Source organism: Pseudolabrys sp. (assembly GCF_035943735.1).
In the GTDB taxonomy this organism is placed as follows: Bacteria; Pseudomonadota; Alphaproteobacteria; order Rhizobiales; family Xanthobacteraceae; genus Pseudolabrys.
The window spans coordinates 1-56,248 of sequence record NZ_DASZBV010000008.1 but is presented as its reverse complement, the minus strand read 5'-3'; the positions used below and the strand labels follow the sequence as shown (position 1 = coordinate 56,248).

54 protein-coding genes (1 of these 54 cut by a window edge) are annotated in these 56,248 nt (G+C 66.6%); 20 read left to right on the top strand and 34 right to left on the bottom strand.

The features are described from left to right. Positions 1-637: the start of a tRNA (adenosine(37)-N6)-threonylcarbamoyltransferase complex ATPase subunit type 1 TsaE gene (gene tsaE / locus VGV41_RS04900; protein WP_326862545.1), read on the bottom strand. It extends 899 nt beyond the left edge of the window; only the first 637 of its 1,536 coding nucleotides appear in the window; the start codon lies at positions 635-637; the stop codon falls past the left edge of the window. A gap of 172 nt (positions 638-809) precedes the next feature. Here tsaE and VGV41_RS04895 point away from each other — a divergent pair, with 172 nt between their 5' ends. The 3 genes from VGV41_RS04895 (at position 810) to VGV41_RS04885 (ending at position 4,509) form a co-directional block, all read left to right on the top strand. After that, a complete protein-coding gene (locus tag VGV41_RS04895) occupies positions 810-2,408 on the top strand; it encodes an FAD-dependent monooxygenase (RefSeq protein WP_326862544.1) in 1,599 nt (532 codons plus the stop codon). 44 nt (positions 2,409-2,452) lie between these two features. Beyond that, positions 2,453-3,436 (top strand): PhnD/SsuA/transferrin family substrate-binding protein, encoded by a 984-nt coding sequence (locus VGV41_RS04890; protein WP_326862543.1) that lies wholly within the window; start codon positions 2,453-2,455, stop codon positions 3,434-3,436. 95 nt (positions 3,437-3,531) lie between these two features. Then, positions 3,532-4,509, top strand: a complete 978-nt coding sequence (locus VGV41_RS04885) for an ABC transporter substrate-binding protein (protein ID WP_326862542.1) — start codon at positions 3,532-3,534, stop codon at positions 4,507-4,509. A gap of 7 nt (positions 4,510-4,516) precedes the next feature. Here the strand turns inward: VGV41_RS04885 and VGV41_RS04880 are convergent, their stop codons facing one another. Next, complete coding sequence (locus VGV41_RS04880; protein WP_326862541.1) at positions 4,517-5,701, bottom strand: FAD-dependent monooxygenase; 1,185 nt, start codon at positions 5,699-5,701, stop codon at positions 4,517-4,519. A gap of 316 nt (positions 5,702-6,017) precedes the next feature. Here VGV41_RS04880 and VGV41_RS04875 point away from each other — a divergent pair, with 316 nt between their 5' ends. Further along, a complete protein-coding gene (locus tag VGV41_RS04875; protein WP_326862540.1) occupies positions 6,018-6,443 on the top strand; it encodes a hypothetical protein in 426 nt (141 codons plus the stop codon). 54 nt (positions 6,444-6,497) lie between these two features. On the opposite strand, the gene VGV41_RS04870 is transcribed toward VGV41_RS04875, so the two are convergent. The 5 genes from VGV41_RS04870 to VGV41_RS04850 form a co-directional block, all read right to left on the bottom strand. After that, positions 6,498-9,005: a PAS-domain containing protein gene (locus VGV41_RS04870; RefSeq protein ID WP_326862539.1), complete on the bottom strand. Its 2,508-nt coding sequence runs from the start codon at positions 9,003-9,005 to the stop codon at positions 6,498-6,500. Positions 9,006-9,139: 134 nt separating this feature from the next. Beyond that, positions 9,140-9,544 carry an Rrf2 family transcriptional regulator gene (locus tag VGV41_RS04865; protein ID WP_326862538.1) on the bottom strand — a complete coding sequence of 135 codons (405 nt, stop codon included), beginning with the start codon at positions 9,542-9,544 and terminating at the stop codon, positions 9,140-9,142. 97 nt (positions 9,545-9,641) lie between these two features. Further along, positions 9,642-10,097: a dUTP diphosphatase gene (gene dut / locus VGV41_RS04860; protein WP_326862537.1), complete on the bottom strand. Its 456-nt coding sequence runs from the start codon at positions 10,095-10,097 to the stop codon at positions 9,642-9,644. Continuing rightward, positions 10,094-11,500 (bottom strand): bifunctional phosphopantothenoylcysteine decarboxylase/phosphopantothenate--cysteine ligase CoaBC, encoded by a 1,407-nt coding sequence (coaBC, locus tag VGV41_RS04855; protein WP_326862536.1) that lies wholly within the window; start codon positions 11,498-11,500, stop codon positions 10,094-10,096. The genes dut and coaBC overlap by 4 nt, the downstream gene beginning before the upstream one ends. Positions 11,501-11,570: 70 nt before the next feature. Further along, the gene (locus VGV41_RS04850) at positions 11,571-12,038 is read right to left on the bottom strand and encodes a MarR family transcriptional regulator (RefSeq protein ID WP_326862535.1); all 468 of its coding nucleotides are present in this window, start codon (positions 12,036-12,038) and stop codon (positions 11,571-11,573) included. A 123-nt stretch (positions 12,039-12,161) separates the two neighbouring features. Between VGV41_RS04850 and VGV41_RS04845 the strand changes: the two genes are divergently transcribed. Genes VGV41_RS04845 through VGV41_RS04830 form a run of 4 tightly spaced genes read left to right on the top strand, consistent with a single transcriptional unit; the run spans position 12,162 to position 14,518 of the window. Next, positions 12,162-12,581: a VOC family protein gene (locus tag VGV41_RS04845; protein ID WP_326862534.1), complete on the top strand. Its 420-nt coding sequence runs from the start codon at positions 12,162-12,164 to the stop codon at positions 12,579-12,581. A gap of 49 nt (positions 12,582-12,630) precedes the next feature. Further along, complete coding sequence (locus VGV41_RS04840; RefSeq protein WP_326862533.1) at positions 12,631-13,338, top strand: DUF899 family protein; 708 nt, start codon at positions 12,631-12,633, stop codon at positions 13,336-13,338. Continuing rightward, entirely contained in the window at positions 13,338-13,976 is a 639-nt protein-coding gene (locus VGV41_RS04835) for a glutathione S-transferase family protein (protein ID WP_326862532.1), read from the top strand. Before VGV41_RS04840 ends, VGV41_RS04835 begins: the two co-directional genes overlap by 1 nt. A gap of 38 nt (positions 13,977-14,014) precedes the next feature. Beyond that, positions 14,015-14,518: a VOC family protein gene (locus VGV41_RS04830; protein WP_326862531.1), complete on the top strand. Its 504-nt coding sequence runs from the start codon at positions 14,015-14,017 to the stop codon at positions 14,516-14,518. Positions 14,519-14,611: 93 nt separating this feature from the next. On the opposite strand, the gene ubiB is transcribed toward VGV41_RS04830, so the two are convergent. Together ubiB and ubiE are read right to left on the bottom strand one after the other, a co-directional pair. Continuing rightward, positions 14,612-16,186 (bottom strand): 2-polyprenylphenol 6-hydroxylase, encoded by a 1,575-nt coding sequence (ubiB, locus tag VGV41_RS04825; RefSeq protein ID WP_326862530.1) that lies wholly within the window; start codon positions 16,184-16,186, stop codon positions 14,612-14,614. After that, complete coding sequence (gene ubiE, locus VGV41_RS04820) at positions 16,183-16,944, bottom strand: bifunctional demethylmenaquinone methyltransferase/2-methoxy-6-polyprenyl-1,4-benzoquinol methylase UbiE (protein ID WP_326862529.1); 762 nt, start codon at positions 16,942-16,944, stop codon at positions 16,183-16,185. The genes ubiB and ubiE overlap by 4 nt, the downstream gene beginning before the upstream one ends. 231 nt (positions 16,945-17,175) lie before the next feature. Between ubiE and mutM the strand changes: the two genes are divergently transcribed. Continuing rightward, the gene (gene mutM / locus VGV41_RS04815; RefSeq protein WP_326862528.1) at positions 17,176-18,045 is read left to right on the top strand and encodes a bifunctional DNA-formamidopyrimidine glycosylase/DNA-(apurinic or apyrimidinic site) lyase; all 870 of its coding nucleotides are present in this window, start codon (positions 17,176-17,178) and stop codon (positions 18,043-18,045) included. Between the two features lie 22 nt (positions 18,046-18,067). Further along, entirely contained in the window at positions 18,068-18,841 is a 774-nt protein-coding gene (locus VGV41_RS04810) for an enoyl-CoA hydratase (protein WP_326862527.1), read from the top strand. Here the strand turns inward: VGV41_RS04810 and VGV41_RS04805 are convergent, their stop codons facing one another. Further along, positions 18,842-20,392 carry a serine protease gene (locus VGV41_RS04805; RefSeq protein WP_326862526.1) on the bottom strand — a complete coding sequence of 517 codons (1,551 nt, stop codon included), beginning with the start codon at positions 20,390-20,392 and terminating at the stop codon, positions 18,842-18,844. A 141-nt stretch (positions 20,393-20,533) separates the two neighbouring features. On the opposite strand from VGV41_RS04805, the gene VGV41_RS04800 reads away from it, so the two are divergent. From VGV41_RS04800 to VGV41_RS04785, 4 genes are all read left to right on the top strand, one after another. Beyond that, a complete protein-coding gene (locus VGV41_RS04800) occupies positions 20,534-21,334 on the top strand; it encodes a molybdopterin-synthase adenylyltransferase MoeB (protein WP_326862525.1) in 801 nt (266 codons plus the stop codon). A gap of 223 nt (positions 21,335-21,557) precedes the next feature. Then, the gene (locus VGV41_RS04795; RefSeq protein ID WP_326862524.1) at positions 21,558-22,217 is read left to right on the top strand and encodes a TetR/AcrR family transcriptional regulator; all 660 of its coding nucleotides are present in this window, start codon (positions 21,558-21,560) and stop codon (positions 22,215-22,217) included. Beyond that, positions 22,177-23,340 carry a glycosyltransferase gene (locus VGV41_RS04790; RefSeq protein WP_326862523.1) on the top strand — a complete coding sequence of 388 codons (1,164 nt, stop codon included), beginning with the start codon at positions 22,177-22,179 and terminating at the stop codon, positions 23,338-23,340. The genes VGV41_RS04795 and VGV41_RS04790 overlap by 41 nt, the downstream gene beginning before the upstream one ends. Continuing rightward, entirely contained in the window at positions 23,337-23,561 is a 225-nt protein-coding gene (locus VGV41_RS04785) for a hypothetical protein (protein ID WP_326862522.1), read from the top strand. The genes VGV41_RS04790 and VGV41_RS04785 overlap by 4 nt, the downstream gene beginning before the upstream one ends. 24 nt (positions 23,562-23,585) lie before the next feature. Here VGV41_RS04785 and VGV41_RS04780 read toward each other — a convergent pair whose 3' ends face one another. Continuing rightward, entirely contained in the window at positions 23,586-24,587 is a 1,002-nt protein-coding gene (locus VGV41_RS04780) for a D-glycerate dehydrogenase (protein WP_326862521.1), read from the bottom strand. A gap of 130 nt (positions 24,588-24,717) precedes the next feature. On the opposite strand from VGV41_RS04780, the gene VGV41_RS04775 reads away from it, so the two are divergent. Then, complete coding sequence (locus VGV41_RS04775; protein ID WP_326862520.1) at positions 24,718-25,260, top strand: SH3 domain-containing protein; 543 nt, start codon at positions 24,718-24,720, stop codon at positions 25,258-25,260. A gap of 63 nt (positions 25,261-25,323) precedes the next feature. Here the strand turns inward: VGV41_RS04775 and irrA are convergent, their stop codons facing one another. Then, on the bottom strand, positions 25,324-25,800 hold the full coding sequence (irrA, locus tag VGV41_RS04770; RefSeq protein WP_326862519.1) for an iron response transcriptional regulator IrrA: 477 nt from the start codon (positions 25,798-25,800) through the stop codon (positions 25,324-25,326). A gap of 245 nt (positions 25,801-26,045) precedes the next feature. On the opposite strand from irrA, the gene fabA reads away from it, so the two are divergent. The 3 genes from fabA (at position 26,046) to fabI (ending at position 28,860) form a co-directional block, all read left to right on the top strand. Then, entirely contained in the window at positions 26,046-26,579 is a 534-nt protein-coding gene (gene fabA / locus VGV41_RS04765; protein WP_326862518.1) for a 3-hydroxyacyl-[acyl-carrier-protein] dehydratase FabA, read from the top strand. A 108-nt stretch (positions 26,580-26,687) separates the two neighbouring features. Beyond that, positions 26,688-27,908, top strand: coding sequence for a beta-ketoacyl-ACP synthase I (gene fabB / locus VGV41_RS04760; RefSeq protein WP_326862517.1), 1,221 nt, complete (start codon positions 26,688-26,690; stop codon positions 27,906-27,908). Positions 27,909-28,038: 130 nt separating this feature from the next. Beyond that, on the top strand, positions 28,039-28,860 hold the full coding sequence (gene fabI, locus VGV41_RS04755; RefSeq protein ID WP_326862516.1) for an enoyl-ACP reductase FabI: 822 nt from the start codon (positions 28,039-28,041) through the stop codon (positions 28,858-28,860). 87 nt (positions 28,861-28,947) lie between these two features. On the opposite strand, the gene katG is transcribed toward fabI, so the two are convergent. Next, positions 28,948-31,128 carry a catalase/peroxidase HPI gene (katG, locus tag VGV41_RS04750; protein ID WP_326862515.1) on the bottom strand — a complete coding sequence of 727 codons (2,181 nt, stop codon included), beginning with the start codon at positions 31,126-31,128 and terminating at the stop codon, positions 28,948-28,950. Positions 31,129-31,284: 156 nt separating this feature from the next. On the opposite strand from katG, the gene VGV41_RS04745 reads away from it, so the two are divergent. Next, positions 31,285-32,172 carry a hydrogen peroxide-inducible genes activator gene (locus VGV41_RS04745; RefSeq protein WP_326862514.1) on the top strand — a complete coding sequence of 296 codons (888 nt, stop codon included), beginning with the start codon at positions 31,285-31,287 and terminating at the stop codon, positions 32,170-32,172. Positions 32,173-32,218: 46 nt separating this feature from the next. Here VGV41_RS04745 and pnp read toward each other — a convergent pair whose 3' ends face one another. The 8 genes from pnp to rimP all read right to left on the bottom strand — a co-directional run bounded on the left by pnp (position 32,219) and on the right by rimP (position 42,171). Further along, complete coding sequence (gene pnp, locus VGV41_RS04740; protein ID WP_326862513.1) at positions 32,219-34,378, bottom strand: polyribonucleotide nucleotidyltransferase; 2,160 nt, start codon at positions 34,376-34,378, stop codon at positions 32,219-32,221. A gap of 288 nt (positions 34,379-34,666) precedes the next feature. Continuing rightward, on the bottom strand, positions 34,667-34,936 hold the full coding sequence (gene rpsO / locus VGV41_RS04735; protein WP_326862512.1) for a 30S ribosomal protein S15: 270 nt from the start codon (positions 34,934-34,936) through the stop codon (positions 34,667-34,669). Positions 34,937-34,939: 3 nt separating this feature from the next. Further along, positions 34,940-36,001, bottom strand: a complete 1,062-nt coding sequence (truB, locus tag VGV41_RS04730; protein ID WP_326862511.1) for a tRNA pseudouridine(55) synthase TruB — start codon at positions 35,999-36,001, stop codon at positions 34,940-34,942. Next, positions 35,998-36,411 carry a 30S ribosome-binding factor RbfA gene (gene rbfA / locus VGV41_RS04725; RefSeq protein ID WP_326862510.1) on the bottom strand — a complete coding sequence of 138 codons (414 nt, stop codon included), beginning with the start codon at positions 36,409-36,411 and terminating at the stop codon, positions 35,998-36,000. Before rbfA ends, truB begins: the two co-directional genes overlap by 4 nt. Positions 36,412-36,584: 173 nt before the next feature. Next, positions 36,585-39,155, bottom strand: a complete 2,571-nt coding sequence (gene infB, locus VGV41_RS04720; RefSeq protein WP_326862509.1) for a translation initiation factor IF-2 — start codon at positions 39,153-39,155, stop codon at positions 36,585-36,587. Between the two features lie 15 nt (positions 39,156-39,170). Continuing rightward, positions 39,171-39,866 (bottom strand): RNA-binding protein, encoded by a 696-nt coding sequence (locus tag VGV41_RS04715; RefSeq protein ID WP_326862508.1) that lies wholly within the window; start codon positions 39,864-39,866, stop codon positions 39,171-39,173. Positions 39,867-39,888: 22 nt separating this feature from the next. Further along, positions 39,889-41,493, bottom strand: a complete 1,605-nt coding sequence (gene nusA / locus VGV41_RS04710; RefSeq protein ID WP_326862507.1) for a transcription termination factor NusA — start codon at positions 41,491-41,493, stop codon at positions 39,889-39,891. A 3-nt stretch (positions 41,494-41,496) separates the two neighbouring features. Further along, positions 41,497-42,171: a ribosome maturation factor RimP gene (gene rimP, locus VGV41_RS04705; RefSeq protein WP_326862506.1), complete on the bottom strand. Its 675-nt coding sequence runs from the start codon at positions 42,169-42,171 to the stop codon at positions 41,497-41,499. 216 nt (positions 42,172-42,387) lie between these two features. Here rimP and VGV41_RS04700 point away from each other — a divergent pair, with 216 nt between their 5' ends. Then, positions 42,388-43,467: a DUF2336 domain-containing protein gene (locus VGV41_RS04700; RefSeq protein WP_326862505.1), complete on the top strand. Its 1,080-nt coding sequence runs from the start codon at positions 42,388-42,390 to the stop codon at positions 43,465-43,467. Positions 43,468-43,621: 154 nt separating this feature from the next. Here the strand turns inward: VGV41_RS04700 and trmB are convergent, their stop codons facing one another. The 13 genes from trmB to VGV41_RS04635 form a co-directional block, all read right to left on the bottom strand. Further along, a complete protein-coding gene (gene trmB, locus VGV41_RS04695) occupies positions 43,622-44,314 on the bottom strand; it encodes a tRNA (guanosine(46)-N7)-methyltransferase TrmB (RefSeq protein WP_326862504.1) in 693 nt (230 codons plus the stop codon). A 142-nt stretch (positions 44,315-44,456) separates the two neighbouring features. After that, positions 44,457-45,725 (bottom strand): methionine adenosyltransferase, encoded by a 1,269-nt coding sequence (gene metK, locus VGV41_RS04690; protein WP_326862503.1) that lies wholly within the window; start codon positions 45,723-45,725, stop codon positions 44,457-44,459. Between the two features lie 133 nt (positions 45,726-45,858). Next, a complete protein-coding gene (locus tag VGV41_RS04685; protein WP_326862502.1) occupies positions 45,859-46,266 on the bottom strand; it encodes a helix-turn-helix transcriptional regulator in 408 nt (135 codons plus the stop codon). A gap of 222 nt (positions 46,267-46,488) precedes the next feature. Continuing rightward, positions 46,489-48,108, bottom strand: coding sequence for an apolipoprotein N-acyltransferase (lnt, locus tag VGV41_RS04680; protein WP_326862501.1), 1,620 nt, complete (start codon positions 48,106-48,108; stop codon positions 46,489-46,491). Then, on the bottom strand, positions 48,105-49,229 hold the full coding sequence (locus tag VGV41_RS04675) for a hemolysin family protein (protein ID WP_326862500.1): 1,125 nt from the start codon (positions 49,227-49,229) through the stop codon (positions 48,105-48,107). Before VGV41_RS04675 ends, lnt begins: the two co-directional genes overlap by 4 nt. A gap of 5 nt (positions 49,230-49,234) precedes the next feature. Next, positions 49,235-49,741: an rRNA maturation RNase YbeY gene (gene ybeY / locus VGV41_RS04670; protein WP_326862499.1), complete on the bottom strand. Its 507-nt coding sequence runs from the start codon at positions 49,739-49,741 to the stop codon at positions 49,235-49,237. Continuing rightward, positions 49,738-50,712 carry a PhoH family protein gene (locus VGV41_RS04665; RefSeq protein WP_326862746.1) on the bottom strand — a complete coding sequence of 325 codons (975 nt, stop codon included), beginning with the start codon at positions 50,710-50,712 and terminating at the stop codon, positions 49,738-49,740. Before VGV41_RS04665 ends, ybeY begins: the two co-directional genes overlap by 4 nt. Positions 50,713-50,775: 63 nt before the next feature. Further along, on the bottom strand, positions 50,776-52,161 hold the full coding sequence (gene miaB / locus VGV41_RS04660; protein ID WP_326862498.1) for a tRNA (N6-isopentenyl adenosine(37)-C2)-methylthiotransferase MiaB: 1,386 nt from the start codon (positions 52,159-52,161) through the stop codon (positions 50,776-50,778). A 186-nt stretch (positions 52,162-52,347) separates the two neighbouring features. Next, the gene (locus VGV41_RS04655) at positions 52,348-53,160 is read right to left on the bottom strand and encodes a lysophospholipid acyltransferase family protein (RefSeq protein WP_326862497.1); all 813 of its coding nucleotides are present in this window, start codon (positions 53,158-53,160) and stop codon (positions 52,348-52,350) included. 154 nt (positions 53,161-53,314) lie between these two features. Further along, positions 53,315-53,698 carry a Fur family transcriptional regulator gene (locus VGV41_RS04650; protein ID WP_326862745.1) on the bottom strand — a complete coding sequence of 128 codons (384 nt, stop codon included), beginning with the start codon at positions 53,696-53,698 and terminating at the stop codon, positions 53,315-53,317. A 120-nt stretch (positions 53,699-53,818) separates the two neighbouring features. After that, positions 53,819-54,304, bottom strand: a complete 486-nt coding sequence (rimI, locus tag VGV41_RS04645) for a ribosomal protein S18-alanine N-acetyltransferase (RefSeq protein ID WP_326862496.1) — start codon at positions 54,302-54,304, stop codon at positions 53,819-53,821. Continuing rightward, entirely contained in the window at positions 54,301-54,987 is a 687-nt protein-coding gene (gene tsaB, locus VGV41_RS04640; RefSeq protein ID WP_326862495.1) for a tRNA (adenosine(37)-N6)-threonylcarbamoyltransferase complex dimerization subunit type 1 TsaB, read from the bottom strand. The genes rimI and tsaB overlap by 4 nt, the downstream gene beginning before the upstream one ends. A 153-nt stretch (positions 54,988-55,140) precedes the next feature. Further along, the gene (locus VGV41_RS04635) at positions 55,141-55,695 is read right to left on the bottom strand and encodes a NifU family protein (protein WP_326862494.1); all 555 of its coding nucleotides are present in this window, start codon (positions 55,693-55,695) and stop codon (positions 55,141-55,143) included. Between the last annotated feature and the right edge of the window lie 553 nt (positions 55,696-56,248).

The window sequence follows — 56,248 nt, the reverse complement described above, 5'->3', positions numbered from 1 at the left end:
GGCCGTCCGGCCGCCGTGGCGAGTTCATCAGGATGTAGGAGATGCCGTCGCGCATCAGCCGCTCGTAGGAGCGCGTCGAGGCGTCGCCCTGGATGCGCTTGCGCGACGCCTGCGCGAAGCCGTTGGCGGCGAGAAACGCCCGGATGCGCGCCATGCGTTCGGCGCGGGCGGCGAACACCCCGAAACCTGTCACGCGGACATGACGCACGGTCGGGCCCTTGTCGGGCGCCAAAGTCAGCGCCACGTCGAGCCGGTCCGGCGGCAGCAGCGCTTCGGCGCGATCGGGCCATTCCAGCAGGGTCACCGCGCCCTCGCGCAGCTCGTCGAAGCCGAGCTCCGCCAACTCGTCGGCGTTGCCGATGCGATAGAGGTCGGCGTGCAGCAGCCGGTAAGGCGGCAGATCGTAGCTCTGCATCAGCGTGAAGGTCGGGCTCGGCACCTCGATCGTCTCGTCGCCGGCGGCGTGGCGGATGAAGGCGCGGGCGAAGGTGCTTTTCCCCGCGCCGAGGTCGCCGGAGAGCGTGATCAGGTCGCCCGGCTCGATCAGCGCGGCGATGTCGAGCATGAGGCGGCGCGTGGCGGTCTCGTCCGCGAGCAGGGCGGTGAAGCTGTAGCCGCCGGAACTGGTGGAAGACATCGAATCATCCGCGTTGCCGCAACTTTATAGACGGGGCTGCGCGAGGGAGCCAGACGAGCGGTAGCTGAGCCCGGACCGCATCCGCGGCGGCCCGGACCGGAACGGGCCACTTTTCGAATGGCACTCGCGATGCTAGGGAAGACCCTCCCTCCCGAACAGCGTGAGTTGTCGTTTGGATACGCAAGTCATCATCGTCGGCGCCGGTCCTGTCGGTCTGACGCTCGCCATCGACCTCGGCCGCCGCGGCATTCGTTGCATCCTCCTTGAGCAGAAAGACGCGCCGCAGTTTCTCCCGAAGATGGAGCGCTGCAACGCGCGCACCATGGAGATCTACCGCCGCTTCGGCATTGCGAAAAAGATTCGCGAGGCCGGCTATCCGCGCGACGTGCCGATGGACGTGTTCATCATCACGTCGCTGATCGAGCCGCCGCTGCTGCGTCTGCCCTATCCCTCGGTGGCGGAGGCGCAGGCGGAGATCGAATCGCACAACGACGGCACGCTGCCGCTCGAGCCCTACCAGCTCATTTCGCAATACACCCTCGAGCCGCTGCTCAAATCGGTGGCGGAAGGGCTGCCCAGCGTCGACGTGCGCTACGCGCACGAATTCGTCTCCTTCGCGCAGGACGCCGGCGGTGTTACCGCCAAGGTGAAGACCAAGGACGGCAGTGTCGTCGAGATCAGCGGCGACTATCTCGTCGGCTGCGACGGCGGTTCGAGCAATGTGCGGCGCCAGATCGGCATCAAGCTGCAGGGCGAAGCCAACCTGCTGCAACTGCGGCAGGCGCTCTATTATTGCGAGGACCTGTTCGATCGCATCCCGATCGGCAAAGGGCGGCACTATCACGTGGCCGATAACCACGCGACCTTCCTGATCGTCCAGGATTCGACCAGGCACTTCACGCTGCATGCCGTCGTCGACAGCGACGAGGACATGAAGCGCATGTTCGAAAAGACCGTGGCGATGCCGGTCAAATACGAGATGCTGTCCTGCGCGCCGTGGCGGCAGAATTTGCTGGTCGCCGACAACTACGGCCAGGACCGCGTCTTCCTCGCCGGCGACGCGGTGCATCTCGTCATCCCGACCGGCGGCCTTGGCATGAACAGCGGCGTCGGCGACGCCGTCGATCTGGCGTGGAAGCTCGCCGCCACGTTGCAGGGCTGGGGCGGACCGAACCTGCTCGCCTCCTACGAGACCGAGCGGCGCCAGATCGGCATCCGCAACGTCGAGGCCTCGCGGCAGGCTTCGCGCGGGCGGCGCGCCTGGCGTTCGGCCTGGAAGCCGGAAATCAACGACAAGACCCCGGAAGGCGAGGCGGCGCGCGCCAACCTCGTGCGCATCGCGGACGTCGAGCAGCGCAAGAGCAATGAGATGATCGGCGCCGAGCTCGGCTATCGCTACCGCGGCTCGCCCATCATCTGCGAGGAGCCGGGCGAGGGTCCGCCGGACGAATTCATGCATTACGTGCCGTCGACGTGGCCCGGTGCGCGGTTGCCGCATGCGTGGCTCGACGACGGCCGCGCGATGCAGGACCTGATCGGCGACGGCTACACGCTGCTGCGCCTCGGACGCTCGCAGGCGAACAGCGAGGCACTGGCCAAGGCCTTTGCGACGCATCGCGCACCGTTCGCGGTTCTCGACATTGCCGACGAGCGGCCGCGCGAGATCTACGGTCACGATCTGCTGCTGCTGCGGCCGGACATGCATGTCGTCTGGCGCGGCAATAGTTTGCCTGACCCGGTGCGGCTTGCGGCGGTGGCGACGGGGCACTGAGGCGGCGCAGTCAATCTGGCGGCGCACGGGGGAGGGAGAGGCCTATGTCCAAAAATGTGAGACTGACGCTCGCTTGCGGCGAATACGAGAGCGTGCGCGCATTGCTCGACGGTACGGTCGAAGTCGACGGTGTCGACCTCACCATCCTGACCGACATGGATTCGGCGACGCGGCATTGGCGCTTCCTGCGCAACAACGAATTCGACATCGCCGAGGTCTCGGCCTCGTCCTATCTGGCGGCGCGCGATCGCGACTGGCCGGTGCGCGCCATCCCGGTGTTCCTGCACCGACGCTTCCGCCACGGCTTCATGTTCATCAACACTGGCAAGGGTATCAGCAAGCCCGCCGACCTGCGTGGCAAGCGTATCGGCGTCAAAACGCTGATGACGACCGCTGTATTGTGGATGCGAGGCATCCTGCAGGAGCACTATGGCGTCCCGCTCGACAGCATCGAATGGTTTGCCGAGCTCGACGACGACGTGCAGTTGACGGCGGACGTCAAGGTGTCGCGCCTGCCGGACAACAAATCGGTCGAGACGATGCTGGCGGAAGGTGAGCTCGACGCCGTGTTTCACGCCGACATCATCAAGCCGTTCCTCGCCGGCGATCCGCGCGTCGGGCGCCTGTTTCCCGATCACAAGGCGGAGGAGATGGCCTATTTCCAGAAGACCGGCATCTTCCCGATCATGCACGTGACCGGCATCCGCAAGGAGATTGCCGATGCGTACCCCTGGCTGGCAGTCAATCTGTTCCGCGCCTTGAACGCCGCGAAGGCGACCGCCATGAAACGGATGGCCAACCCCCGCATCGTGCCGCTCGCCTGGTACCGTGCGGCATGGGAGGAGCAACAAGCCGTGCTCGGTCCCGATCCGTGGGAGTACGGGCTCACCGAAAAGAACCGGCGCAATCTCGAGACGCTGGTCGGCTATTCGCATGGCCAGGGCCTCATTCGCCGGCGGCTGACGCCCGACGATTTGTTCCTCAACGTCGATCAGGGCCGCAAGCGCGGCGGCGAATACCGGATCTAGCATTGCGAGGCCGGAGCGGCTTCCGTAACGTGCGTCTCCGGAGACAACGGCCCGGGCAACCGGCGCCGCAACAACAACATTCGGGAGGGACGCGCATGTCCATTTTGTCAAAATCCGCCGTCGCAGCCGCGACGCTGTTGCTGGCGAGCTTCACTACCGCCAACGCGCAGGAGCACGTCTGGAAGCACGGCATCCTCGAGGCCAAGGCCGACTCCGGCATCATCGGCATGGTGGCGAGCGGCGATTTCGCCAAGAAGCACGGCCTCAAAGTCGAACTCACCCAGATCAAGGCCGGCGCGACCCTGATGAAGGCGTTGGTCGCCGGCGAAATCGACAGCGTCGACATGGGCGCGGCCGAGGCGATCGTCGCCGGCGCGCGCGGCACCGGCGTCAAGATCGTCGGCTGCACCTGGCCGGGCATGCCGCAGGTCGTGCTCGCCAAGGACACGATCAAGACGCCGGCCGACCTGAAAGGTCACACCGTGGCGATCTCGTCGCCCGGCTCGCTGCCCGATCTGGTGTTCAAGGGCATGCTCGACGCCAACAACATTCCCGTCTCGGAGGTGAAGTTCGCGACGCAGGGCGCCGACCTCGACCGCTACAAGTCGCTAGTCGCCGGCATCACCGACGCCGCGGTGGTGTCGAACGAGTTCGTCGCCATCATGCCGAAGAACATCCACGTGCTGATGTCGGCACGTTCGACGGTGCCGAACTTCCTGCGCCTGTGCGTCGCCACCAGCAGCAAGGTCCTCGCTTCGAAGCGGGACGACCTCGTCAAGTTCATCGCCGCCGAGATGGACGCCTACAAATACGCGGAAGGCCACAAGGACGCCGTGGTCAAGCTGACGCACGAGATGACGCACGCCAAGCCCGACGACAAGCGCGCGGCGTTCATCTACGACCAGGCGATCAAGGAGAAACAGATCGATCCGGCGCTGCCGCTGCCGGAAGACCGGATCGAGTGGATGGAAAACCTGTTCGTCAAGGCGAAGGTCATCCCGAAGGCGGTGCCGGTGTCGCAGATCGTCGATCCGAGCGTGCGCGCGGACGCTGCCAAAATCGCCGGCAAGTGAGCGGCGCTCAGCTCAGCGGCACCGTCATCGGGTTGTACGAATAGAGCCAGTTGTTGCGGTCCGCGCCCTCGTTCGCCCTGGCGAACTCGGCGCGGATCGCCGCTTCCGTCCGCAGATGAAAGCGCCGGCGGTTCTCGCTCGACTGCAACACGATGCGTGACGTCCGCTCGATGCGGTTGCGCTGATAGAGCCTGAGCGCTGCCGCGATGTCCGCTTCCTGCCGCAAGGCGCGCATCAGCACGGCGCCGTCCTCGATCGCCATCACGGCGCCCTGCGCCAGATACGGCAAGGTCGCATGCGCGGCGTCGCCGAGCAGCGTCGCGCGCGCGGTGCTCCAGTTCGGAATCGGCAGCCGGTTGTGCAGCGACCAGCGATAGCACTGGTCGCGGTCGGCCGCGTCGATGACGGTCTGGATGATCGGGTGCCAGCCGCGATAGTCCGCCTTCAGCCGCTCCCACGGCATCTTCACGGTCCACGACTCGTCGGAGATCTCGTCGGTCTCGACGATGCCGACGAAGTTCAGGACGGCGCCGCCGCGCACGTAATAGCAGACGGCGTGGCCGCCCGGCCCGAGGAACACCGACATCACCGGCTCGACGAGACCGGGCGGCAACCGCTCGACCGGCACGGTGATGCGCCATGCCGCGTCGCCGGTGTAGTTGGCCGGCACTTCGCCGGCGATCTGCCGGCGCACGGCCGATTTCAACCCGTCGGCGCCGACGATCAGATCGCCGCGCGCGCTCGAGCCGTCGGCAAACGCGAGCGTTACGCCCTCGGCGTCCTCGGTGAAACCGGTGACGCGCTTGTTCAGGCGCACCACGCCCGGATCGAGCGCGCGCGCTTTGTCCAGGAGGATGCCGTGGAAGTCGGCGCGATGCAGTTGCGTGTACGGCGCGCCATGCAGCCGCTCGTGCTCGTCGGAGAGCGCAAAGCGCTGGATCTCCTCACCGGTGTCGTGCAACCGGAACACGTAGGCGCCGGGCCGCACGCCGGCCTGCCGGATCGCCGCCTCCAGTCCGAGATGGCGCAGCGCATGCATCGCATTGGCGCTGATCTGGATGCCGGCGCCGATCTCTTCCAGTTGCTCCGCCTGCTCGTAGACCTCGACGGCGTGCCCGTCCTGCATGAGAAACGATGCGGCGGCCAGCCCGCCGAGGCCGGCGCCTGCGATCAGGATCTTGCGCTGCGTCACGATGCAACCCCAAAGAACGAACGGCCGTCATTCGCAGAATCCCGCACGCGGATCAAGCGGCGGCGGATCGGCGGTTTGGCGTGAAGCGCGGCGATTGCCCTGCCCACCCAAAATGGTCACGCGCGTCGGCGGCGTCGCCACATCGGCGTCACGATTTCACCGCGCGAGCGGCATGCTTCGGATGCGGTGCCACGCAATCGTCACGCTTCGCGCGCGTTCGCGTCTTTGCACGTGAAATCCGGAACGTCGCTGCTCAGGCCGCGTTTGCGAGGCGGGAAGGGCTTTTGTGACCTTGCGACCTGAAGAGGAGTTTTCAATGCGTAAAACGATTTTTGCAGTTTCGCTGCTTGTTGCCGCGGGCATGGCTGCGCCGGCAATGGCGCAACCTTATTGGGGCGGCGGTCCGAATGGTTATCCGCCCGCGGCCGGTGTGGTCGCCGGTGCCGCCGCCGGGACGACCGTCGCGCTCGGCGCCTATAACGGCTGGTGGCCGGAGGCGGGCCTGCCGACGACCACCGCCGGCTCGATAGCGGTCGGCGGCGTTGCCGCGATCGGCGCGCTGGCCATGACCGACGCCGTGTTCAATCCGTGCGCCGGATTCCACGCGCTGTTCGATCTCAGCCACGGTGAGTGCGTCGACGGCCATTATGTCGGCCCGCACGCGCAGCCTGTCGGCTATGCGCCGCCTGTCGTGCACTATCGGCACGTTCGGCACGACCGGCATCATCGCTACTACAGGTAATGGCGGCAGTCGTTCGTCGAGCAAGGCCGGGAGTTGATCCCGGCCTTTGCTTTGTCAGGCCGCGCTCTGCTTGACGTCTTCCGACACCGGGAACAGGCAGGTGATGGTCGTGCCCTGGCCGGGCGTGGATTCGATGCTGACGTTGCCGCCGTGCAGTTCGACGAACGAGCGCACGAGCGAGAGGCCCAGCCCCGGCCCGCGATGCTGCGATCCGCGCGGATCGGTTTCGAACCAGTCGAAGACCTTGTCCCTGCTCTCCGGCGGAATGCCCGGCCCGTGATCGACCACGGTGAACGCGATCGCGCCCGGGCGCCGTTCGGCGATCAGCGTCACCGTCCCGCCGGCCGGCGAGAAGCCGACGGCGTTGGACAGAAGATTGAACAGCACCTGCCGCAGCCGGCGATCGTCGGCGACGATGCTGCCGATATTGGCCTGAGCGCGGATGTCGAGCCGGATATTGCTCTTCACCAGGCGGTCCTGCACGCCTTCGGCCGCCGCTTCCATGGTGGCGCGGATATCGACCTCGCCGAGATTGAGCGTCATCGCCCCGGCATCGATGGTCGCGAGATCGAGGATGTTGTTGATGATCGCCAGCAGTGCGTTGGTCGAGGCGGTGAGGTAGCCGAGATATTCATGCTGCTTCTCGGTCAGCGAGCCGAACGCCTGATCGCCGAGGAAATGCGCGAAGCCGATGATGTTGGTCAGCGGTGAGCGCAGCTCGTACGAGACGTGGTGCACGAAGTCGATCTTGATGGCGTCGGCCGCGACCAGCGCCTCGTTCTTTTCGCGCAGCGCGCGCTCGACATTGACCGTGTCGGTGATGTCCTGGAACGTCGCCATCGTGGCGCCGTCCGGCAGCGGCGTCGTCGTCATGTCGATCATGACGCCGTCGTGCCGCTCGATGCGCGCCACCGTCGGCTCGCGGCTGTCGATGGCGGTCACCGCGCCGCGCAGGTTGCGCCAGACGGCGTTGTCGTCGTGCAGGGCCTGGCACCACGCCGCGACGGCCTCGACATGCGGGTGCTGGTCGAGCGCCTCCGGCGTCAGCTTCCACATGCGCTGGAACGCCGGGTTGTGCAGGCGCACGCGGCCGTCGCTGCCGAACACGGCGACCGCCTCGGCGAGATTGTCCAGCGTCTCGCGCTGCATCTTGATGAGCGCGTCGTGGCGGCGATGCATATCGAGCCGCTCGGTGACGTCGTCATAGAGATAGGTCACACCGCCTTCGGGATTGGGCGCGGTGACGACGCGCAACGTGCGCCCGTCGGGCAGATGCCACATGTGCTCCTGCGGCTCGACGGCGCGATAGGCTTCGTAAAGCTGCTGCTTCCACTGCCGGAAATCCTGCTGCTCGGGCAGCTTGTGATCCGTGCGCAGGCGGTCGAGCAGCGTCGCGTCGCTGGGCGCCTGCTCGAGGAACGCGGGCTGCAGATCGAACAGCAGGCGGAAGGCGGCATTGTGGAAGGTGAGCTTGCGGTCGATATTGAAAATTGCGACGCCGGTCGCGAGCTGATCGAGCACGCGGCGATGCGCTTCGATCATGCGGCCGAGCTCGGCGCGGATCGCCTCCGTTTCGGTGCGGTCGATGGCGATCCCGGCGCTGCCCTCGCCGTTCGGCAAATCGACGACGTCGAAAATGCGGCGCTCGCCTCTGGCGATGGCTGGCAGCCGGCCGGAATAGGTCGCGCCGGCGCCGCGCGCCCGCTCGACTTCCGTGCGACCGGTGCGATCGAGCAGCTCGACCTCGCGCGCCACGGCGTCGCCGGCATCGGTGGCTTCGACGGCGCGGGCATAGGCGGCATTGACGAAGATGAGCCGTCCGTCGGTGTCGCGCGCCCAGACCGGGGTCGGCAGCGCATCCAGCAATCCACGCATCAGCGCGAGATCCGTCCGCAGCCGCTCATGCTGGCCGGTCAATTCGATCAGTTCGCGCTCCATGCCGCTGATATCGCGCAGGCGCAGGATGGCGCTGCCGCCGATCGCGCGACCCTCCGCCTCGACCGGATTGCCGGAGCGCGTCGTGACGTTCATCGTGAAGCCGTGGCCTTCCGACCGCAGTAACTCGACAGCCTGCTCGATCCGCTGCGCTTCGCCCGCATCGAGCCAGGCGCCGAAAGCCAGCACGCGTTGCTGCGTGGCACCGGGGACGATGACGTTGGTGTCGCCGAGGATTTCCGGCACGTCGGCGCCGGCGCTCCAGGCCACGAGCACCTGCGGCTCCGCCAGCAGTAGGGCTTTGAGGCGATCGCGTTCGGCCTGCAAGGCGCCGATCTCGTCGCGGCTGACCAGCGCCGCTTCACCCGCGGAGCGGCGTGTGCGTACCAGCACCATCACCGCAAGAACGCTGAAACAGACAAGTCCCAGAGTCAGCGCGAGCGCGGCGACATTCTGATGATCGGCGGACAGGATGACGCCGCCCAACGTATCGATCAGGCGCGCCGGCTCCGCTCCGGCCGGTGTGCTGGTGCAGTAAAGCGCGACGGTGACGAGTGCTGCGGCGAGTCCGTTTCGACACGGACGTGAACGCAGCCTCCCGTTCGCCGTCCGGATCGTCTCCGGCATCCCAATGGCCCCAGATTTGCGAACGATGTCCGCCACATCGTTTCGCGAATCAGAGGACTTTACCCGCTTCGGGAATCGGGCCGAAAGAGTCCAGACCGTGAACGTGGTTAATCGCTCAAATGAAGAGCGCCGGCTTAAGCCGCGCGCGCCTTCTGCACCATGTGTTCGATGGTGATCTGGCGCAGCACCGCCGAAAACGAACGTTCGGCATGGTCGAGCGCCGGCCGCACCACGGTATTGACGAGCGGCGACGTCAGCGGGGGCTCATCGCCATCCATCGTCGACTCCGCCGCATGCAGGATATCCTCGGCCGTCACATGGTTTTGCGCTCGCGCCAGCGTGTAGCCGCCGTGCGGGCCGCGAATGCCCTTGAGGATGCCATCCCGCACCAGGGCCTGCAGGACAGGCTCGAGGTGCCGGGGCGGCAGGGCATGACGGGAGGCCAGGGCCTTGGCCGATACGGGACGGTCGCCCGCATGGATGGCCACATCCATGACGGCGGCAATGGCGAGAAGGCCCTTTCGGGACACCAGCGACATTTCGCGAATACACCAGACGCACTGTGCGATATACGCGGTAATAGAATAGGTACCCGAATGCGTCTAGCTGAAAACCGGGCTATCGCCGTGATTTCAATCAAGTCCCGGTCGAGCCGAAGCCGCCGCTGCCGCGGGTCGTCGGATCGAGGCTTGGACCTTCGGTCAGCACGGCCCGCTGGACCGGGGCAATGACCATCTGGGCGATGCGCATGCCGCGCTCGAGCAGGACCGGGGCGTCGCCCAGATTGATCAGCAGCACCTGCACTTCGCCGCGGTAATCGCTGTCGATGGTGCCCGGGGAGTTGAGCACGGTCAGGCCCGATTTGACCGCCAGCCCCGACCGCGGCCGCACCTGCGCCTCGAAGCCCGGGGGCAGCGCGATGGCGAGGCCGGTCGGGACCAAAGCGCGGGCGCCCGGCGCCAGCATCAGCGGTGCGCCGGCCGGAAGCGCGGCAAGCAGGTCGAGGCCGGCCGCGTGTTCGGTCTGGTACGAAGGCAACGGCAAGCCGCTCGCGTGCGGCAACCTCTGAACGCGTATCTCGATTTCGTTCATGGCGCCGTTTCCCCCATGGCGGTGGCGATGCGGTCGACCAGCATGCGGGCGACATCCTCCTTCGATTGCGGCGGCCAGGATTCGGTACCCGAGGCCTGCACGAATTGAATGGTGTTCATGTCTCCGCCCATGATGCCGGTCGCGGGCGACACGTCATTGGCCAGGATCCAGTCGCAGCCCTTGCGTGCGAGCTTGTCGCGGGCATTGGCGACGACGTTCTCGGTCTCGGCGGCAAAACCGATGACAAGCGGCGGCCGGCCCGTCTTGCGGTGCGCGACGGTCGACAGGATGTCCGGGTTCTCCGTGAGCGTCAGTTCGGGCGTCGCCGCGCCGGGCTTCTTCTTGATCTTCTGCGCGCCGGTATTGACGACGCGCCAGTCGGCCACCGCGGCGGCGAAGATGGCGACGTCCGTGGGCAGCGCATCCTCGACCGCCTTGAGCATGTCGCGCGCCGATTCCACATGAACGACGGTGACGCCCCGCGGATCGGGGATCGTCACCGGTCCGCTGACGAGCGTGACATGCGCGCCGGCGGCGGCGGCCGCCGCAGCAATCGCGTGTCCCTGTTTTCCTGAGGAACGATTGGCGATGTAGCGCACGGGATCGATCGGCTCGTGTGTCGGCCCGGAGGTGATGAGCACGCGCTTGTCCTTGAGCGGCTGCGCCGTCGGCCTGAGAAGCCGAATGGCCGCCTCGGCGATTTCGGTCGGCTCGCTCATGCGGCCGCGGCCGCGTTCGCCGGCTTCCGCCATTTCGCCTTCGTTCGGTCCAACGACGGTGGCGCCGTCGGCGACGAGCCGTTGCAGGTTGCGTTGCGTCGCCGCGTTCGCCCACATATGCGGGTTCATCGCCGGCGCGAGCAGGATCTTCGCCGACGTGGCGAGCAGGACGGCGGTGGCGAGATCGTCGGCATGGCCATTCGCCATCTTGGCCATGAGGTCGGCGGTCGCCGGCGCGACCACGACGAGATCGGCGTCGCGCGCGAGGCGGATGTGGCCGACGTCGAACTCGCTCTTCGGATCGAACAGGTCGGTGAATACGTGGCCGCCCGCCAATGCACCGGCGGCAAGCGGAGTCACAAACTCGGTCGCGGCCCGGGTCAGGATGCAGCGCAGAGCAACGCCGCGTTCCTTCAGACGGCGGATGAGCTCGAGCGATTTGTAGGCGGCGATGCCGCCGCCGATGATGAGCAGCACGCGCGGCGCGCTTGTCGCGGCGGGCTGCGGCGCCCCCTTCGGGGCGGGTGAGTTGATGAGCTCCGACGCCTCGTGTCCGGCCTCCTCGGCGGCCGCGCCCAGGATGGTCCGGACCTCGTCCTCCATGGAGCGGCCATGGCGGGCGGCGCGCATGCGCAGCAGCTTTTTCAGCCGCTCGTCGAGCTGGCGGACGGTGAGCGAGGCCATCGGAAACCTCCGGACGGCTCTGAGCTTAGCCCTGCTTTGATAGCATTGCAATCAGTGCAATCATGGGGTGTCAGGCCAGCGCCCGCAGCGCCGCCTGCAGATCGTCTGGTGAATGCGGCCCGAGCTCCTGATCGATCGCGTCGTGGGTCGCCGTCCACGCGGGCAGCGCCTTGGCCAGGAGCGCCCGGCCGGCGGCGGTGAGCGACAGCCGGCGGCTGCGGCGGTCTTCCTTGTCGACTGCCACTTTCACGAGCCCACGCCGCTCCAGTGGCTTCAGCGCGGCCGTGAGCGTGGTGCGGTCCATCGCCAGCACGGCCGCGACGTTGCCGAGCGTCGGCGGCTCCGCGCGGTTCAGCGACATGAGCAGGGAGAACTGGCCGCTGGTCACATCGAACGGACGGAACACGTCATCGAAGCGGCGCGCCAGTGCGCGCGCGGCGCGCTGCACGTGCAGGCACAGGCAGCGATCGCGCACCATGAGGGTGACGGCGTGCCCGAGTTCCGCCGTCGCAGGCTTGGCGGCCACAGCGTTTGACATGGACTAATTATGTTGATATCAACGTATTTGTCAAGTTAAGAAGCGGGGATGGCAGTGCGCCGTCCCCAGCAAAACAGACGGGCCCGCGCCGCGGCCGCCCGCGCAGGAACGGGAGACAAGACGATGCAGATTCAGCCCTATCTGTTTTTCGACGGCCGTTGCGACGAGGCGCTCAATTTCTACAAGACCGCGCTTGGCGCCAAGGTCGAGATGCTGATGCGCTTCAAGGAAGCGCCGCCGCAGACGCCCGGCGAGGGCTGCAAAGGTCCGATGCCCGACGGCGAGAAGGTGATGCATGCGTCGTTCAAGGTCGGCGATGCGACGATCATGGCTTCGGACGGCATGGCGCAGGGCAAGCCGGAATTCAAAGGCATCTCGCTGTCCATCACGGCCAAGGACGATGCGGAGGCAAAGCGCTTCTTCGATGCGCTGAGCGATGGCGGCAAGGTGCAGCAGCCGTTGATGAAGACCTTCTTCGCCTCGAGCTTCGGCATGGTGGCCGACAAGTTCGGCGTCGGCTGGATGGTCGTTGCGATGCCGTAAAGCGCGGCGCCATTCGCGCAACGAGTCTTCAATCGAAAGGACGAACGCGATGTCTGGACACACCGCGCTCACGCCGACGAAGACGCTGGCCGAGAACTGCAAGGTCCGCATCCCGAACGAGAGCGCCGAATACCGCCGCGCGCGCACGGCGCTGCTTGCCGAGGAGATCGAGCTGCGCCGTCACATCGAGCGCGTCGCCGAGATGCGGCGCGCGTTGCCGCCGGGCGCTCCGATGAAGGACTATCGCTTCATCGGCGAGAACGGGCCGGTGAGTCTCGAAGGCCTGTTCGGCGACAAGCAGTCGCTCGTCGTCTACAATTACATGTACGGCCCGCAGCGCGAGCGGCCGTGCCCGATGTGCACGTCACTCCTGAGCGCATGGGACGGCGAGGCGCAGGACATCATGCAGCGGACGGTGCTGGCCGTCATCGCTCGCTCGCCGATCGAGCGCCTGGTCGCGTTCAAGAAGGAACGCGGTTGGCGTGCGCTCAAGCTCTATTCCGACCCAAGCCAGGAGTTCAGCCGCGACTTCCATGCCGTCGGCGAGAACGGCGAGGACTGGGCCGGCCTGCACGTGTTCACGCGGCGCGACGGCACGATCCGTCACTTCTGGAGCGGCGAGATGGATTTCTCGACCGCCGATCCCGGCCAGGATCCGCGCGGCGCGCCCGACCTGATGCCGCTGTGGACCGTCCTCGATACGACGCCGGAGGGCCGCGATCCGAAGTGGTACCCCAAGCTCGACTACGGGCGCTGATGACGATCACCATCACCGCCTTCGAGAAATCGCCCGACGGCGGCAAGGGCTTGGCGCGCGACACGCGCGTGCGCTGGGCGCTCGAAGAAGTGGGCGAGCCTTACACGGTTCGCCTGCTTTCCTTCGCCACGATGAAGGAGCCGGCGCATCTGGCGCTTCATCCATTCGGCCAGATTCCGACCTATGAGGAGGGTGATCTCGTCCTGTTCGAGACCGGCGCGATCGTTCTGCACATCGCGCAGCGTCACGCCGGCCTGCTGCCCGACGACGCCAATGCGCGCGCACGCGCGATCGCCTGGATGTTCGCGGCGGTCAACACGGTGGAGCCGCCCATTCTCGATCTCGTCAACGCCAGGCTGTTCGAGCGCGAGAAGCCGTGGGGTGAGGCGCGCCTGCCTCTGGTCGAAGGGCGCGTGCGCGGCCGGCTGAAGCAATTGTCCGCTCGCCTCAAGGATGCCGAATGGCTCGATGGCGCGTTCAGCGCCGGTGACCTGATGATGGCGTCGGTGCTGCTCAGGCTGAGAGCGTCGGGCATCCTGGACGAATTCCCGAACCTTGCCGCCTATGTCGCGCGCGGTGAAGCGCGGCCCGCCTACAAGCGGGCTTTCGCCGCGCAACTGGCGATCAACGCCGGCTGAGAAGCAACGCAACAACGCAGAAAGAGTGGAGGATCGAAATGGCCATTTCCAAGCAGAAGATTTCGCCGTGTCTGTGGTTCGACGGCAAGGCCGAGGAGGCGGCGAATTTCTACGTTTCGATCTTTCCGAATTCGCGCATCGTCGACACCTCACACTATACCGACGTCGGCCAGGAGCAGCACGGGCAGAAGCCCGGCTCGGTCATGACGGTGGCCTTCGAGCTCGAGGGCCAGTCCTTTCTCGGGCTGAACGCCGGGCCGTTGTTCAAATTCAACGAGTCGGTGTCGTTCATCATCTACTGCGAGACGCAGGCCGAGGTCGACCGCTACTGGTCGGCGCTCACCGCCGGCGGCGGCGAGGAAGGCCCGTGCGGCTGGCTCAAGGACAAGTTCGGCCTGTCATGGCAGGTCACGCCGACGAAGCTCCTCGAAATGGTGACCAGCAAGGAGAAGACGAAGGCCGGCCGCGCCATGGGCGCGATGATGAAGATGAAGAAGATCGACATCGCCAAGATCGAGGCGGCTTACGAGGGCCGGGCGTAACCCTTAGCAGAGCGCCTGCCTGCGCACGCGGCGCCTGTCGATGTGCGCTCTCCCCTCGTGGGAGAGGGCACAAATACGGGCGCCGAAGTACAGCTAAATCAGCACCCACGTAATCGTGACGAGCAGCGCCGCGATCACCCACAGCGCCACCGCCGTCGGCCGGTTGCGCCGCGCTTCCGCCGCGCCGATGCGTTCGATCGTGTCCGGCGACAGCACCAGACCGTCGCGCGTGATCTCGTCCATCTGCTCGAGCAGCATGCCCGTGCGCGTGAGCAGGGACGGCACGTCGGCGAGGAAGCGGCCGATTTCGCCGACGCCTTGCGTCGCGCCCTCGAGCATGCCGATCGGCCCGAGGTTGCGCGAAATCCATTCGCGCACGACCGGATCGGACGTCTTCCACATATCGAGCTTCGGATCGAGCGAACGGGCGACGCCCTCGACCACCACCATCGTCTTCTGCAGCAGGATCAGCTCCGGCCGCGTGCGCATGTCGAACAGGCCGGTGACCTCGAACAGCAGCGTCAGCAGCTTGGCCATCGAGATGTCTTCGGCGGTGCGGTTGTGGATCGGCTCGCCGATGGCGCGGATTGCCTGCGCGAAGGCGTCGACCGAATGGTGCCGCGGCACGTAGCCGGCGTCGAAATGCACCTGCGCGACGCGGTGATAGTCGCGGGTGATGAAGCCGAACAGGATCTCGGCGAGGAAGCGCCGCTCCTTCGTGCCGAGCCGGCCCATGATGCCGAAGTCGACGGCGACGAGATGTCCGTCGTCGTCGACGAACAGATTGCCCGGATGCATGTCGGCGTGGAAGAAGCCGTCGCGCAGCGCGTGGCGCAGGAAATTCTGAATGATGCTGCGGCCGAGCGCCGGCAGGTCGAAGCCTTTGGCTTCAAGCGTGGTGCGGTCCTTCAGCGAGGTGCCGTCGATCCATTCCAGCGTCAGCACGTCGCGCGCGGTGCGGTCCCAATCGATGCCGGGCACGCGGAAGTCGGCGTCTTCGCGCGTGTTCTCCGCCATCTCCGACAGCGCCGCCGCTTCGAGGCGGAAATCCATCTCCAGCCGCACCGAGCGATCGAGCGTGTTGACGACTTCGATGAGGCGCAGGCGGCGGCCTTCGACCGAGAAGCGTTCGGCGGTGCGCGCGGCGAAATAGAAGGCGTCGAGATCGACGCGGAAGCGCCGCTCGATGCCGGGCCGCGCGATCTTCACCGCCACGGCCTTGCGCTCGCCCTCCGGCGTGATGATTTCGGCGCGGTGCACCTGCGCGATCGAGGCGGCGGCGACCGAGGGGCCGAAGCTTTCATAGACCGTGGCGAGCGGCTTCTCGAACGCCTTCGCGACGACGGCCTCCGCCTCCTTCTGGCCGAAGGGCGGCATCTTGTCTTGGAGCACTTCGAGGTCGCGGGCGATGTGTGGGCCGACGACGTCCGGGCGCGTGGCGAGGAACTGGCCGAGCTTGACGTAAGTGGGTCCGAGGCGCGTCAGCGCCGCCCCGAGCCGGCTGGTGCCGTCGCCGGCGCCGCGGCGCTCGATCATGCGGCCGAGACTGATCGCCCACACCGCCGCCAGCGGCAGGCCGCGCGTGTCGACCATGCCGAGCACGCCCTCGCGCGCGAACACGAAGCCCGCGCGCGTCAGCCGGACGAGATGGGCCGCGGTCGAGATCACAACTTCCAGCCCGAATGCAGCGCCACGACGCCGCCGGTCATCTGCCGGAAGCTGACTCGGCGGAAGCCGGCTTCACCGATCATGCCCGCGAAAGCCTGCGGCCGCGGGAATTTGCGGATCGACTCGACGAGGTACTGATAGGCCTCGCGGTCGCCGGTCACCGCCTGGCCGACGCGCGGGATCACCTTGAACGAATAGAACTCGTAGAGTGCGTCGAGCCCGGGCAGGTCGACCGAGGAGAATTCCAGGCAAAGAAAGCGGCCGCCGATCTTCAACACGCGGTAGGCCTCGGCGAGCGCGCGGTCGATGCGCGGCACGTTGCGGATGCCGAAGGCAATGGTGACGCAATCGAAGCTTCTGTCGGGATAGGGCAGCTCCTCGGCGTTGCCCTGCTCGAAGGTGACGGCGTGATCGAGGCCGCGCTGCGCGGCGCGCTCGGCGCCGACCGCCAGCATCTCGGCGTTGATGTCGCAGACGGTGACGCGCGTGTTGGGACCGCCGGCCTGCGCCACGCGAAAGGCGACGTCGCCGGTGCCGCCGGCAAGGTCGAGCAGTGCGAAGGCCCGGTCACCCTTGGGCGGGTTTACGGCAGTCAGCAGCGCGTCCTTCCAGGCGCGGTGCAGCCCGCCCGACATCAGGTCGTTCATGAGGTCGTAGCGGCGGGCGACGGAATGGAAGACGTCGTCGACCCGCCCCTGCTTGTCCGCAAGCGGGATGGTCGAATAGCCGAAATGGGTCTCGTCGCGGGGTGTCGCCATGGCCGGATAGTCCTTTGCGGGCAGGACCATAGCGCGGGCCGGGCGGGGAGGCTATGTGTGTTTCCGTGTCCCGGGCGCAGTGCAGCGTGGAGCGAAGCGTAACGGTGCACTGCCGACCCGGGACCGTTACAAAGGCGGAATTCGAACGGTCCCGGATCAGCGTCGCACCACTTCGCTTCGCTACGTGCTGCGCCGCATCCGGGACACGAAGCCTGCCCCGACGGATTGACCATGCCTGAACTCCCCGAAGTCGAAACCGTCCGCCGCGGACTTGCCCCCGCAATGGAGGGCGCGCGCGTCGACAAGGTTGAGGTGCGACATCGCGGTTTGCGCTGGCCGATCGCCAGGGACTTCGAGAAGCGCGTCGAGGGCAAGACGGTCGATGGGCTCGGCCGCCGCGCCAAGTACCTCACCGCCGATCTCTCGTCCGGCGACGTGCTCGTCATGCATCTCGGCATGTCGGGCTCGTTCCGCATCGGCAAGGACGCGAAGCCCGGCGTCTATTATCACGAGAAATCGAAGAGCACGGCGCACGATCACGTCGTCTTCCATATGTCGAATGGCCAGACGATCACCTACAACGATCCGCGCCGCTTCGGCTCGATGAAGCTGGTGCCGCGCTCGAACATCGATCAGGAGCCGCTACTGCGCGGCCTCGGCCCCGAGCCGCTCGGCAACGCATTCGACGCGGCGATGCTGGCGCAGGCCTGCGCCGGCAAGAAGACATCGCTCAAGGCGGCGCTACTCGATCAGCGCGTGGTCGCGGGGCTCGGCAACATCTATGTCTGCGAAGCGCTGTTCCGCGCGCGGCTGTCGCCAAAGCGGCGCGCCTCGACCATCGCCGACCGCGCTGGCCGCCCGAACGAGCGCGCCGAGGTGCTGGTCACAGCCGTCAAGGCGGTGCTCAACGATGCCATCAAGGCCGGGGGCTCGTCGCTGCGCGACCATCGCCGCACCGACGGCTCGCTCGGCGATTTCCAGCATACCTTCCTGGTCTACGACCGCGAGGGCAAACCCTGTCCCGCCGGCTGCAAGGGCACGGTGAAGCGCATCGTGCAAGCCGGGCGCTCGACGTTCTATTGCCCGTCGTGTCAGAAATAGCCGTCACTCCGAGAGGGAACGCATGGCGTACGAAAACATCATCGTCGAGAGCAAAGGCCGCGTCGGCGTCATCCGCCTTAATCGGCCGAACGCGCTCAACGCGCTCAACCGCGCGCTGATCGCCGAACTGACGCAAGCGGTCGCGGCCTTCGAAGCCGACGCCAACATCGGCTGCATGCTGGTCACCGGCAATGAGAAGGCCTTTGCCGCCGGCGCCGACATCAAGGAGATGGCGGACAAGACCTTCATGGATGTCTACGGCGGCGATTTCTGCGCCGACTGGGATTGCCTCGCGCGCACGCGCAAACCGGTGGTCGCCGCGGTTGCCGGCTTCGCGCTCGGCGGCGGCTGCGAGCTGGCCATGCAGTGCGACCTCATCATCGCCGCCGACACGGCGAAGTTCGGTCAGCCGGAGATCAAGCTCGGCGTCATTCCCGGCATCGGCGGCACGCAGCGGCTCACCCGCGCCGTCGGCAAGGCCAAGGCGATGGATCTCATCCTCACCAGCCGCATGATGGACGCGGCGGAAGCCGAGCGCGCCGGCCTTGTCGCACGCGTGGTGCCTGCGGCGAGCCTGACGGACGAGTCGATGAAGGTCGCGGAGACCATCGCCGGCATGTCGCTGCCGTCGGTGATGGCCGGCAAGGAAGCGGTCAACGCGGCGCAGGAGTCGTCACTCGCCGAAGGCGTGCGCTTCGAGCGGCGCATCTTCCATTCGCTGTTCGCGACCGAGGATCAGAAGGAAGGCATGACGGCCTTCGTCGAGAAGCGCAAGCCGGACTGGAAGCAGCGATAGCTACTTCCGCACGCAAATAATACGCACAACCGCGTCCTTCGCGTCGCCGGATGCAGCCTTTGGCGTGACGCCCTGCGCGGTCAGGAAATCGCGGATGGCCGCGCTACCGACGAGCCGCACAGGCGCGAGCGTCGGCTCGTTGCTGGCCACCACAGTGTTGCGCATCTCGGCGATGCCGGCGAAGTGACCCTGCGCATCGACGGCGGCGGCGCCGGCGAAGCCGGCCATCGGCGCCGGCTGACGCAATTCGATGCCGCGCGTCGGCGTCAGCCGCGCCTTCACCTCCGTCAACGCGGCGCGGCCGTTCTGCTCGCGCGGATCGGGAATGCCGATCAGCTGGGCGTCGCCGGCCTGCGCATCGGCGGTCAGCGCCACCGGGTGGAGGTCGCGCCGGCCATAGACGCGCAACAGCGCCAGTCCGTGCGCCTTGTCATCGGCGATGCGCTCGGCATTGCCGAGGCCCGATACGAGCAGCACCTGGCAGTTGTCCACGATTCCTGCAGCGGTGACGATGTGGCCGCGCGCCGAAACGACGACGCCGGTGCCGTAATCGACGGTCTTGGCCGGCGCGGCGAACGGCGCGCTGCGGCTGGGGAATGGCGTGAAGGCGCTCGCCATCGCCACCACCACCGGCGCGACGATCGTTTCCATCGCCTGGTCATAGCTCATGGTGAAGCCGCGTACTTCGCCGTCGCGCATCTTGGCGCGGACGGTGAAGTTCTTCAGCCCCTGCAGGCCGCCGATGACGAAGCCGTCGTCGTGCAGCGCGCTGTATTCGACACGCCGGCTCGCCGGCTCGTGCTTCATCGTCTCGAACAGCGCCGCGAGTTTCAAATCCGGCCGCTTGATGCGGAAGGTCTCGACCCGCACCTCGCCGTGCTTCGACGACCAGCGCGTGCCCTGCGCGGTGTCGTGCGCCTGCGGCGCCAGCTTCGCCGGCAGGCCGATGCGAACGCCGGTTGCCGGATCGGTGACGACGGTCCAGCCGAAGGCATCGTCGTGATATTTTGCCGCGGCGATCAGGCGCGCGCGCTCGTCGGCGGTGAGCACGCCGGTGATCTTGGCCTTGATGCGCTTCTGGAAGTTCTTGACGGCGGTGAGCATCGGGTCGTCCGACCCGGTCGCGCCGGTGTAGTCGCCGGCCCACAGCAGCGAGGCCTGGAGCTTCAGCCGCTCACCGGCGGCGATGCCGGCGAAGACGTCGTTGTCCTTCGTGACGGGCGCCGGCTTCATTTCGGGTTTCGGCGGCGGCAGTGACGCGAGTTTGGGCGCTGCCGCAGCCGGCACGGCCGCCGGCCTCTGCGGAGCGACTTTCGGCAGCGGGATCGCCGCGGTCGTTTCGGCTGGCGCTGCACTGGCCGCCCGCGGTGCGGCCGGCGGCAGCGGCACCGCCGCCGCATGCGCGCGCTGCGGCTTGGGATGGGCCGGCGCGGCTGCCGCTTCCGGCGGCAGCGGATAGGGCGCATCGGCGGCGAGATCGCGTGCCAAAGCGCCGCCACTGGCAAGCAGCAAGGCCGCCGCCATCAGTCCCGGACCACATCGCTTGGCCATTAACGCCGCCCTAACCATGTCCAGACCCCTGACATTAGCCGAGCCCCGGGGGCGGGCAAGGCGTCCGGCGGGCGGCCTGGAAACGCGGTGAACGGGGTCCGGGGCTGGCAGGGCGCGGTCCGCCGCCCTAGGTTGGCCCCCATGCTCGACCCTTCCGAACTCGAACGCTACGCCCGCCACATCGTGCTGCGCGACGTCGGCGGCCCCGGCCAGGCCAAGCTGAAAGCAGCGCGCGTCCTTGTGGTAGGCGCGGGTGGGCTCGGGGCGCCGGTGCTGATGTATCTCGCCGCCGCCGGCGTCGGCACCCTGGGCATCGTCGATGACGACGTTGTCTCGCTGTCCAACCTGCAGCGGCAGGTGATCTTCGGCACCAGCGACATCGGCGCGCCGAAGGCGGCGCGCGCCGGCGAGGCGGTGACGCGGCTCAATCCGCATGTCGCGGTCGAGACCCACGGTGTGCGGCTCGATGCGCGCAACGCGCTCGACCTCATCGCGCGCTACGACATCGTCGTCGACGGCTCGGATAATTTCGCTACGCGCTATCTCGTGTCCGACGCCTGCTATTTTGGAAGGAAGCCGCTGATCACCGCAGCGCTCGGCACCTTCGACGGCTCGCTGACGACGATCCGCGCGCACGAACGCCAATCCGATGGCACGCCGAACCCGACCTATCGTTGCCTGTTCCCCGAACCGCCGCCGCCGGGTTCGATCCCCGCTTGCGCCGAAGCCGGTGTGCTCGGTGCGCTGCCGGGCGTGCTCGGCTCGCTGATGGCGCTCGAGGTGATCCGCGAGATCGTCGGCTTCGGCGAGAACCTCGTCGGCCGGCTGCTGATGATCGATGCGCGCTCGATGCGCTTCGAGACGCTGAGCTATGCGTGGGACCCGGGAAATCCGTTGTCGGGCGAGAAGCCGACGATCAAGGATTTGTCGATTTACAAGTAGCCGCGGGTGGCCGTCGTGCGGCCAACGGGTCCGCGTGAAGCGGGGTCGGACAAGGGTCCGACGGGCATCCAATAATCACCGAAAGGCCAGCATTTGCTGGATCGTCCGCCTTCGCGGACGAGGGTGGCTACGCGTGAGGCGCCGTTACAGCGTCGCCAGGCCCGCCGTATCTTTCGCGTTAGTGGCATTGACATCAAATAATATTGGTGATAGTCAAACTAACATGAAAAAGAAGAAGCGCCATTACGTGATGACCGCCCGCTCGGCCAAGGCCGAGGCGACCCGGGAACGCATCTGCGAAAGCGTGATGCACCTCTATCGCGAGCGGCCGATCGACGAATTCACGCTGGACGAAGTCGCCCAACGCGCCGGCACCACGGTGCAGACGGTGCTGCGGGCGTTCAAGAGCAAGGACAATTTGATCATCGAGGCGCTCGACCACTTCACCAAGAAGGACTCGCCTTTCGTCGCCGACCGGCCGGGCGGCTTCGCGCCGTCGCCGCCGGGTGACGTCGTCGCGGCGGTGAAATCGATCTTCGATATCTACGAGACGATCGGCGATCTGGTCGTCCGCAACCTCGCCAATGAGGACAAGAACCCGGCGCTCAAGCCGCTGCTCGATCAGGGGCGCGCCAACCACCATGTTTGGATCAAAAGCGTGTTCGCGCCCCAACTCAAGGCACGCCAAGGCGCCGCGCGAGCGCAACTGTTCAATTGCCTGGCGGTGGCGACCGACGTTTACGCCTGGAAAATCCTGCGCCGCGACTTGGGCCTTTCGCGATCGGCGACGCAAGCCGCCGCCATAGAAATGATCACGGCAGTGACACTTACGGAGAATTCCGATGGCACGTTATCTGTGGTTGAACTGGTCGGGCGGCGGTAATCTGCCGCCTAGCCTCGGCATCGCCCGCGCGCTCACCGAGCGCGGTCACACCGTCACGTTTGCCGGCCGCCCGGAAATGGTGCCGCGCGTGGAAGCTGCCGGCTTTCCGACGATCGAATTCAAGCAGGCCTATGCGCAAGTCGACCGCTACCCTCAAGGTAGCCCGATGACCAAAGCCGCCTGCTATCTGACCTCAGCGGCGGTCAGCCATGAGGCAAGAGCGATCGTTGCCGCCGAAGCACCCGATGTCGTCATTATCGATGCCATGTTTCCTGCTGCCTTGGTAGAGGCACCGACGTTTAGCCTGCCGACAGCCATCGCCTGCCACACCTTCGTCTTCCGTCAGCTCGACCGCTGGCGCCAGATAATCGCGCGCCTCGACGGCATGCGGCAACAGGCAGGCTTAGGCAGCCTGCCACCACTTGATGTGCTGTGGCGCGCGGCCGACCGTATAGTTGTGACCGCCGCGGCATCTTTCGATGCCGCTCCTGAGGCCGGTTGGGACAGCGTGCGCCATGTCGGTCCGGTACTGGAAGACGAGAAAGTCGCCGTTCCCACGCCGCTACCTTGGACTGCCGACGATCCAACGCCTCTGGTGCTGATCAGTTTCAGCACCGGATTCGAGCAGCGCGCGCCGGATAAGTTTCAACGTTGCCTCGACGCGCTCCGCGGCCTGCCGGTGCATGTGGTAGTCACAACGGGCGGCATCGTCGCGACTGATGAATTGAAAGCGCCGGCCAATGCCTGCGTCCTCAACTACGCCGCCCATGACCCCATCCTGCAACACGCAGCCTTGGCGGTGACCCATGGCGGCCACGGCACGGCGATGCGTGCGCTGCGCCACGGCGTGCCGATGATTGTCCTGCCTGGCCTTGCACACGATCAGCCGTGTATTGCCGAAACCATGCAAGAATGGGGGGTTGGCCGGGCCCTACCGGGCGACGCTGACGTCGCCACCATCCGCACCGCAGCGCAGGAAATTCTGTCAAATCCATCGTACCGCAAACGTGCCTTGCAGCGCGCGACCGCGCTCAGGGGCGACGATGGCGCGGTGGTCGCAGCCCACGAATTCGAGGAACTTGCCGCACCAGCCCCTGTGCCTGCCTACGGGAGCGTAAGATGAGCTGGGTCAATCTGCTCGGCTATGCAGCTTCTATCGCCGTACTCGCCACATTCTGCATGAACGGCATGATCTCGCTGCGTCTTGTGGCCTTACTCAGCAATGTTCTTTTCGCAACGTATGCGCTGTGCGCGCACATCACCCCTGTTCTGATTCTGCACGCGGTTCTGTTGCCGGTGAATTTGATTAGGCTTGTTCAGAGCCGAGTCCATCTGCGATTATAAGTTCAGCGCTCGGTACGAGGCCAATCACAACATACTCGGCAGCACGCGATCCGGCGGCCGGTGGCCGTCCATGAAGGTGCGGATGTTGATGATCACCTTCTCGCCCATGTCAGTACGGCCTTCGAGGGTCGCCGAGCCCATGTGCGGCAGCAGCAAAACTTTGCCGGCACGCGCGAGCTTCACGAGCTTCGGATTGACCGCCGGCTCGTGCTCGAACACGTCGAGGCCGGCGCCGGCGATCTCATCCGCCTCCAGCATGCGCGCGAGCGCGTTCTCGTCGATCACCTCGCCGCGCGACGTGTTCACGATGTAGGTCTGCGGCCGCAACAGCTTCAGGCGGCGCGCCGAGAGCAGGTGATAGGTCGCCGGCGTGTGCGGACAGTTCACCGAGATGATGTCCATGCGGGCGAGCATCTGATCGAGACTCTCCCAGTAGGTCGCGTCGAGCTCTTCCTCGATCTTCGGCGCGACCTTGCGGCGGTTATGATAGTGGATCTGCAGGCCGAAGGCGCGGGCGCGGCGCGCCACCGCCTGGCCGATGCGGCCCATGCCGATGATGCCGAGGCGCTTGCCCCAGATGCGGTGGCCGAGCATCCAGGTCGGCGACCAGCCGGCCCAATCCTTGTCGCCGATCAGGACGCCGGCGCCTTCGACCAGTCGGCGCGGCACGGCGAGGATCAGCGCCATGGTCATGTCGGCGGTGTCCTCGGTCAGCACGCCGGGCGTGTTGGTGACGGTGATGCCGCGCTGCACGGCGCTGGCGACGTCGATGTTGTCGACGCCGTTGCCGAAATTGGCGATGAGCTTCAACTGCTCGCCCGCTTTGCTGAGCACCGACGCGTCGATCTCGTCGGTCACCGTCGGCACCAGAACGTCGGCGGTCTTCACCGCCTCCGCCAATTGCGCCGCGCTCATCGGCTTGTCGTCGACATTGAGCCGCGCGTCGAACAATTCGCGCATGCGCAGCTCGACGCTGTCGGGCAGCTTGCGCGTGACGACGACCAGCGGCTTCTTGCTCTTGGCCATGATGCCTCAATCATGAGCTATCGGCGCAATGCTACCACCGAATGCGGACGCCGATTCAGTCCTCATTAACCCTCGTCGCCCACACTGCTTTTCAGCACCGCAAGCACGAAATTCCGCCTTTCCCTATCAGATGGCCGTGACAACACAAAGCGCCCGCGCAATCATCGCCGGCCTCGTTACGGCCATTGTCCTGGCCGTCGCCCCGGTCGCGGTGCGCGCCGCCGGCGACATGGGCGTCGGCTCGGTCAGCGGGCTGCCGATCCCGCGCTTCGTCAGCCTCAAATCCGATCGCGTCAATGTGCGCGGCGGGCCGAACAAGGACCAGGACGTGCGCTGGGTCTATACCCGCGTCGGCATGCCGGTGGAGATCACCGCGGAGTACGAGAACTGGCGCCGCATCCGCGATTGGGAAGGCGCCGAAGGCTGGGTCTATCACTCGCTTTTGTCGGGCAAGCGCACCGCTATCGTCGTGCCGCGGCTCAACTCGGAACTGGTTCCTCTCTACGAGAGCGCGGACAAGACCTCGGCCGTCGTCGCGCGCCTGCAGTCCGGCGTGCTCGGCGCGCTCAAGTCGTGCGACGGGCAGTGGTGCCAGTTCAGCGGCAAAGGCTTCAGCGGCTACATCCGCCAGGATCGGCTCTACGGCGCCTATCCGAACGAGAAGGTGGACTGATATCCGTCAAGCAAAAGGCCGGGCAAAAGCCCGGCCGCCGCAGCTGACGAAAATCGCTGAAATTCAGTCTTTCTTGCGCAGCCGCACGACGACGTCGACGCGCGCCACCTCGTAGCCCTCCGGCGGCGCCGGGGTCCGGCCGACGACCACCTCGGCATTCGGGATATCGAGGACCTCGTCAGAACCCTCGATGAAGAAGTGGTGGTGCGTCGACACGTTGGTGTCGAAATAGGCCTTCGAGCCGTCGACGGCGATCTGCCGCAGCAGGCCGACTTCGGTGAACTGGTGCAGCGTGTTGTAGATCGTCGCCAGCGACACCGGCACTTTCGCGCGCGTCGCCTCCTCGTAGAGCACTTCCGCGGTCAGGTGGCGGTCGCCCTTGCCGAACAGGATCCAGCCGAGCGCCATGCGCTGCCGGGTCGGCCGCAAGCCGACCTGACGCAGCATGGCTTTCACATCGTGCCACGGGCAGCCGGTAAGATCGGTGTGGCTCGCGGGAGCCGTCGCAACCGGAAGCCGGAAATTACGGAGCGGGTTCATTATTTACGCCCAAAAGCCGGTCTCCGAAGGGCCGGCCGAAAAACTGTTTCATCTGCAACATATACGATCCGGACCTGCAGATGCAACTCCGTCGCACCAGCGGTTCCGCCAGTCATTTCGCTGCTTTTTGTCGCGGCACGTTGTCCGAAACCACCTTTCGGCGGCACCTTTGCCCGCCGATTTCGGTGTGTTACGAGTTGGCCGATGGGGCTGGGCTTTCGGTCCCGAGCGGGAACCCATGGCCTATGACTGAGCGGCGACACAGTTTCGAATACGAGGACTTGCTGGCTTGCGGCCGCGGTGAACTTTTCGGCCCCGGCAACGCCCAGTTGCCGTTGCCGCCCATGCTGATGTTCGACCGCATTTCCGAGATTTCCGAGCAGGGCGGCGAGCACGGCAAGGGCATGGTCCGCGCCGAACTCGACGTGAAGTCGGACCTCTGGTTCTTCGCCTGCCATTTCAAGGGCGATCCGGTGATGCCGGGCTGCCTCGGCCTGGACGCGCTCTGGCAGATGGTCGGCTTCTTCCTCGGCTGGCTTGGCGCGCCGGGCAAGGGCCGCGCGCTGGGTCTCGGGGAACTCAAATTCTCCGGCCAGGTCCTGCCGACGGTGAAGAAGGTCATCTACGGCGTCGACTTCAAGCGCGTGATGCGCTCGAAGCTCGTGCTGGGCATCGCCGACGGCTGGCTCTCGGCCGACGGCACCGTAATTTACCGCGCCAGCGACCTGAAGGTCGGCCTGTTCAAGCAAGATGAAGCCTTGTCGCCGGCCGGCGGTTGATCGGCGGCTCAGCGGTCATGAATCGGGGTCTTGCGAAAGTGCCGTCGCGGGTCAATCTGTTCCCGGGCGGCAAAAGGCAAACTCCGGCAGCGATAAGGGTCTAATGGCATGCGACGCGTCGTCGTCACCGGCATGGGCATCGTCTCATCGATCGGCAACAATACGCAGGAAGTCCTGGCGAGCCTCCGCGAGGCGAAATCCGGCATCTCCCGCGCCGACAAATACGCCGAGCTCGGCTTCCGCTGCCAGGTGCACGGCATGCCGCAGATCGACGCCGAAACCATGATCGATCGCCGCGCCATGCGCTTCCTTGGCCGCGGCGCCGCCTGGAACCACATCGCCATGGAACAGGCGATCCGCGATTCCGGCGTCGAGGAGACCGACATCTCCAATCCGCGCACCGGCATCATCATGGGCTCGGGCGGTCCGACCACCTCGACCATCGTCGATGCCGCCGACATCACCCGCAAGAACTCGAGCCCGAAGCGGATCGGCCCGTTCGCGGTGCCGAAGGCGATGTCCTCCACCGCCTCGGCGACCCTCGCCACCTGGTTCAAGATCAAGGGCGTGAACTACTCGATCGCCTCGGCCTGCGCGACGTCGAACCACTGCATCGGCAACGCCGCCGAAATGATCCAGTGGGGCAAGCAGGACGTGATGTTCGCCGGCGGCTGCGAAGACGTCGACTGGACCATGTCCAACCTGTTCGACGCCATGGGCGCGATGTCGTCGAAGTACAACGACACGCCGCAGACCGCCTCGCGCGCCTACGACAAGGACCGCGACGGCTTCGTCATCGCCGGCGGCGCTGGGGTCCTCGTGCTCGAAGAGCTCGAGCACGCCAAGGCGCGCGGCGCGAAGATCTACGCCGAGATCGCCGGTTACGGCGCGACCTCCGACGGCTACGACATGGTCGCGCCGTCGGGCGAGGGCGCGCAGCGCTGCATGAAGATGGCGCTCGATAGCTGCAAGGCGCCGATCGACTACATCAACCCGCACGCCACCGCGACGCCGGTCGGCGACGCCAAGGAAATCGAGGCGATCCGCGCCGTGTTTGGCGACAAGTGCCCGCCGATCTCCGCGACCAAATCTTTGTCAGGCCATTCGCTCGGCGCCGCCGGCGTGCAGGAAGCGATCTACTCGCTCTTGATGATGAACAACGGCTTCATCTGCGAGAGCGCCAACATCAGGAACCTCGACCCTGCCTTCGAGGACATGCCGATCGTGCGCGAGCGCCGCGACGACGTGAAGATCGGCGCCGTACTATCGAACTCGTTCGGCTTCGGCGGCACCAACGCGTCGCTGGTGCTCAAGCGGCTGGATGCTTAGCCGATACGGGGCCTGCCAACGGCGTCATGGCCGGGCTCGTCCCGGCCATCCACGTCTTTGCAGCGTCGGACCAAAGGAAGACGTGGATGCCCGGCACAAGGCCGGGCATGACGAACGAGAGGCTTGAACCATGCCGGGGCTGATGCAGGGCAAACGCGGGTTGGTGATGGGTGTCGCCAACGATCATTCGATCGCTTGGGGAATTGCGAAGACACTCGCGGCGCACGGCGCCGAGCTCGCCTTCACCTATCAGGGCGATGCGCTGGCCAAGCGCGTGAAGCCGCTCGCGGAGTCTATCGGCTCGCAATTCGTCATGCCGTGCGACGTCGAGGATATTGCCTCGGTCGACGCGGTGTTCGACGGGATCAAGCAGCGCTGGGGCACGATGGACTTCCTCGTGCACGCGGTGGCCTTCTCCGACAAGAACGAACTGAAGGGCCGCTACGCCGATTCCACGCGCGAGAACTTCGTGCGCACGATGGTGATCTCCTGCTACGCCTTCACCGAAGCGGCCAGGCGCGCCGCGGCGCTGATGCCGAACGGCGGCGCGATGGTGACGCTCACCTACAATGGCGGCGACCGCGCCATGCCCAACTACAACGTCATGGGCGTCGCCAAGGCGGGGCTGGAAGCGTCGGTGCGTTATCTGGCGGTCGACTTCGGCCACCAGAAGATCCGCGTCAACGCCATCTCCGCCGGGCCGATCCGCACGCTCGCCGGCGCCGGCATCGGCGACGCGCGCTACATGTTCGCGTTCCAGCAGAAATATTCGCCGCTCGGCCGCGGCGTGAGTTTGGAGGATCTCGGCGGTGCCGGGCTTTACCTGTGCTCCGATCTGTCGACCGGCGTCACCGGCGAAATTCATTTCGTCGATAGTGGCTACAACGTCATCGCCATGCCGCAGCCCGAGGCGCTGAAGGCCGCCGGCGGGCAGGTGGAGAGCGGGCAGTGACTTCTTACTTACCCTCCCCAGAAGGGGGAGGGTAAACAAAAACGGCCGGGTTTCCCCCGGCCGTCTTATTTCAGCGCTGTGTAAATCTTACGCCGCCTTCTGTGTTCCGGCGCCGACCAGATCGAAGCGGTCGGCGTTCATCACCTTGGTCCATGCGGCGACGAAGTCCTTCACGAACTTGTCCTGCGAGTCGGCGCAGGCATAGACCTCGGCGAAGGCGCGCAACTGCGAGTGCGAGCCGAAGATCAGGTCGACGCGCGTCGCGGTCCATTTCAGATCCTTGGTCTTGCGATCGCGGCCCTCGTAGGTGCCGTCCTTGGCCGGCACCCATTCGTTGGCCATGGTGAGCAGGTTGACGAAGAAGTCGTTCGTCAGTTGCCCGACGCGCCGGGTGAGGACGCCGTGCTTGGCGCCGTTCGCATTGGCGCCGAGCACGCGCAGGCCGCCGATGAGCACGGTCATTTCCGGCCCGGTCAGCGTCAGCAACTGCGCGCGGTCCACCATCGCCTCTTCAGGCTGCATGAACTGCCGCTTGCCCGAGATGTAGTTGCGGAACGCGTCGGCGCGCGGCTCGAGCGGCGCGAACGACTCGACGTCGGTCTGGTCTTGCGACGCGTCGGTGCGGCCCGGCGCGAACGGCACCGTTACGCTGGTGCCGGCGTCCTTCGCCGCCTTCTCGATCGCGGCACAGCCGCCGAGAACGATGAGGTCGGCGAGCGACACCTTCTTGCCGAAGCCTTTCTGGATTTCTTCGAGCTTGGCCAGCACCGTCTTGAGCTGCGCCGGCTCGTTCACCTCCCAGTCCTTCTGGGGGCTGAGACGGATGCGTGCGCCATTGGCGCCGCCGCGCTTGTCGGAGCCACGGAAGGTCGAGGCCGAGGCCCACGCCGTCGAGACAAGCTGCGGCACCGTGAGGCCCGAAGCGAGGATCTTCGCCTTCAGCGCCGCGATGTCCGTGTCGTCGATCAGCTTGTGATCCACGGCGGGGACCGGGTCCTGCCAGATCAGCACTTCCTTCGGCACCAGCGGGCCGAGATAGCGGACGCGCGGACCCATGTCGCGGTGCGTGAGCTTGAACCAGGCGCGGGCGAAGGCGTCCGCGAATTCGTCCAGATTCGCCAGGAAGCGCCGCGAGATCTTCTCGTAGATCGGATCGAAGCGCAGCGACAGGTCGGTGGTGAGCATGGTCGGCACATGCTTCTTTGACTTGTCGTGCGCATCCGGCGTGATGGTGCCGGCGTTCTTCGCCTGCCACTGATAGGCCCCGGCCGGGCTCTTGGTCAGCTCCCATTCGTATTTGAACAGGGTCTCGAAGAAGTTGTTGTCCCAGGTCGTCGGCGTCTGGGTCCAGGTGACTTCGAGGCCGCTGCCGATCGCGTCACCGCCGATGCCGCTGCCGAACTTGCTCTTCCAGCCGAGGCCCTGATCCTCGAGCGCCGCCGCTTCCGGCGCCGGACCGACCAGCGACGGATCGCCGGCACCATGGGTCTTGCCGAAGGTGTGGCCGCCGGCAATCAGCGCCACGGTTTCCTCGTCGTTCATCGCCATGCGGAAGAACGTCTCGCGGATGTCCTTGGCCGCCGCGAGGGGGTCCGGCTTGCCGTTGGGACCTTCCGGGTTGACGTAGATGAGGCCCATCTGCACCGCGGCGAGCGGCTCGGCGAGCTGTCGTTCGCCGCTGTAGCGTTCGTCACCCAGCCACGAGCCTTCGGGACCCCAGTACAGCTCTTCCGGTTCCCATACGTCCTTGCGGCCGCCGGCGAAGCCGAACGTCTTGAAGCCCATCGATTCGAGCGCGGCGTTGCCGGCCAGCACCATCAGGTCGGCCCACGAGATCTTGCGGCCATATTTCTGCTTGATCGGCCACAGCAGGCGGCGCGCCCTGTCGAGCAGCACGTTGTCCGGCCACGAGTTCAGCGGCGCGAAGCGCTGCTGTCCGGCGCCGGCGCCGCCGCGGCCGTCGGTGATGCGGTAGGTGCCCGCGCTGTGCCACGCCAGGCGGATCATCAGGCCGCCGTAATGGCCGAAGTCCGCCGGCCACCACGCCTGCGAATCCGTCATCAGCGCCTTCAGGTCTTTCATCACCGCGTCGAGATCGAGGGTCGCGAACTCCTTGGCGTAGTCGAAGTCCTTGTCCATCGGATCGGACAGCGACGAGTTCCGATGAAGCATTTCCAGACTCAGCGCGTCGGGCCACCACTCGCGGTTCGTGTGTCCGCGCTTGCCGCCTGTGAACGGGCATTTGCCCTCGTCGGTCTTTGCATCCATGGATCGGTTCCTCCGCTGAATCCTGCACGCGCCAAAAGCCGGCAATCGCCGCGACTGTGGCGCGGCCCTGCGGCGCTTATATGAAGCGCTGTCGATCAGGTCCAATCGTATTGATTGGATTACGCGATAAGGTTAGCTTATCGCAGGCATAAACACATGATTACCCTGCGTCAGTTGCGTTATCTCACCGCGCTTGCGCGCAATCGTCACTTCGGCAAGGCCGCCGAGGAATGCGCGGTCACCCAGCCGGCGCTGTCGATGCAGATCCGCGAGCTCGAGCGCGAGCTGGGCGCCGATCTGGTCGAGCGCCGGCCGGGCGAGATCGCCGTCACCGAGATCGGTCTGGAAGTGGCGCGGCGCGCCGAGCGCATCCTCGCCGCCACGCGCGACCTCGTCGATTTCGCCCGCCACCGCGACGTGCTGTCCGGACCGCTGAAGCTCGGCATCATCCCGACCTTGGCGCCGTATCTGTTGCCGCGCGTGCTGCCGCTGCTGCAGCGGCGCTATCCGGCGCTGCGCCTCGACGTACGCGAGACGCAGACGCAAGTGCTGGTCGACGAGCTCGTCGCCGGCACGCTCGACTGTCTGTTGCTGGCGCTGCCGATCGAAGCCCACGACGCCGAGACGCAACCATTGTTCGACGACCGCTTCCTGCTCGCCGCGCCGGCGGCCGAGCCGCTGCCGAAGCGGCGGCTGACCATCGGCGACGTCGACCAGCGCCGGTTGATCCTGCTCGAGGAAGGTCACTGCCTGCGCGATCAGGCGCTCGCGTTCTGCGCCACCAAGCGGCGCGACGCCGCGGCCGGATTGGGCGCCACGTCGCTTACCACGGTGATGCAGATGGTGGCGAACGGCTACGGCGTCACGCTGGTGCCGGAGATTGCCGCCGACGTCGAGGTGCGCGATGGGCGCGTGAAGCTCACGCGCTTCGCCGCGCCCGAGCCCGGCCGCGTCATCGGGCTGGCGTTCCGCCGCACCTCGCCGCGCAGGGAGGATTTCGACGCGCTCGGCGAAATCGTCACGCAGGCGGTGCGCGCAAAATAAAAAGGGCGGCCCGAGGGCCGCCCTTTTGCATTCGATAGCGTGAGGCTTACTCCGCCGCGCCTTCGGCCGGCTGCGACTCGCGGTCGCCCTTCTGCTTGCCTTCGAGGTCCTCGCCGGTCGTCTGATCGACCGCCTTCATCGACAGGCGCACCTTGCCGCGCTCGTCCATGCCGAGCAGCTTGACCTTGACCTTGTCGCCTTCCTTGACGACGTCGGAGGTCTTCTGCACGCGATGGGCCGCGAGCTGCGAGATGTGCACGAGGCCGTCCTTGGCGCCGAAGAAGTTCACGAAGGCGCCGAAGTCCATCACCTTGACGACCGTGCCTTCGTAGATGTGGCCGACTTCCGGATCGGAGGCGATCGACTTGATCCAGTTGATCGCCGCCTTGATCGAGTCGCCCGAAGCGGAGGCGACCTTCACCGAGCCGTCGTCCTCGATGTTGATCTTGGCGCCGGTCTTCTCGACGATCTCGCGGATCACCTTGCCGCCGGTGCCGATCACTTCACGGATCTTGTCGGTCGGGATCTTGAACATCTCGATGCGCGGCGCGTGCTCGCCGAGCTCGGCGCGGGCCGCGGTCAGGGCCGTGGCCATCTCGCCGAGGATGTGCAGACGGCCGTCCTTCGCCTGGCCGAGGGCGACCTTCATGATCTCCTCGGTGATGCCGGCGATCTTGATGTCCATCTGCAGCGAGGTGATGCCGCCATCGGTGCCTGCCACCTTGAAGTCCATGTCGCCGAGATGGTCCTCGTCACCGAGGATGTCGGACAGCACGGCGTAACGCTTGTCCTCGAGGATGAGGCCCATGGCGATGCCGGCGGTCGGCCGCTTGAGCGGCACGCCAGCGTCCATCAGCGCCAGCGAAGCGCCGCAGACGGAGGCCATCGACGACGAGCCGTTCGACTCGGTGATCTCCGACACCACGCGAATGGTGTAGGGGAACTCCTCCTTCGACGGCAGCACCGGATGGATCGCGCGCCAGGCGAGCTTGCCGTGGCCGATCTCGCGGCGCTTGGTGCCGCCGAGGCGGCCCGTCTCACCGACCGAGTAGGGCGGGAAGTTGTAGTGCAGTAGGAACGCTTCCTTGTAGGTGCCCTGCAGCGCGTCGATCCACTGCTCGTCCTCGCCGGTGCCGAGCGTGGTCACGACCAGCGCCTGCGTCTCACCGCGGGTGAACAACGCCGAGCCGTGGGTGCGCGGCAGCACGCCGACCTCGACCTTGATCGGGCGCACGGTCTTGAGATCGCGGCCGTCGATGCGCTTCGAGGTGTCGAGGATGTTCCAGCGGACGATCTTGGCTTCAAGTTCCTTGAACACGCCGGCGACGCGCTGCTTGTCGTAAGCGGGCTCGGCGCCTTCGGGGAAGAAGTGCGCCATCACCTTTTCCTTTACCGCGCCGACCGCCTTGTAGCGTTCCTGCTTCACGGGGATCGAATAGGCGGTGCGCAGGTCCTTCTCGGCGAGACCGAGGATTTCCTTTTCCAGCGCGGCATTGTCGGGCAGCGTCAGCTCGCGCGGCTCCTTCGCCGCCTTCTCCGCGAGCTTGATGATCGCCTCGATCACCGGCTGGAAGTGGCGGTGACCGAACATCACCGCGCCGAGCATGATCTCCTCGGACAGCTCCTTGGCTTCCGACTCGACCATCAGCACGGCTTCGTTGGTGCCGGCGACGACGAGGTCGAGCTGGCTCTCCGGCATCTCGTCGAGCTGCGGGTTGAGCACGTATTCGTTGTTGACGAAGCCGACGCGCGCGGCGCCGATCGGGCCCATGAACGGCGCGCCGGACAACGTCAGCGCCGCCGACGAGGCGACCATCGCGAGGATGTCGGGATCGTTCTCGAGATCGTGCGACAGTGTGGTGATGATGACCTGCGTCTCGCAACGCCAGCCGTCGGCGAACAGCGGACGCACCGGACGGTCGATGAGGCGGGAGACCAAGGTCTCCTTCTCGGTCGGACGGCCCTCGCGCTTGAAATAGCCGCCGGGAATGCGGCCGGCGGCGTAGAACTTCTCCTGGTAGTCGACGGTGAGCGGCAGGAAGTCGACGCCTTCACGCGGCTGCTTCGCGGCCACGACGGTGGCGAGCACGGTGGTCTCGCCGTAGGTGGCGAGCACGGCGCCGTCGGCCTGACGCGCCATGCGGCCGGTCTCGAGGGTCAGCTTGCGGCCGCCCCAGTCGAGCTCAACGCGATGAATATCGAACATTTCGTTTGTCTCTCATGGTTTCGGGCAATCTCCGGGCGCCATGAGCAAGACGGCAAGACGCTGTCGCTTGCGTATCAGTCGATACGCGGAAGCGAACGAGCGTCTTGCGATCCTGCCATGGCGGCTCGAACCTTGCCTGGCGCGGGTGGCGGCCCCATGCCGCCGTCCCGCTTTCAATGTCCGGCGGCGCTTATCGCCGTCGGGGCAATCAGCGTCTACGCATCACTGAACGCGTGAACGCTGCACAAACGCGCGGGGCAAGATCGCGCCCGCGCGGGATAAGAGAAATCAGCGGCGGATGCCGAGCTTCTCGATGAGCTGCTTGTAGCTCGCCTCGTTGGTGCGGCGCAGATAGTCGAGCAGCGTGCGGCGCTGGCTCACCATCTTGAGCAGACCGCGCCGCGAGTGGTTGTCCTTCGCGTGCGTCTTGAAGTGGCCGGTCAGATTGTTGATCCGCTCCGACAGGATCGCCACCTGCACTTCCGGCGAACCGGTATCGTTCGGCTTCTGGGCGAATTCCTTGATCACTTCAGCCTTGCGGCTGGTGGTAACCGACATCGGTCATCCTTTCACTGGCGGCCGGGCACGTCCAACGACGCCGGCCAGGTTGAACACGCGCTTGGGGACGATCTCGCCGCGCTCGAAGTCGGCGAGGGCCAGAAGCTGGCCTGCCACCGTCACGGCAACCGTGCCGTGAAAATTGGGAGCGTCCCTTCCGCGCAGAAGAACGGCTTGGCCTCTGGACAGCCTCGCCGCATCGGCCCTGTTGACGGCCACCGCCGGGATGTCGTCCAGCGCGGTCTCAACGGGCATCAGCGCGTCGGCGAGGCTAGCCTCGCCGGCCGCGGCTCTATGACACAGAGCCTCCAAATCTTCCAGCAAAATCATGCTTTCCGGGGCGAACGGCCCTACGGCAGTCCGCCGCAGGGCGCTGACGTGGCCGTAGCAGCCGAGCGCCCGGCCGATATCGCGGGCCAGCGAGCGGACATAGGTCCCTTTGCCGCATTCGGCCTCCAGGATGGCATGGTCGGCGTCCGGGACCTCGACCAGCTCGAGCCGGACAATTTCCACGGGCCGCGCCTGTAATTCAACGACCTCGCCGTCGCGAGCAAGGTCGTAGGCGCGCTCGCCCTCGATCTTGATGGCCGAATAGCGCGGCGGCACCTGCTGAATGGTGCCGAGGTAGGCGGGTAGCGCGGCCTGGATGGCCTCCGGGCTCGGCCGAGCCTCGCTGGTCGCCGTCACCCGGCCCTCGGCGTCATCGGTGTCGCGCTCCTCGCCCCATCGGACGGTGAAGCGGTAGAGCTTGCGGCCGTCCATGACGAAGGGGACGGTCTTGGTCGCTTCGCCCATGGCGATCGGCAGCGCGCCGGACGCGAGCGGGTCGAGGGTGCCGGCATGGCCGCAGCGCTTGGCCGAGAACAGCCGCTTGATGACGCTGACGGCGTGCGTGGAGGTCATGCCGACCGGCTTGTCCAGCACCACCCAGCCGTGGACGTCGCGCTTGTCGCGCTTGAACTGCCTCTTGGGCGGCTTGCGGCCGCCTTCGGGACGGGGCGTCGCCGGCGCCTCTGCTTCGGCGAGCGGCGGCGGCGCCACGCTGTCGATCTCGTTGTCGGTCACTCGTCGTCCCCTTGCTCCAGGTCGCGCTGCACCTCGGGCGACCGCAGGAGCTTGTCGATGCGTTCGGCTTCGTCGAAGCGTTCGTCGACGCGGAAACGGATGTCGGGCGCGAATTTCAGGTTGATGCGGTGCGCGATCTCCGCGCGCAGGAATTTCTTGTGCCGCTCGAAGGCGGCGACGACTTCGCCGGCGTCGCGGCCGCCCATCGGCATCACGTAGATGGTGGCGAGCCGCAGGTCCGGGCTCATGCGCACCTCGGGCACGGTGATGAGATGGCCCTCGATGACCGGATCGTGCACGTCGCCGCGCATCAGCATCTCGGCGACGGCGTGCCGCACCAGTTCGCCGACGCGCAACTGCCGCTGCGAGCCGCCCGGCGTCTGTTCGCGATGGTTCTTATGCTTGCTCATCAATAAATCTCTGTCGTCATCGCCCGCGAAAGCGGGCGATCCAGTACTCGCCGCCACGGCGGCGTACTGGATGCCCCGCGCTAGCGAAAAGACGCGCTTCGCGCTCTTGCACGGGGCAGGTCGGTGTTGGTGTTAAGGCGAAGCGGTTCTGAACGCGCGTGCGAGACTTGGACTCACAGCGAGCGTTGAATCGTCTCCACCCGGTAGCATTCGATCACGTCGCCTTGCCGCATGTCCTGGTAGTTCTCGAAGGCCATGCCGCATTCCATGCCGGCGCCGACTTCCTTGGCGTCGTCCTTGAAACGCTTGAGCTGCGAGAGCTTGCCTTCGTGGACGACGACGTTGTCGCGGATCAGCCGGACATTGGCGCCGCGCTCCACGGTGCCGTCGGTCACGCGGCAGCCCGCCACGTTGCCGACCTTCGACACTTTGAAGACTTCCAGGATCTGCGCGTTGCCGAGCGTGGTTTCGCGCAAGGTCGGCGGCAGCAGCCCCGACATCGCTTTCTTCACGTCATCCACGAGGTCGTAGATGATGTTGTAATAGCGGATCTCGATGCCCGCACGCTCGGCGGCCTCGCGCGCTTCCTTGTTGGCGCGGACGTTGAAGGCGATGATCGGCACGCCCGAGGCTTCCGCCAGCGTGACGTCGCTCTCGGAAATCCCGCCGACGCCGGAATGCAGCACGCGCGCCGCGACTTCCTCGGTGCCGAGTTTCTCCAGCGCGCCGACGATCGCTTCGAGCGAGCCCTGCACGTCGGCCTTGATCACCAGCGGGAATTCCTTGCGGCCCGAGGTCTTGGCCTGCGCCATCATCTGCTCGAGCGAGCCGCGCATACCGGTGGAGCGGGCAGCGGACTTCTCGCGCTTCTGGCGCGCACGATACTCGGTGACCTCGCGGGCCCGGGCCTCGTTCTCGACCACGGCCAGACGGTCGCCGGCGTCGGGCGTGCCGGAGAAGCCAAGCACCTCGACCGGCATCGAAGGGCCGGCGGTGCCGATGGTCTCGCCGGTGTCGGACACGAGCGCGCGTACGCGGCCCCATTCGGCGCCGGCCACGACCAGATCGCCGACCTTGAGCGTGCCGCGCTGCACCAGCACGGTCGCGACCGGACCGCGTCCGCGGTCGAGCTTGGCCTCGATGACCGTGCCCTCGGCGGGCCGGTCGGGATTGGCCTTGAGGTCGAGGATTTCCGACTGCAGCAGCACCATCTCGAGCAGCTTGTCGATATTGGTCTTCTGCGTCGCCGAAACTTCGACGTCGACCACCTCGCCGCCCAGCGATTCGACCTGGATCTCGTGCTGCAGCAACTCGGTGCGCACCCGGGTCGGATTGGCGTCGGGTTTGTCGATCTTGTTGATGGCGACGATGATCGGCACCTTCGCCGCCTTGGCGTGATGGATGGCCTCGACCGTCTGCGGCATGACGCCGTCGTCGGCCGCCACCACCAGGATGACGATGTCGGTCACCTTGGCGCCGCGCGCGCGCATCGCCGTGAAGGCGGCGTGGCCGGGCGTGTCGATGAAGGTGATCTTGCCGCCCGACGGCCCGCTGACCTGATAGGCGCCGATGTGCTGCGTGATACCGCCGGCCTCGCCCGCGGCCACGTCGGCCGAACGGATCGAGTCGAGCAGCGAGGTCTTGCCGTGGTCGACGTGACCCATGACGGTCACGACCGGGGCGCGCGACTGCAGCGTCTCGTCCGCGTCGGCGACGTCGAACAGGCCTTCCTCGACGTCCGATTCCGACACGCGGCGAACGCTGTGGCCCATTTCTTCGGCGATGAGCTGCGCGGTGTCGGCGTCGATGACGTCGTTGATCGTCGCCATCTGGCCCTGCTTCATCAGCAGGCGAATGACGTCGACGGCGCGCTCGGACATGCGGTTGGCGAGTTCCTGGATCGTGATCGCGTCCGGGATCGTCACGTCGCGGATGAGCTTCTCTTTCGGCTCGTTCGAGGCGTGACCTTTGAGGCGCTGGGTGCGGCGGCGGAACGATGCGACCGAACGCTCGCGCACTTCGTCGGCGCTCAACGCATTGACCAGCGTCAGGCGGCCACGCTGCTTCTCGGCGCCGGTGCGCGGCGCCGGACGCGGCGGGGTGACCGGACGGCCGGGGGCGCCACGACGGCGTGCGGGCGCCTCTTCCTCCTCGGCCTCGAGCGTAAGCCGCGCGGCAGGCGCCGCCGGAGCGGTGACGCCGGGACGGCGCGTTTCGGTGGTCTCGCCGCCGAGCCGCTTTTTGGCGACCTCGTCGGCCTTACGCTTGGTTTCTTCGTCGTGCTTGCGGCGCTCGTCCTCGTCACGCTTGCGCGCGAGAGCGGCTTCGCGCTCGACGCGGTCGTGCACTTCCTGAGTAGCGCGGCGCTTGGCCTCTTCTTCGGCGTGCTTGCGTTCTTCCGCCTCGCGGACGCGCGAGTCGGCGAGCGCGTGGGCGCGCGCGTTACGTTCTTCCTCGGTCAGCGTGCGCAGCACGACGCCGGATGGCTTCTTCGGCGCTTCCGGCGCAGGCGCGCGCGCAACCGGCGCGGCGGCGGCCTTCTTCGGCGGCTCGGGCACCGGCTCGGGCTTGGGCGCGGCGCCGGGCGCGATGGTGCGACGCTTCACCGTCTCCACCACGACCTGCTTGCTGCGGCCATGGCTGAAGCTCTGGCGCACGACGCCGGTCTCGGTGCGCGGCTTGAGCGTCAGCTTCGGCCCGCCCACGCTGAGTTTCTTTTCGCCTGGATTCTTTGTCTCAGTCATTCCGTACTTTCGTCCTTACGAGCCCTGTGTCGGCACGTGTGTTGTCGGCACATCTGCGCGAACCGCTGCGATCGAAGCGTTGGTCCGGAAACGCACATAGCGTGCAACGCGAGCGAGGAAAGTCTCGCTCCCGGGCCCGGCAAGCAGGGCTGCATGTACCACATTTGGGCGGTTCAGTGCCAAATCCAATTGGGCGCCCGAAAAATCGTCGATGACGGGAATTTCGCGTTCCCCGTCCTCGATATTGCGCTGGAGAGCGCCGTTCAGCTTGCGTTTGCCGTCGTCGGCCCCGTCCGCGGCATGGATCAGGGCGCGGATGTCGCCCCCTGCCAGCGCCGCCTCGACCTTGGCGTATCCGGCAACAACCGTCCCGCCCTTGGCGGCCATCGCCAGGGCATCGAGGGCGGCGCGTTCCAGCATCCGTTCGGTCTGCTCGGCCAGATCGGCGGCGGCGCGGACCTCCCGCTTGAAGCCACGGGCGAAAACGTTGCGTTTGACCGCCTGTTCGATCGCCGCCCGGTTGGCGGTGATCCACAGGCCGCGGCCGGGCAGCTTGCGCTTGACGTCGGCCACCACCTCGCCGGTGGGACCGACGACGAAGCGGATCAGCCCGTCGACCGGCTTGACCTCGCGCGACAGGGCGCAGGTGCGTTCGGTCCCCGGGGCCGAAGCCCCGCGGTCGAGTTCATTGTCCTGCGCCACAGCCAGCATCAAACGGTCGTTCTCCCTTGCCTCAGGCCTCTGCCGGGGCTTCTTCGCCCTCGGTCGCCTCAGCCGGCGGGTTCAATTCCGCCTCGGTGACCCAGCCGGCCATCAGGCGGGCCTGCATGATCAGCCCCTCGGCGTCCTCGCGCGTGATCTCGATGCCGTCGAGGAACCCCGGCTCGCGCTTGGCTTCGCCGTCCTTGCGCTCGGTCCAGCCGGTGAGGTCGTCGGTGGCGCAGCCGGCGAGATCCTCGACCGTCTTGACGCCGTTCTCGCCGAGCTTGACCAGCATTCTGGTGGTGATGCCGGGCACGTCTTTGAGCGCGTCTTCGACGCCCAGTTCGACGCGCTTGGCATCGAGCTCGGCCTCCTGCTGCGCCAGGTATTCACGCGCGCGCTCCTGCAACTCGCGTGCGGTGTCCTCGTCGAAACCTTCGATCGAGGCGATTTCCTTCTCGTCGACGAGTGCGAGTTCCTCGATCGAGCCGAAACCTTCCGAGGCGAGCAACTGGCCGACCACTTCGTCGAGATTGAGGGCATCGACGAAAATCTTGGTGCGGCTCTCGAACTCGGCCTGACGGCGCTCGGACTCTTCCTGTTCGGTGAGGATGTCGATGTCCCAGCCGGTGAGCTGCGAGGCAAGCCGCACGTTCTGGCCACGGCGGCCGATCGCCAGCGACAGCTGCTGGTCCGGAACCACGACCTCGATGCGCTCGCGGTCCTCGTCGAGCACGACCTTGGCCACTTCGGCCGGCGCCAGCGCGTTCACCACGAAGGTGGCGATGTCCGGCGACCACGGGATGATGTCGATCTTCTCGCCCTGCAATTCGTTCACCACGGCCTGCACGCGCGAGCCGCGCATGCCGACGCAGGCGCCGACCGGGTCGACGCTCGAATCGCGCGAGATCACGGCGATCTTGGCGCGCGAGCCCGGATCGCGGGCGACCGCCTTCACCTCGACGATGCCGTCGTAGATTTCCGGCACTTCCTGCGCGAACAGCTTGGCGGTGAACTGCGGGTGCGTGCGCGAGAGGAAAATCTGCGGTCCGCGCGGCTCGCGGCGCACGTCGTAGATATAGGCGCGGATGCGGTCGCCGTTGCGGAATACTTCGCGCGGCAGCAATTCGTCGCGGCGCACGATGGCCTCGCCGCGGCCGAGATCGACGACGACGTTGCCGTATTCGACGCGCTTGACGATGCCGTTGACGATGTCGCCGATGCGATCCTTGTACTCGGCGTATTGCCGGTCGCGCTCGGCCTCGCGCACTTTCTGCACGATCACCTGCTTGGCCGACTGCGCGGCGATGCGACCGTATTCCAGCGGCGGCAGCGGATCGGCGATGGTGTCGCCGACCTGCGCGGCGGGATGATGCTTGCGCGCGGCGTCGACGGTGATCTGGTTGGACGGGTTCTCGACCTGATCGACCACGAGCATGTGGCGGGTGAGGCGGAGGTCGCCGGTCTTCGGCTCGATCTCGGCGTGCACGTCGGTCTCGGCGCCGTAGCGCGAGCGCGCCGCCTTGGCGATGGCGTCCTCCATCGCGGCGATGACGATGCCGCGATCGATGGATTTTTCGCGGGCGACCGCATCGGCGATCTGCAGCAGTTCGAGCCGGTTGGCGCTGACAGCCATAGCTCACTCTCCTCCTTTGACGGCAGGCCTTTGCGGCCGTTGCCGGGAATGTCTGGTTTCGCGTCTCTCTTCGCGTTTGGCCGCGCGCGCTTCGCGCTTGGCCGCCTTCTCGCGCCGCAGGGCTTCGGTGACGAGCGCGTCGGTGAGCACGAGCTTGGCTTCGCCCATGTCCTCGATCGGCAACAGCACCTCGGCCTCTTCGCCGGCCACGACGTCGTCGCGGATCAGGCGCGCGGCCTGTCCTTGCGTGCCGGCGATCTGGCCGCGGAAACGCTTGCGGCCGTTCACCGGAATGGTCATCTCGATGCGCGCCAGATGGCCGGCGTGGCGGTCGAAATCCGACTTGCGCACAAGCGGCCGGTCGATGCCCGGCGAAGAGACCTCCAGCCGGTAGGCGCGGTCGATCGGGTCGGCGACGTCGAGCACCGGCGACAGCGCCCGCGACACCTCCTCGCAGTCCTCCACCGTCATCGAACCGTCCGGCCGCTCGGCCATGATCTGCACGGTGCAGCCCTCGGCGCCGGAGACGCGCACGCGCACCAGGCGGAAGCCGAGCTGTCCGAGCACCGGCTCGACGATCGCGGCGACGCGCGCCGGCAGGCCCGGCTCGACAATCAGCCGCGGCTCGTCTTCCGTCGTGCTGGCGGTGTGGGCCGCCTCTGCCTCGCTGTGGACCATGCGGTAACAAAAAAGAGCGGGCCCGGGGGGACCCACTCTCAAAACCCGATTTGGTTATGAGGGTGTATGCTTACAGGCGGAAATATAGCGGTTTTTCGCCCCGGCGCAAGGCCGGAGTCGCGGCGGCTCAAGGCTAACTTTTCCTTCAGAATCGCCGTTTAAATTCGGCTAAGGCCGCGGCCGCGGCCTGGTTTCTTGTGCCGCGCGAGTTTTCGTATGGGTACCCCTGCCTCCCTGCTTCCCGAGTTGGAAGACGTGGTCCAGCATGGCTCGGCCGAGAAGCGGGCGGAGACCCTGCGGCGTATCACCAGCCTGTTCCTCGACGGCGCGCCGGCCTTCAATGACGACCATGTCGCCGTCTTCGACGACGTCATCGGCTACCTGATCGAGGAAATCGAGGCGAGGGCGCTGGCGGAACTCGCGCACAAGCTCGCCCCGGTTCCCAACGCACCGATCCGCGTCGTCACCAAGCTGGCCGAGAGCGACGACATTGCGGTGGCCGAACCGGTGCTGAAGCAGGCCCGGATTGCCGACCCGGAACTCATCCGCATCGCCCAGACCAAGGGGCAGGCGCACCTGCTTGCCCTGTCGGCGCGCGGCGCCGTCAGCGAGGCCCTGGCCGACGTCATCGTCGCCCGCGGCGACCGCGACGTGTCCCGCTCCATCGCCACCAACGCCGCCGCCAGGCTGTCGGAGAACGCCTTCAGCACATTGGTCAAGCGTGCGGAACAGGACGGCGTCCTGGCCGAGCGCGTGGGGCAGCGCACCGATATCCCGCCGCGTTTGTTCCGCCAGTTGCTGATGCAGGCGAGCGACGTGGTGCAGAAGCGCCTGCTGGCGCAGGCGAAGCCCGAGACGCAGGCGGAAATCCGCAAGATCCTCGCGCGCGTCACCGATGAGGTCGGCGCCCGCGCGGCGCCGCGCAATTACACCGCTGCGCTTGCCGCCGTGCGGCAGATGCATAAGGACGGCAGGCTGAGCGAGGCGGAGATCGTCGCTTTTGCCGAGGCGGGCAGATACGAGGAAACCATCGCGGCGCTCGCGACCTTGTGCGCGGTGCCGGTCGAGGTCGTCGACCGGCTGATGAACGGCGAGCGCGCCGATCCCGTGCTCATTCTCGCGCGCGCGGCCGGCTTCGGCTGGCCGACGGTGCGCGCCGTCATCCTTTCGCGTCCGGGCCCCAAGCCGTCGCGCGAGGTGCTCGATGCGGCGCTGGAGAATTTCGAGCGGCTGACACCGGCCACCGCGCAGCGGGTCGTGCGTTTCTGGCAGGTGCGCCAGGGTACGGGTGAATAGGGTCTCGTGCCGCGGATGCGGCGCAGCACGAAGCGCAGCGAAGTGGTGCGACGCTGATCCGGGGCCTTCACGAATTCCGAATCTGTAACGGTCCCGGTTCTGCAGCGCACCATTGCAGCGTTGCTGCACGCCGCGCTGCGCCCGGGACGCGGGCTCATACTTTCCGAAAAATAAAATACGCCGGTGTGCGGCCCTCGCGGATCGCCTTCGCCTCGTAGCGCGTGCGCACGAAGCCGGGCCACGGCTTGCGCCAGTCGTCGGCCCGTTCCGCGGTCCATTCGAAATCGGACGAGCGCAGGATGCGCATGAGCGCATGCTCGGCGTAGCTCGCAATATCGGTGGCGAAGCGGAATTCGCCGCCTGGTTTGAGAATGCGCGCCAGCCGTTTCAGGCTGTCGTCCTGCACGAAGCGGCGCTTCCAGTGCCGCCGCTTCGGCCACGGATCGGGATAAAGCAGGTCGATGCGCGTGAGCGCGGCCGGCGGCAGCCAGTCGAGGAGCTCGCTGGCGTCACCGTGGAACAGACGGATGGTGTCGAGCTTGCGCTCGTCGATTGCCACGAGCGCCTTGGCGACACCATTGAGGAACGCGTCGGTGCCGATGTAGCCGACGTTCGCATTGGCTTGCGCCTGCGCGATCAGATGCTCGGCGCCGCCGAAGCCGATCTCGAGCCGCACCTCATCGACGGCGCGCGGGAACAGCGCGCGCAGATCGGACGGCGCCGGCGTCGCCAGAGCGATGCCGATCGTCGGCAGCAGCGTGTCGAACAGCGCCGCCTGGCGCGGCTTGAGCGCATGCCCCTTGCGCCGGCCGAAGAAGGCGCGCTGCGATGACGGGCTCTCGTCCATGCGCTGGACTACAAAACGCGAATGGCAGCCGCAACTCGGGCCTGCCCGAGTTGCGCAAATAAAAAAATACCGCAAGTCGGGTATACCCGACTTGCGGTTACAAGGCCGGCCATTCGTCGAACCTCGAAGCGGTTCGGAAGGCTTATTTCAGCGCGCTGCGGATCTGCGGAGCGAGGTCGGTCTTCTCCCAGGAGAAGCCGCCGTCCTTCTCCGGCTGCCGGCCGAAGTGGCCGTAGGCCGCCGTGCGCCGGTAGATCGGCCGGTTGAGCTTGAGCGTGCGCCGGATGTTGGTCGGCGTCAGGCGGAAGAGCTGCGGCAGGACCTTCTCCAGCTTCTTCTCGTCGACCTTGCTCGTGCCGTGCGTGTCGACCAGCACCGACATCGGATCGGCGACGCCGATCGCGTAGGCCACCTGGATCGTGCACTTGTCGGCGACGCCGGAGGCGACGACGTTCTTGGCGAGATAGCGCGCGGCATAAGCGGCCGAGCGGTCGACCTTGGTCGGATCCTTACCGGAGAATGCGCCGCCGCCGTGCGGCGCATAACCGCCGTAGGTGTCGACGATGATCTTGCGGCCGGTGAGGCCGCAATCGCCGTCCGGACCGCCGATGACGAAGTTGCCGGTCGGGTTGACCAGGAAGTCGGATGCCTTCTCCGGCATCCAGCCTTTCGGCAGCGCCGATTCCACCGCCGTCGAGATCATGTCCTTGATCAGGCCGGGCGTGTACTTCTTGCCGTTGCGGCTCTGCGCATTGTGCTGCGTCGAGACAACCACTTTGGTGCAGCCGACCGGCTTGCCGTCGACGTATTTGACGGTGACCTGGCTCTTGGAGTCGGGCTGCAGATCGAACAGCTGGCCGTTACGGCGCTTCTCCGACAGCACCTTGAGGATCTTGTGCGCGAAGTAGATCGGCGCCGGCATGAACGAGTTCTTCTCGTAGACCTCGCTCTCGTTGCAGGCGTAGCCGAACATCATGCCCTGGTCGCCGGCGCCTTCTTCCTCGCCGCCTTTTTTCTTCTTGGCGTTGACGCCCATGGCGATGTCCGGCGACTGGCCGTGCAGCAGCACTTCGACGTCGGCGCCGTGATAGGAGAAGCCGTTCTGGTCGTAGCCGATGTCCTTCACGACATCGCGGGCGATCTGCGAGATGAGTTCGCGATCGACGACCGATACGCCATTGATGTCGCGAAACAGCTGACCGCGACCTTCACCGGCGACGACGATCTTGTTGGTCGTGCAGAGCGTCTCGCAGCCAAGTCGCGTGTTGATCTGGCTGTCGTCGGCGATGCCGAGCTTGACGTCGCGCTCGAGGAACGCGTCGAGGATCGCGTCGGAAATCTGATCGCTGACTTTGTCCGGATGACCTTCCGAAACCGACTCGCTGGTGAAAAGATAATTCGTATGCGCCACTGCTGAAGCTCCTCCCTGACGCGGTCATCAGCCGCGGCATCACATGATCAGGGTGTTTCTTGCAGCGACCGTGCGTGAGGTCAAGATGCGGGCAGCGTGGGCATATCTGCCCTACGGTGGGATGATCCCCCGGCTACTCCTCGCCCGCGATCTGCTCGACGAGGTCGACGATGCGGCGACGCAGCTTGCTGTTCTTGATGCGCATGAACGACTTCGTCAGCGACAGCCCGTCGGAGGTGGCGAGGAAGTCGGCGACGTAGGCCGGCGACGGTGCTTCGCCCATGCCGGCGAGGCCGGTCGCGCCCGGCGTGCTCGGGGCGCCCTCGAAGAAGAAGGAGACCGGGACCTGCAGGATGTGGGAGATCTGCTGCAGCCGGCTGGCGCCGATGCGGTTCGTGCCTTTCTCGTATTTCTGTACCTGCTGGAACGTCAGCCCAAGAGCATCGCCCAGCTTTTCCTGGCTCATGCTCAACATCATCCGGCGCATACGAACGCGCGAACCGACATGCTTGTCGATCGGATTGGGGGCCTTCTTAGCCATAAATTTCTCCTATGCATCCATTGTTCCGCGTAATGACATAAGTAACGCCAATGTTGCAATCTGGGAATTGCTTCAACCGATTAAACAAAAACCGGGACGAACATCAATAGTCCATGGATTTCAATGCTTTAAGTGGCATTTTTCCGACCACGGGAACGGTGGAACGAACAGCTTTTTTTATAGCCGCGTCATGTTCCACGGTTGTATGCGAACGGCCACAATTTAGCCGCGCAGTCGCCGTTTGGCGAGAATTATCAGGCTCGCAACCAGAAATAGAATCAAGACGTAATTACCAAACTGTGCATAAAGCGTCGGCGCGATGGCCCGCGGCAGCGGCGAGTCGAGCACGCCTTCCACGCCCAGCGGCAGCGAATTGATAATACGGCCGACCGGGTCGATCACCGCGGAAATTCCGGTGTTCGCATCGCGGACAAGCGGCAAGCCCTCGGCGATGGCGAGCACGCGCGCTTGCTGAAGATGCTGATAGGGACCTGAGCTGATGCCGAACCAACCGTCATTGGTGACATTGACGAGCCAGCCGGGACGCTGACCGGGCGGCACCGCTGCACCGGGAAATATCGCCTCGTAGCAGATGAGCGGCAGCATTTTCGGCGCGCCGGCAACGTCCATCGCGCGTCGGCGGTCGCCCGACAGGAATCCTCCCGCGACTTTTGTCAATTGTTGCAGGCCGAGCTTCTCCAGCAATGACTGGAACGGCAGGTATTCGCCAAACGGCACAAGGTGGACCTTGTCGTAGACGCCGCGGATCGAGCCGTTGCCGTCGATCACATAGATCGAGTTGTAGGCGCGCCTCACGCGCTGGCCCGGTTCGCTCGCCGCGCGCACCGCGCCGGTGATGAGTTCGGTGTTCGGCTTGATGAGGTCGGCGATCTGCGCGAGCGCGTCGGGCTCGCGGGTCAGGAAGAACGGAAAGGCGGCCTCCGGCCAGATCAGGTGCGTGATGTCATGGATACCGTTCGACTCCGGGCCGGTCGCGCGGCTCGAGAGCCGCAGGTAGCGCTGCATCACGTCGTTCTTGGCGGTGTAATTGAATTTCTCGTCCTGCTGCAGGTTCGGCTGCATCAGCCGCAGCTTCACCTTGGGCACGTAGGTGGTCGGATGCGTCGCCAGCCGCGCCAGTCCGTAACCGAAGAATGCGGCGAGCACGACGAGCCCCATCACCAGCGGCCGCCACGGCGCCGGTGTGTCGGACTTTTCGTCGGCGAGCGTGGCGGGGCTGGCGCAGATGGCGAGCGCGAGGAAGGTCAGCCCCCAGATGCCGACAACCGAAACGCTTTGCGCCAGCGGCAACGGTTCGGTCAGCGCATAGCCGAACGTGTTCCAGGGAAAGCCCGACAGCAGGTGGCCGCGCAGCCACTCGGCGATCGTCATGCTGGCCGCGAGCGCGAGAATGCGCAGCGGCCCGCGCACCCACAGGAGCCGCGCCAGCGCGGCGCCGAGCGCCGTGTAAATCGCCAGATAGGCCGGCAAGCCGGTGACCGCCACCGGCAGCAGCCAGCCGAATGTCTTGGCGTCGACGAGGAAGGCGTAACCGACCCAGTAGAGGCCGAACAGGAAATAGCCGAAGCCGAAACACCAGCCGGCAATGGCTGCGCTCCATAGCGCGCCGCGGCGCCCGGCGGTCGAGCCGTCGATGAGCCAGACCAGCACGGGGAGCGTCAGAAACAACACCGGCCATGCATTGACCGGCGCGACCGCGAGCGCGGACGCGGCGCCGGCGGCGAAGCCGATGAAAGCCCGCCGCCAGCCGAAGGCGAGGACCACGGCGTGGGCAGCGCGGATCGTCAAGGTCGGCGGCCGGTCGGTCTGGAGGATGCTCACGAGCGCGGCGGTCCGGCTGCCGGATTGGACATGGTCGGCGCGCTTTCGTCTGCGAGCGCCGTGCCGGGGGCTGCCGCGGCTTCGGTCTCGCGCCGCCGCGGCTCACGCGGCTGTTCCCGCCGCTCCTTCAGCCGCACGATGCGCACGCGCTTGATGCGGCGCGGATCGGCATCGAGCACCTCGAATTCGAACAGGCCCGGGCCGGGGATGAGTTCGCCGCGCAGGGGCAAGCGGCCCGCCCGCGTCACCAGATAGCCGCCCAAGGTATCGACCTCGTCGGCAGCGTCGCCGAGCTCGAAATCATGGCCGATGGCGCCGACCACGTCCTCGAGATTGGCGCGAGCGTCAGCAACGTAAGAGCCGTCCGCCTGATGCACGACGGCGGGCGTGTCCTCCTCGTCGTGCTCGTCGCTGATCTCGCCGACGATCTGCTCGACGATATCCTCGATCGAGCAGATGCCGTCGGTGCCGCCGTACTCGTCGATCACCAGCGCCAGATGGATGCGCGAGGCCTGCATGCGCGCGAGCAGATCGATGGCGCGCATCGACGGTGGCACGAACAGGATCTGACGCACGATCTTGGTCGCCGCGAGAGGCGTCGACAGGTCGATCGTCTTCAGATCGAGATTCGCCGGCAGCGGCTTCTTGCGCTTGGCATTCTTCTCGGGATCGACCTCGGCGCGCGCGGTCATGTAGGCGATCAGGTCGCGGATATGGACCATGCCGACCGGATCGTCGAGCGTGTCGTTGTAGACGACGAGGCGCGAATGGCCGGCGCGCTCGAACACGCGGATGAGCTCGCCGAGTGAAATCTCCTGCTGCACATCGATGATATCGGCGCGCGGCACCATGACATCGCCGACGCGGCGTTCGCGCAGCGCCAGGATGTTCTTGAGCATCCGGCTTTCTTCCGGCGAGAAGCCGGATTCGCCGGGCGTCATCGCATCGAGCACGTCCTTGAGGTCGGAGCGGATGGTGCTCGAACCCCACCCGAACACCGCGCGCAGCACGCGGGCAAACCAGCCACCGCCATTCTCGCCCTGCGAGGTGACCGGCACGGGCAGATGCCGCGCGTCGTACGGTGCGCCTGTCGAGGAGCTGGAACTGTCGCTGTCAGGCATGGCGGTCAGGCGATATCCGCGGCGTCGGTCGCATAAGGGTCCGGAATCCGCATGGCGGCGAGAATCTCGCGTTCGAGGGCTTCCATGGCCTCGGCCTCGGAATCAGTCTGATGATCGTAGCCCAACAGGTGCAGATAGCCATGCACCGCGAGATGGGCGAGATGATGGAGGAAGGGCTTGCCCTCGGCCCGGGCCTCGCGATCGAGCGTCTCGTAGGCAATGGCGATATCGCCGAGCAGGGCCGGAATACCGGGCCCCTTGGCCGGCGTCGCCGGAAACGACAGGACGTTGGTCGGCTTGTCGATTTTTCGCCAGTCGCGATTGAGCGCCTGCACCGCGGCATCGTCGGCCAGCAACACGCTCACGTCGCCGTCACCCGCCGCGCGCGCCGCGGCGGCGGCGATTGCCGCGCGCACCGTCGGCTCCGCGTCGCGCTCTGTTTCCCAGAGCGGCGACTGGATCTCAATGTCGATGTCCGGCGCTGCGTTGCGCCGGGCCGGGCGCGCGCTCATTTCTTGCTCTCGGTCTGAGCGACGCCGTCATAGGCGGCGACGATGCGCGCCACCAACTCGTGGCGGATGACATCCTGATGACCGAACGCGACGTGGCCGATGCCATCGATGCCGGTCAGGAGACGCACCGCTTCGGCCAGCCCCGACACCTGCCCGCCGGGCAGGTCGACCTGGCTCGGGTCGCCGGTGACGATCATGCGGCTGTTCTCGCCGAGGCGGGTCAAGAACATCTTCATCTGCATCGACGTCGTGTTCTGCGCCTCGTCGAGGATGACGCAGGCATTCGACAAGGTGCGGCCGCGCATGAAAGCGAGCGGCGCAATTTCAATTTCGCCGTCGTCGAGCGCGCGCTCGACGATGCGCGCGTCCATGAGATCGTAGAGCGCGTCGTAGATCGGCCGCAGATAAGGATCGACCTTCTCGCGCATGTCGCCCGGCAGGAAGCCGAGGCGTTCGCCGGCTTCCACGGCGGGACGCGACAGGATGATGCGGTCGACTTCCTTGCGCTCGAACATCTGCACGGCCTGCGCCACGGCGAGCCAGGTCTTGCCGGTGCCGGCGGGGCCGGTGCCGAACACGAGCGAATGGCGCTTGAGCGCGCGGATATAGGAGTCCTGCGCGGCGGTGCGGGCGCGCACCGGCCGCTTGCGCACGTTGATTTCCTCGAAGCCCGATTTGGCCTCGCCGGGCACGAAGTCGAACAGCGAGCCCTGCGCGATCGCCTGGCGGATGGCGCCCTCGACGTCGCCCTGCGTCAAATCGTGGTCGCGCTTGATCTGCTCGTAGAGCCCCTCGAGCACGCGGCGCGCCTGCTCGCAGCCCGCGCGCGAACCCTCGACGGTGACATGGTTGCCGCGCTGCTCGGCGACGACGCCGAGCCGGCGTTCGACCAACGCCAGGTTCTGCCCGTACTGGCCGAACAGGATCGAGGCGAGGCGATTGTCGTCGAAGGCGAGGACGACCTGGGCCATCGCCGTCTCCTCGGAGGCGGCGGCGGGCGGGATGACGGCGTCCGGTGTACGCAAGGTGCGGCTCTAGGCTCCTGCTACGGCAAGGTTCGGCACGGCCGGCTTGTCCGCCAGCGCGCCGAACAACGTATTGGTGCCGATATCGACGATGGCCAGCGACACGATCGACCCGATCAGGTCCGGCGGCGCCATCACCTGCACCGTTTGTAAATATGGGGATTTCCCGACCAGTTGCCCAGAGAGCCGGCCGGGCTTTTCCAGCAGGACGTCCAGTGCCTTGCCGACGAACGAGGCGTTGAAGGCCCGCTGCTGGCGGGCAATCAGGGCCTGCAGCCGGTGCAGGCGGTCGATTTTGACCTCCTCGGGAACCTGCCCGTCCATCTCGGCCGCCGGCGTACCCGGCCGCACCGAATAGGCGAAGGTGTAGGCGCCGGCGAAGCCGACCGTTTCCACGAGCCGCAGCGTGTCCTGGAAGTCCTCCTCGGTTTCGCCGGGGAAACCGACGATGAAGTCCGAGGTGAAGGCGAGATCGCCGCGCGCCGCGCGCATCTTCGCGACGACGTCGAGATAGTGCGCCGCGGTGTGCCTGCGGTTCATGGCGTCGAGGATGCGGTCGGAACCGGACTGCACCGGCAGATGCACATAGGGCATCAGCGCCGGCAGTTCGGCATGCGCGGCGATGAGCGCGTCGTCCATGTCGCGCGGATGGCTGGTGGTGTAGCGCAGCCGTGCGATGCCTTCGACGCTTGCGAGCCGGCGCAGCAGCGCGCCGAGCGAGGCGCTCGCGCCGTGCGCGTCGACGCCGTGATAGGCGTTGACGTTCTGCCCGATGAGCGTGACTTCGCGCACACCGGCTTCCGCCAGACGCGCGACCTCGGCGGCGATCTTCTCGACTGGGCGCGAGACTTCGGCGCCGCGCGTATAGGGCACGACGCAGAAGGTGCAGAACTTGTCGCAGCCTTCCTGCACGGTGACGAAGGCGGTCAGGCCGCGCTTGGCGATCTGCTCGCGCTGCGGCAGCGCCAGCACGTCGAACTTGTCCTCGACCGGGAACTCGGTGTCGACGACGCGCTCGCCGTCGCGCGCCCGCGCGATCATGTCCGGCAGCTTGTGATAGTTTTGCGAGCCGACCACAAGATCGACCGCGTGCGCGCGGCGCATGATCTCCTGGCCCTCGGCCTGCGCGACGCAGCCGGCGACGGCGATCAGCATCTGCCGGCCTTGGGCCGCCGCCTCTTCCTTCATGACGCGGATGCGGCCGATCTCGGAATAGACCTTGTCGACCGCCTTCTCGCGAATGTGGCAGGTGTTGAGGATGACGAGGTCGGCATCCTCCGGCGTCGCGGTCTCGACATAGCCGCCCGGCGCCAAAGTGTCCGCCATACGATTGGAATCGTAGACGTTCATCTGGCAGCCGAAGGATTTGACGTGGACCTTGCGCGCATTGCTCATGGCAGGCGCGGTTTAGCGCCTTTTCGGGCGGAAAGGAACGGCGCGCCGCTGGCCGACCGAGATGAAGCATTGCCGCAGACACCGCCGGCTCCCTCTCCCCTGTGGGGAGAGGGGTGGGGTGAGGGGGTTCCTGACTCGCGAACTTTGTAACCCCTCACCCGGCGCACTTCGTGCGCCGACCTCTCCCTATGGGAGAGGTGAAGTAAACGCGGCCGCCAGCGGCCGGCCGCGGAGGGTCTGCGCCATCATCCGGCGGGTCGCCTGCTCCAGAGCTTGCGTCATTTCCTTGCGGGTGAGACCGGAGTCGGCGGCGGCCGGCTCGCCGAACGAGACCACCGCGTCGAGCGCCGTCCTGGCGATCAGCGAGCGGATGTGCGGCATGAAATCGAGGTCGCCGTACCAGGCGGCGAGCGGGCGGCGCTGGCGGCCCATGGGAATGCCCTGCGTCGCCGTATAGGCGATCGCCATCGGCTGGATCATGAGGCCGGGGACGCCGCCATGCTTCGCCGCCATCTCGACGGCGCCGAGCAGCGCCGAGCGGAACGGCAGCACGCGGTTGCCGTCGCTCGATGTGCCTTCGGCGAACAGCACGACCGGCGTGCCGCCGGCCAGCCGCTCGACCATCTGCGCGACGGCGTCGCCGGTCTGGTGCCGCCGCTGGCGGTCGACGAAAACGGTGCGCTGCATCGCGGCGGTGATGCCGACCAGCGGCCATTTGCGCACCTCGCTCTTGGCGACGAAGGCGACCGGCTGGATCGAGCCGATGGCGACGATGTCGAGCCACGACACGTGGTTCGATACGAACAGCACCGGTCTGTCGCGCACCGGATGGCCGGCGACACGCACGCGCAGCCGCAGGAGCCGCGCCAGCACGCGATAGTAATTGCAGGAGATGAAGCCCCAGCCCGGCAGGCTTAGCTTTCCGAGCAGCCACTGGATGGAGATGAGCACCGGCGTCGCGGTGAAGAAGAACGCGCCGATGAAGAGACCGCGAAGCATCATCCGGCTCCGGGCGTGAGTATGACTCCGTTCGCCCCCGCGAAAGCGGGGGCCCAGAGTCTAATAACGGGACTCAGTGAGTTATCGCTGGGTCCCCGCTTTCGCGGGGACGAACGGAGAATGAGGAATCCCCGTGCAATCATTGTCCGCGCGTTCAGCTCTTCTTCTCGTCATTGAGCGGCACCGCGTAGAGCTCGAGGCGGTGGTCCATCAATTTGTAGCCGAGCCGGCGCGCGACCTCGGCCTGCAGCCGCTCGATCTCCTCCGAGCGGAATTCGATCACCTCGCCGGTGCGCAAATTGATGAGATGGTCGTGGTGGCCTTCGGTCGAGGTCTCGTAGCGGGAGCGGCCCTCACGGAAGTCGTGGCGCTCGATGATGCCGGCGTCCTCGAACAGCCGCACTGTGCGATAAACCGTCGACATCGAGATATGCTCGTCGACGGCGCTGCAGCGGCGATAGAGCTCCTCGACGTCCGGGTGATCGTCGGCCTGCGCCAGCACGCGGGCGATCGTGCGCCGCTGCTCGGTCATGCGCATGCCCTTGGCGGCGCACAGCGCTTCGATATTGGTCTTTTCGTCAGCCTTGTCGGGTGCCGTCACGATAGTCTTCCCGGGTCTTGAACGCTGCCCCGGCTCCTTCTAGCACAAGCCCGCCGGTCAGCCGAGATCGCGGCGTAATACCAGCGCCGCCGCGGGCTTCGCGCCCGGCGCCGCGTAATAATTCGGGCGGCGGCCGACCTCGCGAAACCCGGCGCGACGATAAAGCCGCAGCGCCGGCCTATTGGTCTCGTCGACCTCGAGGAACACGGCGCGCACGCCGGTGCCGGCGAGCCGCCCGAGATGCAACTGCAAGAGCTCGCGTGCGAGGCCGCGGCCGCGGCACGCATGCGCGACTGCCACCGACAGGATCTCGGCTTCGTCGGCGGCGCGGCGCGACATGATGAAGCCGACGAACTTGCCGGATAAAATCGCGCGGTGCGCCATCACCGCGCGCTCGACCAGCAGCGCATCGACCTCCTCTTCGCTCCAGCCGCGATGGAACGCGGCGCCGTGCAGCGCCGCGATCGCGGCGGCGTCGCGCGGGCCGGCGTCGAGGAGCGCCGGTCTGGCGCGGCCGAACAGGCGGCGAAGGAGGGCGATCATCGGCGGGCGAGGTGCGAGGAGTCGGACGGCTGTGCATCCGGCGGCTTGAGGTAGAGCGGTTTCGGCAGCGCGGTGTCTTCCGGCACGGCGGCGCCGAGCTGCGCCACCCAGTCGATGTCGGGGGCGCCGCGCTGCTCGACCGAACGCGGCGGCCGCTCGCCGGGCGGCCATGCGGCGGCCAGCAGCGTCGCGCCGGTGCCGACGATGCGCGGACCGCGGCTGGTCGTTGCCGCGCGCAACGCATCGCGCAACGAGGCGACGCGCGGCGGCACCAGGGTTCGTCCGCCGGGGCCGAACACCTGCAGATAGACGTGCTCGTGCCGCGCATCGATGGCGACGACGACCGGATGCGTGTCGTCGGCGGCGATCAGCGGCGCGGCGAAGGCGGACAAGGTGGTGAGCCCGACGGCCGGCTTGCCGGTCGCCAGCGCCAGCCCGCGGGCCGCGGCGATGCCGACGCGCAGCCCGGTGAAGCTGCCGGGGCCGACCGTGACGGCGAAGCGGTCGAGACTGTCGAAGCCGCCGCCGGACTGGACCATGACCCGCTCGATCAGCGGCATCAGCGCTTCCGCATGGCCGCGCGTCATGGCCTTCGATTCGCGCGCGATCACCTTGCCCTGCTCGGTGTCGAGCACGGCGGCGGCGCAGGCTTCGAGCGCGGTGTCGATGGCAAGGATGCGCATTCAGTAGAACTTATCACCGTCATGGCCGGGCACAGCCCGTCAAAGACGGGCGTGAACGCCCTTATGTCCCGGCCATCCACGCCTTTCTTGCGTCCAAAGACGTCGATGCCCGGCACGAGGCCGGGCACGACGCTGAATCGCAGTGGCGGTGAACTACACCGGGCGCACTTCCGTCACTTCGGGCACGAAGTGGCGCAGCAGGTTCTGGATGCCGTGCTTGAGCGTGGCGGTCGAGGACGGGCAGCCCGAGCAGGCGCCCTGCATGTGCAGGTAGACGATGCCTTCCTTGTAGCCCTTGAAGGTGATGTCGCCGCCGTCGCTGGCGACCGCCGGCCGCACGCGCGTCTCGATCAGGTCCTTGATCAGAGTGACCGTCTCTTCGTCGGCGGCGTCGAAGAACTCGTCGCTCGCCGCCGCCTGCGCCTCGGCCGCCAGCAGCGGCGCGCCGGACATGTAGTGTTCCATGATGGCGCCGAGCACGGCCGGCTTGATCTGCTGCCAGTCGCCGTCGGTCTTGGTCACCGAAATGAAATCGGCGCCGTAGAACACGCCGCCGACATTCGGCAGGTCGAACAGCTTCTCGGCGAGCGGCGACTGCGCCGCTGCTTCGCGCGTCGGCATATCGAGAGTGCCGGCCTCGAGAACAGGGCGGCCGGGCAGGAACTTGAGCGTCGCCGGGTTCGGCGTCGCTTCGGTCTGGATGAACATGGGCTTCTCCAATCCCGCCCGGGTTCAAGGCCCGGCGGACCTTGGATAAATGGGATTTTTGCCGGGAGAGGTCAACCGCGGCGTGCCGAAGCGCGGCAGAGCATTTTCCGACCTCACGGTGCGGAGCGCTGCGGAGCAGCGCGCCGCGGACCATGGATCGCCGCTTTGGCGGGATGGTCGCGCGGCGCCACAGCACAAATTCTTTTCCAGGGACTATTGACCTACTAGGTCGATATGCCTAGTCTGTGTCCGTCCTGCTCTTCAAGGGGCGTCACCGGAGACGTGCCGAGGACGGAGCAGCGGTGAGGGACGAGGCCGGAGATGCGGCCTTGTCGTCTCATCGGATCGGCGAACGGGGGCAACCCCGGCCGTCGGTTGATGCGGCGCCCGCGGGCGGGGCTCGTAACCCCAACCCCGGGAGGCCTTGGCCAGCCGTCCGCCGGCATTACGACCGGCTGCCCGCAGTTCTACGGAACGATGGGCTGCACGCGGCGGCGACGAAGGAGCGGTGGCCACCGCTCCGGATCGGGGGCTTGAACACGGGCCCCGTCGC

Coding starts and splice junctions, on each gene's coding strand:
- VGV41_RS04790 (WP_326862523.1), top strand. CDS start 22,177: ATGGCACGTTATCTGTGGTTGAACTGGTCGGGCGGCGGTAATCTGCCG.
- rimI (WP_326862496.1), bottom strand. CDS start 54,304: ATGATCGCCCTCCTTCGCCGCCTGTTCGGCCGCGCCAGACCGGCGCTC.
- VGV41_RS04885 (WP_326862542.1), top strand. CDS start 3,532: ATGTCCATTTTGTCAAAATCCGCCGTCGCAGCCGCGACGCTGTTGCTG.
- rimP (WP_326862506.1), bottom strand. CDS start 42,171: ATGGTCCACAGCGAGGCAGAGGCGGCCCACACCGCCAGCACGACGGAA.
- VGV41_RS04865 (WP_326862538.1), bottom strand. CDS start 9,544: ATGTCGCTGGTGTCCCGAAAGGGCCTTCTCGCCATTGCCGCCGTCATG.
- VGV41_RS04675 (WP_326862500.1), bottom strand. CDS start 49,229: ATGCCTGACAGCGACAGTTCCAGCTCCTCGACAGGCGCACCGTACGAC.
- miaB (WP_326862498.1), bottom strand. CDS start 52,161: ATGAGCAATGCGCGCAAGGTCCACGTCAAATCCTTCGGCTGCCAGATG.
- VGV41_RS04805 (WP_326862526.1), bottom strand. CDS start 20,392: ATGGCCAAGCGATGTGGTCCGGGACTGATGGCGGCGGCCTTGCTGCTT.
- katG (WP_326862515.1), bottom strand. CDS start 31,128: ATGGATGCAAAGACCGACGAGGGCAAATGCCCGTTCACAGGCGGCAAG.
- trmB (WP_326862504.1), bottom strand. CDS start 44,314: ATGGACGAGAGCCCGTCATCGCAGCGCGCCTTCTTCGGCCGGCGCAAG.
- VGV41_RS04780 (WP_326862521.1), bottom strand. CDS start 24,587: ATGGCCAAGAGCAAGAAGCCGCTGGTCGTCGTCACGCGCAAGCTGCCC.
- fabA (WP_326862518.1), top strand. CDS start 26,046: ATGACTGAGCGGCGACACAGTTTCGAATACGAGGACTTGCTGGCTTGC.
- nusA (WP_326862507.1), bottom strand. CDS start 41,493: ATGGCTGTCAGCGCCAACCGGCTCGAACTGCTGCAGATCGCCGATGCG.
- ubiE (WP_326862529.1), bottom strand. CDS start 16,944: ATGGCGACACCCCGCGACGAGACCCATTTCGGCTATTCGACCATCCCG.
- VGV41_RS04870 (WP_326862539.1), bottom strand. CDS start 9,005: ATGCCGGAGACGATCCGGACGGCGAACGGGAGGCTGCGTTCACGTCCG.
- VGV41_RS04800 (WP_326862525.1), top strand. CDS start 20,534: ATGCTCGACCCTTCCGAACTCGAACGCTACGCCCGCCACATCGTGCTG.
- rpsO (WP_326862512.1), bottom strand. CDS start 34,936: ATGTCGGTTACCACCAGCCGCAAGGCTGAAGTGATCAAGGAATTCGCC.
- VGV41_RS04890 (WP_326862543.1), top strand. CDS start 2,453: ATGTCCAAAAATGTGAGACTGACGCTCGCTTGCGGCGAATACGAGAGC.
- VGV41_RS04810 (WP_326862527.1), top strand. CDS start 18,068: ATGGCGTACGAAAACATCATCGTCGAGAGCAAAGGCCGCGTCGGCGTC.
- VGV41_RS04875 (WP_326862540.1), top strand. CDS start 6,018: ATGCGTAAAACGATTTTTGCAGTTTCGCTGCTTGTTGCCGCGGGCATG.
- VGV41_RS04715 (WP_326862508.1), bottom strand. CDS start 39,866: ATGCTGGCTGTGGCGCAGGACAATGAACTCGACCGCGGGGCTTCGGCC.
- mutM (WP_326862528.1), top strand. CDS start 17,176: ATGCCTGAACTCCCCGAAGTCGAAACCGTCCGCCGCGGACTTGCCCCC.
- infB (WP_326862509.1), bottom strand. CDS start 39,155: ATGACTGAGACAAAGAATCCAGGCGAAAAGAAACTCAGCGTGGGCGGG.
- VGV41_RS04665 (WP_326862746.1), bottom strand. CDS start 50,712: ATGGCCCAGGTCGTCCTCGCCTTCGACGACAATCGCCTCGCCTCGATC.
- fabI (WP_326862516.1), top strand. CDS start 28,039: ATGCCGGGGCTGATGCAGGGCAAACGCGGGTTGGTGATGGGTGTCGCC.
- VGV41_RS04700 (WP_326862505.1), top strand. CDS start 42,388: ATGGGTACCCCTGCCTCCCTGCTTCCCGAGTTGGAAGACGTGGTCCAG.
- VGV41_RS04745 (WP_326862514.1), top strand. CDS start 31,285: ATGATTACCCTGCGTCAGTTGCGTTATCTCACCGCGCTTGCGCGCAAT.
- VGV41_RS04850 (WP_326862535.1), bottom strand. CDS start 12,038: ATGTCAAACGCTGTGGCCGCCAAGCCTGCGACGGCGGAACTCGGGCAC.
- irrA (WP_326862519.1), bottom strand. CDS start 25,800: ATGAACCCGCTCCGTAATTTCCGGCTTCCGGTTGCGACGGCTCCCGCG.
- VGV41_RS04830 (WP_326862531.1), top strand. CDS start 14,015: ATGGCCATTTCCAAGCAGAAGATTTCGCCGTGTCTGTGGTTCGACGGC.
- VGV41_RS04635 (WP_326862494.1), bottom strand. CDS start 55,695: ATGTTCATCCAGACCGAAGCGACGCCGAACCCGGCGACGCTCAAGTTC.
- VGV41_RS04840 (WP_326862533.1), top strand. CDS start 12,631: ATGTCTGGACACACCGCGCTCACGCCGACGAAGACGCTGGCCGAGAAC.
- VGV41_RS04845 (WP_326862534.1), top strand. CDS start 12,162: ATGCAGATTCAGCCCTATCTGTTTTTCGACGGCCGTTGCGACGAGGCG.
- rbfA (WP_326862510.1), bottom strand. CDS start 36,411: ATGAGCAAGCATAAGAACCATCGCGAACAGACGCCGGGCGGCTCGCAG.
- VGV41_RS04685 (WP_326862502.1), bottom strand. CDS start 46,266: ATGGCTAAGAAGGCCCCCAATCCGATCGACAAGCATGTCGGTTCGCGC.
- VGV41_RS04795 (WP_326862524.1), top strand. CDS start 21,558: ATGAAAAAGAAGAAGCGCCATTACGTGATGACCGCCCGCTCGGCCAAG.
- VGV41_RS04650 (WP_326862745.1), bottom strand. CDS start 53,698: ATGCGCATGACCGAGCAGCGGCGCACGATCGCCCGCGTGCTGGCGCAG.
- pnp (WP_326862513.1), bottom strand. CDS start 34,378: ATGTTCGATATTCATCGCGTTGAGCTCGACTGGGGCGGCCGCAAGCTG.
- VGV41_RS04655 (WP_326862497.1), bottom strand. CDS start 53,160: ATGCTTCGCGGTCTCTTCATCGGCGCGTTCTTCTTCACCGCGACGCCG.
- VGV41_RS04835 (WP_326862532.1), top strand. CDS start 13,338: ATGACGATCACCATCACCGCCTTCGAGAAATCGCCCGACGGCGGCAAG.
- fabB (WP_326862517.1), top strand. CDS start 26,688: ATGCGACGCGTCGTCGTCACCGGCATGGGCATCGTCTCATCGATCGGC.
- ybeY (WP_326862499.1), bottom strand. CDS start 49,741: ATGAGCGCGCGCCCGGCCCGGCGCAACGCAGCGCCGGACATCGACATT.
- VGV41_RS04785 (WP_326862522.1), top strand. CDS start 23,337: ATGAGCTGGGTCAATCTGCTCGGCTATGCAGCTTCTATCGCCGTACTC.
- coaBC (WP_326862536.1), bottom strand. CDS start 11,500: ATGGCCTCGCTCACCGTCCGCCAGCTCGACGAGCGGCTGAAAAAGCTG.
- VGV41_RS04775 (WP_326862520.1), top strand. CDS start 24,718: ATGGCCGTGACAACACAAAGCGCCCGCGCAATCATCGCCGGCCTCGTT.
- dut (WP_326862537.1), bottom strand. CDS start 10,097: ATGAACGAAATCGAGATACGCGTTCAGAGGTTGCCGCACGCGAGCGGC.
- tsaB (WP_326862495.1), bottom strand. CDS start 54,987: ATGCGCATCCTTGCCATCGACACCGCGCTCGAAGCCTGCGCCGCCGCC.